This window comes from Micromonospora sagamiensis (genome assembly GCF_014680085.1).
In the GTDB taxonomy this organism is placed as follows: domain Bacteria; phylum Actinomycetota; class Actinomycetes; order Mycobacteriales; family Micromonosporaceae; genus Micromonospora; species Micromonospora inyonensis.
The window spans coordinates 3,269,762-3,326,343 of the sequence record NZ_AP023438.1 but is presented as its reverse complement, the minus strand read 5'-3'; the positions used below and the strand labels follow the sequence as shown (position 1 = coordinate 3,326,343).

The window sequence follows — 56,582 nt, the reverse complement described above, 5'->3', positions numbered from 1 at the left end:
TCACCAGCTGATCGGAGAGCGCGGACATTGCTTAAGTCCCTTCTCGCGAACCCGGGGCGACCCGGTCGGCGGCACCGGTCCCGCCGCTGCCCCGGACCGCGTCGACGAGCTGCGAGAACTCGTCGGCGAACCCGGGGTACTCGGTGCGCGGCAGCCCACCGGCCTGCACCAAACTACTACCGTCCGTCGTGGATCTTCCGGCCGGGGCGTCGGCGTCGTCCGTCGTCGCACCGCCGGACCCGGCCGGGACCACCCGGAACCACACCCGCCGCCGCCGGCCGAAGAGCGAGCCCATCAGGCCGAGCAGCAGCACGCCGGAGCTGACCAGCATCAGCGTCGAGCCCGGGTCGCGCCGGACGGAGAGGGTGACGAACGGCTCGGTGCCGAGGAACTCGACGCTCGTGCCGTCGTCCAGGGTCCACTTCTCACCCGGCTTGAGCAGCTTCGCGTCGCCGAGCTGCTTGAGCTTGCCGGTGCGGACCTGCCGCTGGTCGAGCTGGTACACCGAGCCGGGGATGCCGGCGTCCACACCCAGGTTGCCCCGGTAGGCCACCAGGAAGACCGCCGGGTTCCGCTCGGTCGGGTGCTCCGACCGCACGTACGGCGGGGCGTCCGGCGCGGTCGGCAGGTAGAGCCCCTCGAAGGCGACCTGGAGGTTCGGGTCGCGCTTTCCGGTCGCCGGGTCGACGTTGACGTCCGGGAACATCGCCACGCCCTCGCCGGTGAGCGTGTTGTCCATGGTCAGGAAGGGCACCGTCGAGGTCTGCGAGTCGCCGTTGCGGTCGGTGTACCGGATGACCGGCGCGTATCCGTGGCCGAGCAGGTAGACGCTCGCCCCGTCGAGCCGCAGCGGCGAGTTGACCGAGAACTTCTCCCGGCGCGCCTGACGCCCGTCCTCGGTCACGGTGACCGTGGCGCTGTAGAACTCCGGCTGGCCGGACTCCAGGAACCGGGCCTGGAAGTCCTCCAGGGTCAGGCAGAACGGGGGCAGATCGGGGCTCTGCACCCGGGAGCCGAACTTCGACTCGGCGTACTGGAACTGGGTGTTGCAGAAGGCGTTGTCCGCGCCGGCCACCAGGAGCCGGTTGCCGCTCCAGCCGTACCACGAGCCGAGCGCGACGCCGATCAGCAGCGCGATCATCGAGGTGTGGAAGAGGAGGTTCCCGGTCTCCTTGAGGTACCCCTTCTCGGCGGAGACCTCGTTGCCCCGGACCACCACCCGCCAGCGGCGGCGGCGCAGCACCGCCGCGATGGCCTCCGGGTCGCCGTCGTGACCGGTCAAGACCGCGTGCTGCGGCAGCCGCTCCAGCCGCTTCGGCGCGGCGGGCGGCGCGGCCCGCAGGGCGCGCACGTGGTCGCGGAGCCGGGGCACGATGCAGCCCACCAGCGAGGTGAACAGCAGCAGGTAGATCGCGGAGAACCAGACCGAGCCGAAGACCTCGAACCCGCCGATCCGGTCCAGCGCCGGGCCCAGCTTCGGGTACTCGACGAGGAAGTCGTCCACGTCCTCCGGGTTCACGCCGCGCTGCGGCAGCACCGAGCCGGGAACGGCAGCGACCGCGAGCAGGAAGAGCAGGATCAGCGCGGTACGCATGCTGGTGAGCTGCCGCCACGAGTTGCGCAGCAGGGCCAGCACCGGGTTGGGGCGGCGCGGGGTCGGCGGTGCCGGGGTCGCCGGCCGGTCGTCGACGAGTGCCATCAGATACTCACCTCGCCCACCCCGAAGGTGGTCTGCAACCAGATCACGAAGCTCTGCCAGCCCCCGGTGACCAGGGCCAGGCCGATCAGGACCAGCAGCACCCCGCCGATCCGGGTGACCCAGCGGCTGTTGCGGCGGATCAGCCGGAAGACGCCGAGCAGCCGCTGGAACGCGAGCCCGAAGACCACGAACGGCAGGCCAAGCCCGAGGCAGTACGCCACCGCGAGCACCACCGCCCGGTCGGTCTGCCCGCCGGCGGCGGCCATGCCGAGCACCGCGCCGAGGGTCGGGCCGGTGCAGGGCATCCAGCTCAGCGCGAAGACCGCGCCGAACACGGGTGCACCGAGCAGGCCGGCGCTGGGCAGCCGGTGGATCCGGAACTCCCGTTGCAGGCCGGGCAGCACCCCGACGAACGCCAGCCCCAGCAGGATGACCAGCGAGCCGATGCCGATCTCCAGCGCCCGCTCGTACGCGAAGAGGACCTTGCCGACGCTGGCGAAGAGGATCGCGGTGGCGGTGAAGACCGCGGTGAAGCCGCCGATGAACAGCAGCGTCCCGGCGAGCACCCGCCCCTTCACCGCGGCGGTCGACGCCCGCTCCCGTTCCGCGAGCGCGGTGCCCCCACCACCCGGGGCGGTGCCCGCACCGCCGGTGGCGGTCGCCCCGGCGTCGGTGCCGGTGCCGTCGGCTGGGGTGGTTGCAGGGGGCCCTCGCTCGACAGAATCCGGTAACAGGGGTCCCCTGCTACCACCTCGGCTGCTACCACCTCGGCCCTCCAGGTCGGCGCCGGCCAGGCCGGTGACGTAGGAGAGGTAGCCGGGGACGAGGGGCAGCACGCAGGGCGAGAGGAAGCTGACCAGCCCGGCCAGGGCCGCCGCGCCGATCGCCAGCAGCAGCGGACCGCTCTCGGCGAGGGTGCGGAAGGTCTCACCCATCAGCGGGCGCCTTCGGCGACGATCCGCTCCACGACCGGTTGGAGGGCATCCTGGATGACCGCGCCGCGACGCACCGCCGCGATCCGGCCCTCCCGGTCGAGGACGATGGTCGCCGGGATGGCGTTGGGCGCGATGTCGAAGTCCAGGGCGGTACGGCCGGGCGGGTCGAAGAGGCTCGGATAGGTGACCCCGAAGTTCTTCTCGAACGCCTTCGCCTTGTCCCGGCTGTCGGTCACGTTGATGCCGAGGAAGGTGACCTCGGCGCCCTTGGTCGCCTGGTAGGTCTTCTCCAGGTCGTCGGCCTCCGCCCGGCAGGGGTTGCACCAGGAACCCCAGAAGTTGATCACGACAACCTTGCCCCGGTCCTGGGCGAGGTCGTAGCTGCCGCCGCCGAGGAGTTCCCCGGTGACCTTCGGTGCGGTGCCACGCCGGTCGGGGGCGCACTCCAGGAAGCCGTCCCGGGTCGCGCAGCGCTGCTCGTCGCCCTCGGCGGCGCAGCCGGCCAGCGCCACCGTGGTGACGGCGACGAGCAGGGCGGCGGTCCACCTCCGGACGTTCATCAGGCTCCCTTGGCTGTCCTGGCGGTCGGCGACATGGCGATCAGGTGGGCGGCCGGCTCGGAGTAACCGACACCGACGATCTTGGCTCCCTCGAAGTGGAACGAGGTGAGGCTGGCCAGGCCGCACTGCCGGCGACGCGGGTCGTGCCAGAGCCGCTTGCGCTCGACGTACCGGCGCAGCGTCCAGATCGGCAGCTGGTGGGAGACGCAGACCGCCTCCCGCCCCTCGGCGGCGACCCGGGCGGCGTGCAGCGCGGCGAACATCCGCTCCGCGATCGTCCGGTACGCCTCGCCCCAGGAGGGGGTGACCGGGTCGCGCAGCACCCACCAGTTGCGCGGGTCGCGGAAGGAGCCGTCACCGGGCGACACCTTCTTGCCCTCGAACCAGTTGGCGCTCTCGATCAGCCGCTCGTCCACCCCGACCGGGAGGCCGAACTGGGCGGCGATCGGCTCGGCGGTCTGCTGGGCGCGCTCCAGCGGGCTCGCCACCACGTGCACGACGTCCCGGTCGGCCAGGCCCTGTGCGGCGGCCTTGGCCATCTGCACCCCCAGCTCGGAGAGGCGGAAGCCGGGCAGCCGACCGTAGAGGATCTTCTCGGGGTTGTGCACCTCGCCGTGTCGCAACACGTGGACCACCGTCTTGCTGCTCACCGCACCTACCCCCCGTGGCCTGCCGCCGCCGCTGCGTTCGCCGCCGCCGGAAGGGCCGCGGCGATCTGTTCCAACGCGACGTCGTCCAGCGCCGCCGACACGAACCACGCCTCGAACGCGCTCGGCGGCAGGTAGACCCCGCCGGCCAGCATCGCGTGGAAGAACGCCGTGAACGCCGGCACGTGCTGGGTGCGGGCGCTGTCGTAGTCGACCACGTCGGCGTCGGTGAAGAAGATCGAGAACATGTTGCCCGCGTACGACAGCCGGTGCGGGACCCCGGCGGCGGCCAGCGCGTCGCCGGCCAGCTTGCCCACCACGGCGGCGGTCTCGTCGAGACGGCGGTAGACGGCGTCGTCGGCCAGGCGCAGGGTGGCCAGGCCGGCGGCGCAGGCCAGCGGGTTACCGGAGAGCGTGCCGGCCTGGTAGACCGGGCCGGCGGGGGCCAGCCGGGCCATGATCTCCGCGCGCCCGCCGAAGGCCGCGGCCGGGAGCCCACCCCCCATGACCTTCCCGTACGTCCACAGGTCGGCGTCGACCGGGTCGAGGCCGTGCCAGCCGGAGCGGGAGACCCGGAAGCCGGTCATCACCTCGTCGACGATGAGCAGCGCGCCGTGCGCGTGCGCGATCCGGGCGAGCTGGGAGTTGAAGCCGTCCCGGGGGGCGATCACGCCCATGTTGCCGGCGGCGGCCTCGGTGATCACCGCGGCGACGTGCGGCCCCTCGGCGGCGAAGACCTCCTCCACCGCGTCGAGGTCGTTGTACGGCAGCACGATCGTCTCGCCGGCCGCCGCGCCGGTCACGCCGGGCGAGTCGGGCAGGCCGAGGGTGGCCACGCCGGACCCGGCGGCGGCCAGCAGCGCGTCGACGTGACCGTGGTAGCAGCCGGCGAACTTCACGATCTTGGGCCGACCGGTGAAGCCCCGGGCCAGCCGGATCGCCGACATGGTCGCCTCGGTGCCCGAGTTGACCAGCCGGACCTGGTCGACCGGGGTACGGTCGACGATCTCGGCGGCCAGCTCGACCTCACCCGGTGTCGGGGTGCCGAAGCTGGTGCCCCGCGCGGCGGCGGCCTGGACGGCCGCGACCACCTCGGGGTGTGCGTGCCCGAGGATCAACGGCCCCCAGGAGCAGACCAGGTCGACGTAGCGCCGCTCGTCCGCGTCGTACAGCCAGGGACCCTCCCCCCGGACCATGAAGCGCGGGGTGCCACCGACGGCACGGAAGGCGCGCACAGGGGAGTTCACCCCGCCCGGCACGAGAGCGCGGGCGCGGTCGAACAGGGCCTCGGAGGCCGGTGCGTCGGCCGGGTAACGGCCGGTTCCGGCAGAGTACGTATCCGTCACGATGCGGCCATTGTGTCAGCGCCGGGGGGCCGATCGACAACCACCCCTGGTCAGGGTTACCAGACTCACCCCACCGCCGGCCCTGGTCGGCACCCCACCCGGGGGACCGGATCGACCTCGGCAGGCCAGGTCACCCGGATCGCGCTAGGCTGACCGAGTGGATCGTGCCGAACTGTCCATCACGGTACACCGGACGGCCGACGAAGTGGTGTTGCGCCTGGTCGGTGAGATCGACATGCTCACCGCAGCCCAGCTCTCCAGCGCGGTGAACGAGATCCTCGCCGATCCACCGCCACGCATCGTCCTCGACCTCGGTGGCGTGACCTTCTGCGACTCGCAGGGGCTCGGCACGCTCGTGGTGCTGAGCCGGAAGGCGAGTCACGCGCAGAGCCTCCTGGTGCTCACGCAGGTCGGTGACTTCCTGCTCCGGGTGCTGGACATCACCGGCCTGCGCTCCGCCCTCATGATCCGTAACCAGTCCACCCTCTGAGGCTCAGAGCGGATTGCCCCAGCGGGCCTGCTCCAGCAGCTCGACGGCGCGGTCCCGCGCCTCCGGGTCGTCGTCGGAGCGCAGCAGCGCGGTGGCCTCGTCGACCGCGTCGGTGAGCACCCGCCACTGTGCCTCACGCTCGCGGACCAGCTCGGACTGGGCGGCGAGCTGCCGGGTCTTGGACCACAGGTCGACGAAGACCGACACCTTGGCCCGCAGCACCCACGGGTCGAACGGCTTGGTCAGGTAGTCGACCGCGCCGACCGCGTACCCCCGCAGGGCGAGCTGGGCGTCCCGGTCGGCGGCGGTGAGGAAGATGATCGGGATGTGCCGGGTCCGTTCCCGGCGCTTGATGTGCCCCGCCGTCTCGAACCCGTCCATGTCCGGCATCTGGGCGTCCAACAGGATCACCGCGAAGTCGTCCACCAGGAGCTGTTTCAGCGCCGCCTCGCCGCTCTCGACGGCCACGGACTGCACCGGCAGGCCCTGGAGGATCGCCTCCAGGGCCATCAGGTTCTCCCGTCGGTCGTCCACCAGCAGCGCCTTGGCCATCTGGGTCACTGGTTCTCCTCGCGTCCGCTGCCACTGATCCAGGACGACATCAGCTCGATCAACTCGTCCAGGTCGACCGGCTTGGTGATGTAGTCGCTGCCGCCCGCCGCCAGCGCGGACTCCCGGTCGCCGGGCATCGCCTTCGCGGTCAGGAAGACGATCGGCAGGTCGGCGAAGCGGTGGTTGCGCCGGATCGAACGGGTCGTCTCGTACCCGTCCTGGTCGGGCATCATGGCGTCCATCAGCACGATGTCGACCTCCGGATGCTCGGCGAGCAGCCGGATACCGTCCGCCCCGTTGTCCGAGTACAGCACGGTCATGCCATGCAGCTCCAACGCGCTGGTCAGGGCGAAGACGTTACGGACGTCGTCGTCGACGATCAGCACCGTGGCCCCTTCCAACCGCCGGGTCGCCGGGCCCTCCGGCGGCTTGGGCACCTCCGGCGGGGGCATCAGCAGCGACGAAGGCAGCCCGGCCCGGGCCGGCGAGGGCGGCAGCGGGGCGACCACCGCGTCCGGGGCCAGCACGTCGGGGACGAAGAGGGTGAACGTGGATCCCTGTCCGGGCGTGGAGGCCACGCTGATCGTGCCGCCGAGCAGGCGGGCCAGGTCCCGGCTGATGGAGAGCCCGAGCCCGGTGCCGCCGTACCGGCGACTGGTGGTGCCGTCGGCCTGCTGGAACGCCTCGAAGATCAGCGACAGCTTGTCGTCCGGGATGCCGATCCCGGTGTCGACCACCGTGAACGCGATCACCTGCCGGGCGTTGGTCAGCGCCGGTACGTCGAAGACCTCGTTCTCCGCCGCCGGTCCGATCCGGAGGGTGACCGTCCCGGTGTCGGTGAACTTGACCGCGTTGGAGAGCAGGTTGCGCAGGATCTGCTGCAACCGCTGGGCGTCGGTGACCACGGTGGTCGGCAGGTCCTGGGCGATCTCGACCTGGAAGTCGAGGCCCTTCTCCTCGGCCTGCGGCTTGAACGCCTGCTCGACGTAGCCGCGGATCTCGGAGAAGCGCACGTCGACCGGCTGGACGTCCATCCGGCCGGCCTCGATCTTCGACAGGTCGAGGATGTCGTCGATCAGCGAGAGCAGGTCGGAGCCGGCGCTGTGGATCGTCCGGGCGAACTCGATCTGCTTCGGGGTGAGGTTCTGCTCCGAGTTCTCGGCGAGCAGCCGGGCCAGCAACAGCAGCGAGTTCAGCGGCGTCCGCAGCTCGTGGCTCATGTTCGCCAGGAACTCCGACTTGTACGCCGAGGCCCGGGTGAGCTGCTGCGCCTTCTCCTCCAGGCCGAGCCGGGCCAGCTCGATCTCCCGGTTCTTGGTCTCGATGTTGCCCTTCTGCTCGCTCAGCAGCTGGGCCTTGTCCTCCAGTTCGGCGTTGGTGCGCTGCAACTCCGCCGACTGCTCCTGCAACTCCAGGGCGAGCCGCTGCGACTGGGCGAGCAGTTCCTCCGTACGCCGGTTGGCCTGGATGGTGTTGACCGCGATGCCGATGGTCAGCACCAGCCGCTCCAGGAAGGAGAGGTGCAGCTCGGAGAAGGTCGCCACGCTGGCGAACTCGATCACCCCGAGCAGTTCCCCCTCGAAGAGCACGGGGAGGACGACCAGGTCGGCCGGGTTCGTCTCGGCCAGGCCGGAGCGCAGGGTGATGGTGCCGTCCGGCACCGCGCTGACCCGGATGGTGCGGCGGGAGAGGGCGGCCTGTCCGACCAGGCCCTCGCCGGGGCCGAAGGTGACCTCGTGTCCCCGGGCGACGTACCCGTAGGAGGCGGTGAGCCGCAGTCGCGTGACGCCGTCCGAGGTCTCGGCGAGGAAGAAGGCGCCGAGCTGGGCGTCGACCAGCGGCGTCACCTCCATCATGATCATGCGGCAGACCTCGCCGAGGTCGCGCTGCCCCTGGAGCAGACCGCCGATCCGGGCCTGGTTCGAGTCCAGCCAGCCCTGCTCGGCGTTCTTCTTCGTCGTCTCCCGGAGGGTGACGATCATCTGGTTGATGTTGTCCTTCAGCTCGGCGACCTCGCCCTGCGCCTTGACCGAGATCCGCTGGGTCAGGTCGCCACGGGTCACCGAGGTGGAGACCTGGGAGATCGCCCGGAGCTGGGTGGTGAGGGTGGAGGCGAGCTGGTTGACGTTCTCGGTGAGGTCCCGCCAGGTGCCGGAGACCCCGCGCACCTGGGCCTGACCACCGAGCTTGCCCTCGATGCCGACCTCCCGGGCCACCCGGGTCACCTCGTCGGCGAACGACGACAGCTGGTCCACCATCGTGTTGACCGTGTTCTTCAGCTCCAGGATCTCGCCCTGCGCGTCCACGGTGATCTTCTGGCCCAGGTCGCCCTTCGCCACGGCGGTGGTCACCGAGGCGATGTTGCGCACCTGCGACGTCAGGTTCGACGCCATCGAGTTCACGTTGTCCGTCAGATCCCGCCACGTACCGCTGACGCCCTTGACCTGCGCCTGACCACCGAGCTTGCCCTCGGTACCCACCTCACGGGCCACCCGGGTCACCTCGTCCGCGAACGACGACAGCTGATCCACCATCGTGTTCACGGTGTTCTTCAGCTCCAGGATCTCACCCTGCGCGTCCACCGTGATCTTCTGCGACAGGTCACCCTTGGCCACCGCCGTGGAAACCTGGGCGATGTTCCGGACCTGGGCGGTCAGGTTCGACGCCATCGAGTTCACGTTGTCGGTGAGGTCGCGCCAGGTGCCGGCCACTCCGCGCACCTGGGCCTGGCCACCGAGCTTGCCCTCGGTGCCCACCTCCCGGGCCACCCGGGTCACCTCGTCGGCGAACGACGACAGCTGGTCCACCATCGTGTTCACGGTCGACTTCAGCTCCAGGATCTCGCCCCGGGCATCCACCGTGATCTTCTGCGACAGGTCGCCCTTGGCCACGGCGGTGGTCACCGAGGCGATGTTGCGCACCTGCGACGTCAGGTTCGACGCCATCGAGTTCACGTTGTCGGTCAGGTCCCGCCACGTACCGGAGACGCCCTTGACCTGGGCCTGGCCACCGAGCTTGCCCTCGGTACCCACCTCCCGGGCCACCCGGGTCACCTCGTCGGCGAACGACGACAGCTGGTCCACCATCGTGTTCACGGTGTTCTTCAGTTCCAGGATCTCGCCCCGGGCGTCCACCGTGATCTTCTGCGACAGGTCACCCTTGGCGACCGCCGTGGAGACCTGGGAGATGTTGCGGACCTGGCTGGTCAGGTTGCCGGCGAGCTGGTTGACGTTCTCGGTGAGGTCTCGCCAGGTGCCGGAGACCCCGCGCACCTGGGCCTGGCCACCGAGCTTGCCCTCGGTACCCACCTCCCGGGCCACCCGGGTCACCTCGTCGGCGAACGACGACAGCTGGTCCACCATCGTGTTGACGGTGTCCTTCAACTCCAGGATCTCGCCCTGCGCGGCAACGGTGATCTTCTGGGAGAGGTCACCCCGGGCGACCGCGGTGGAGACCTGGGCGATGTTGCGGACCTGGGCGGTCAGGTTCGACGCCATCGAGTTGACGCTGTCGGTCAGGTCCTTCCAGGTGCCGGCGACGTTCGGCACCTCCGCCTGGCCGCCCAGCTTGCCCTCGGTGCCCACCTCACGGGCCACCCGGGTCACCTGCTCGGCGAAGAGCCGGAGCGTGTCGGTGAGCCCGTTCATGGTGTGCGCCAGCTCGGCGACCTCGCCCTTCGCCGACACGGTGATCTTCTGCGACAGGTCGCCCCGGGACACCGCCGTGGCCACCTGAGAGATCGACCGCACCTGGTCGGTGAGGTTCAACGCCATGGTGTTCACCGAGTCGGTGAGGTCCTTCCAGGTGCCGGCGACGCCGCGCACGTCGGCCTGGCCGCCCAGCTTCCCCTCGGTGCCCACCTCACGGGCCACCCGGGTCACCTCGCTGGAGAACGAGGAGAGCTGGTCCACCATCGTGTTCACGGTGCGGCCGATGTGCAGGAACTCACCGCGCAGCGGCCGGCCGTCCATCTCCAACGCCATGTGCTGGGAGAGGTCACCGTCGGCGACCGCCACGATCACCCGGGCGATCTCGGTGGTGGGCCGGCCCAGGTCGTCGATGAGCGAGTTGACCGCCCGCTGCCCCTCCGCCCAGGAACCGTCCAGCCCCTCCTCGTCGAGCCGCTCGGTGAGCCGGCCCTCCCGGCCGACGATCCGGCTGATCCGACGCAGGTCGAAGTACTGCCGCTCCTGCAACGACACGACGTCGTTGAAGGCGTCGACCACGTCACCGGCGACGCCCGCCCGCCGGGGAAGCCGTACCTTGAAGTCACCCTGACCGACCCGGCGCAGCGCCGCCGCCAGCTCGCCGAGGACAGCCTCGTGGTCGGACGCCGCGGAGTCCGCGCCGACCGGGGTTCTCGCCGTCGTCATCGTTCCTCGCTCAGCTCGGGGGCCTCCAGGCTCGTGCCGGCCATCCCATCATTGTGCCCGTACCAGGGCTGCGCATCCCCGCGCCGCACCCGGGCGCTCCCGCCCGTCGATACGTCACCGCAGATCGCCCGGGACGGGCCGGGCCGGAGTGACGCGCGGGGCGGACGACGCGCCCGGGGTGAGACCGGGGGTCGACCCGCTTGGCTTGCCGGCAAACGGGAGGGGAGGATACGAGGGTGGCAGCGGAGGCGGGGCCGACGACGGCCGGTGGCCCGGACGAGCACGTCCGGCGGGTCCGGCTGCCCGCCGACCGCCGAACACCCGCCACCGCCCGGGCCGTCGTCCGGTCGGTGCTCGCCGAGGCACGCCTGGAGGAGCTGCTCAACGAGGCGCTCCTGCTGACCACCGAACTCTCCACCAACGCGGTCGAGCACGCCCGTACCGAGCTGGACATCGAGGTGGTCGCGGACCAGGTGGGCCTGAGCGTGATGGTCTCCGACTACGCGCCGGGGCCGGTGGACGAGCTGACCGTCGGGGTGCGCAACGACTCGGCGGACATCGCCGAGGTCGCCGAGCGGGGCCGGGGCCTGCTCCTGGTCGACCACTTCGCGAGCTGCTGGGGGACGACCTACCTCCCCTCCGGAAAGGGCGTCTGGTTCCGGCTGGACCGCCCGGACGGCACCCCGCCACGCCGGGACGCGCTCGCCGAGGGCCGCCGGCTCTCCCCCTGCACGGCGGTGGGAGACGTCGACGGCAACCCGGCGGCGACCACCGGGCCGAGCGCAGCCGCCATGAGCGAGCTGATGCAGACCCGTCCCGACCCGTACGCCGACGACCCGCTCCCCGACTTCGCCACCGACCTGCTCGCGCGGCTCGCCACGATGGTGGGAGCCACCGGTGGGCTGGTCCGGCTGGACCGGGGCGACGGGCAGGGCACCCAGGTGCTGGCCCGGTACGGTCGGCCGCCCCGCACCGACAGCGAGCTGCTCCGGGTGCCGCTGGCGGTGCAGCGGCCGTACTCCGGCGAGTTGGAGCTGGACGCGGTCCCCTCGGCGTACGCGCGCCCGCTGGCCGCGTTGACCGCCGAGCGGCTCTCCCTGTACCTGGAGAACGACCGGCTGCGGCGGGCCGACATCCGCCGGCAGGCCTGGCTGACCTTCCTGGCCGAGGCGAGCGAACTGCTCGCCCAGTCCCTCGACGTCGAGTTGACCATGGCGCTCGTCCCGCAGCTCGTGGTCCCCCGCCTCGGGCAGTGGTGCGCGGTGCACATCGCCGACGAATGGGGGCGGCTCAACCTGGCGGCGGCGAGCCATGCCGACGAGTCCGTCCTGCCGCAGCTGCACGAGGTGCTCCGGGAGACCGGCGCGGAGTCGATCCAGGCCCGGCTGCGCGAGGCGATCCGGATCGGCTCGCAGGTGCCGCTCAACGGGTTGATGGAGGGGTTCGCGGTGCCCCTGGTCGCCCGGGGGCAGCGGCTCGGCACCCTCGCGGTGGGCCGGCACCAACGCCACCGGCACGACCCGGACGAGGTCGCGGTGCTGGAGGACGTGGCCCGGCGGGCCGCGCTGGCGATCGAGAACGCCCGCATCCACGCCGAGCGACGCCGCGTGGCGCAGACCCTGCAACAGTCGCTGCTGCCACCGGTGCTGCCGGTGGTCGAGGGCATCGGCTTCGCCGCCGAGTACGTCCCGACCGGCGACGACGCCGAGGTCGGCGGCGACTTCTACGACGTGCTGCCGTTGCCGGACGGCCGCTGGCTGGTGGTGATCGGGGACGTCTCCGGCAAGGGTGTCCAGGCGGCTGCGGTGACCGGGCTGGTCCGCGACGTGATCCGGGTGCTGGTCGGGGACGGCAAGCCGCTGCCGGAGGCGCTGACCCGCCTCAACGAGACCCTCGTCGAGCGGGGCGGGGGGCGGTACTGCACGCTCGCGCTGGCGGCGGTCGGGCCGGGTGAGGGCAACCAGCTCGACGTGTCGCTGCACCTCGCCGGCCACGACCGGCCGGTACTGCTGCGCAGCGCGGACGGGGCGTCCTTCGTCGGCACCGGCGGGACCGCGCTCGGCCTGCTCGACACGATCACCTCGCCGACGTCGGTGATCCCGCTCGACCCCGGCGACGCGCTGATCTTCTACACGGACGGCGTGACCGAACGGCGCCGCGGCCGGGAACTCTTCGGCCCGGACCGGCTACGGGAGGCCGCCGCCCCGCTCGCCGGCTACTCGGCGGACGTGGTCGCCGCCCGACTGCGTTCCACCGCGATCAACTTCTCCGCCGAGCCGCCCCGGGACGACATCGCCGTGCTGGTCATCCGGAACGACGCGGTCTGAGCGTTCGCCTCGCCACCGCTTGGCACCACGCGCCTCTGTCGCTGCGTGCAGGACTGTCACGCGAGTCGTTGGGTGCGGGGCTGCCCTCGGCCGACGAACGTCACAGTCCGCCGGGGAGGCGGCCCGGGGCGAGCCGGTGGTGCGGGTCGAGGTGTTGCTTGGCCGCGCGTAGCCGGGGCAGGACGGGCAGGTCACCCCAGAGGTCGACACCATGCCGGACGGCTGGCGGCGCGGCCAGCACCACGCAGCGACCCTCCCGGGCCAGGAGCACCTGCCGGACCGCAGCCAGGATCGAGGCCACCCGCTCCACGGGTGTGCCGCCGGGCAGCACCGCGTGGGCCACGCCGAGTCCGACCGAGCCGCGAACCGGCACCGGGGTGCCCATCGCGTCCCGCAGCGCGTAGATGGCGGCGTGCAGGTCGGTGAGGGGTACGTCGACCCGGAGCGCGATGTCGTCCGGGCGGAACGGGTAGTGCCGCCACCACTCGGGCGGGGAGTCGGCGACGGTGGCCCCCTCGCCGAGCAGTTCGACCAGGCGGCGGGTCCGCTCGGCCACGTCGGCCGGGCCTCCCTCCAGGAGCATCACCAGGTCACCGGCGGCGGGTGGGGCGGATCTGCCGGACCTCGCGATCGGGCCGGACCGCCCCGAGCCGGCCGGGTGGGCGGCCCGTCCGGAACCGGCCGGGTGGGCGGCCCGGGCCGAGCCCGCCGGATGGCCCGACCAGGCAGGGCCGCCGACGGGGGCACGTGGCGCCGGAGGCCGGCGCACGGCGGGCAGGTCCAGCTCGATCGCGGCCGGCCGCAGCCCGGCGGCCAGCACGTCGCGGATCAGCTCGTGCACCTCCAGCGGCGTCCAGACCGGCCGGGTGACCCAGGCACGCCGGGGTGGCAGGGGCTGGACGCGCAGGGTGGCCGAGACGAGCACGCCGAGCCCGCCGTGCGAGCCGCAGAGCAACCGGGCCAGTTCCGGGCCGGACGCGCCACCGCTGGCCTCGACCAGTTCCCCGTCGGCGGTGAGGTAGCGCAGGTCGACGAGCTGGTCGCCCGGAGTGCCGTACCGCAGGCGCAGCGGACCGCCCTCGTCGGCGGCGAGCACACCGCCGACGGTCGCACCGGGCGAGGGTGCGTCCAGTGCCAGGCGGCGTCCCGTCCGCTCCAGCGCCGCCTGCACGGCGCGCAACGGGGTGCCCGCACCGATCTCGACCACCGACCCGGACGCGCCGGCCCGGCGGTGCCGGCCCCCGAGGGGCCCGGCGGGGGTCGCCGGGGTGCCTCCGACGGGCCCGGGTCGGGCGGAACCGGTCGACCCGTGCCAGCCGGCGTCGGTCGGGTGACGGATGCCGGCGAGCCGGCCGGTGTCGAGCATGATGTCCACCCGCTCCGGGACGGCACCCCAATCGATCTTGGTGCCGGCGCCCCGGGGCACGACGGTCAGATCGTGCGCGGCGGCCAGCCGCAGCACCTCGGCGGCGGCGCGGGCGTCACCCGGCACCGCAACCCAGCCGGCCAGCCGACCGGCGACCTCGTCGGCCGGGCCGGCGGGACGGGTGAAGGACGGACCGCAGATCTCGACGAGCCGACGGGTGATGTCGGTCGAACCGGAACGGTGGGTCGAACGCAGGGATCCCGACATGGCGGTAATCGTACATGTGTACGAACAGCCGTGGGTCGAAACCGGGCATCGGCGTGTACCCGGTCGCGGCTTCCCGGCCGGTAACGTGACGACGTGACCACCGAGACCCCCGCCGCACCCGTCGCCAAGCGCGTCCCCACCGAGCGTGTCCACCACGGTGACACCGCGGTCGACGAGTACGCCTGGCTCGCCGACAAGGACGCCCCGGAGACCATCGCCCACCTGACCGCCGAGAACAGCTACACCGAGGCGCGCACAGCCCACCTGGCCGACCTGCGCGCCACCCTGTTCGAGGAGACCCGGCGGCGCACCCAGGAGACCGACCTGTCGGTGCCCGCCCGCAAGGGCGGTTACTGGTACTACAGCCGCAGCGTCGAGGGCCAGCAGTACGGCATCCAGTGCCGCCGCCCGGTCCGCGACGGGGAGACCGAGCCGCCGGTCAGCGTCGACGGCGCGCCCCTGGACGGGGAGGAGGTGCTGCTCGACGGCAACCAGCTCGCCGAGGGGCACGACTTCTTCTCGCTCGGCGCGTACGACGTCAGCCCCGACGGGCGCTGGCTGGCGTACTCGACGGACTTCGCCGGCGACGAGCGGTACACCCTGCGGGTCAAGGATCTCCAGACCGGTGAGGTGCTCGCCGACGAGGTGCCCGACACCTTCTACGGCACCGCCTGGTCCGCCGACGCCGCCGTCCTCTTCTACGTCACCGTCGACGAGTCGTGGCGGCCGTACCGGGTGTGGCGGCACACCGTCGGCACCCCGGCCAGCGAGGACGTCGTCGTCCACGAGGAGCCGGACGAGCGGTTCTGGGTGGGCGTCGAGCTGACCCGCTCCGAGCGGTTCATCCTGATCGACATCCACAGCAAGATCACCAGCGAGGTACGGGTCATCCCGGCCGGCAACCCGACCGGTGAACCCGCCATCATCGCCCCGCGCCGGCAGGGCGTCGAGTACTCCGTCGAGCACCACGGGCACCGCTTCCTGATCCTGCACAACGACGGCGCGGAGGACTTCGCGCTGGCGTACACCTCGGCGGACGCCCCCGGCGACTGGGTGCCGATGATCGAACACGCTCCCGGCACGCGGCTGGAGTCGGTCGACGCCTTCGCCGACCACCTGGTCATCTCGCTGCGCACCAACGGGCTCACCGGCCTGCGGGTGATCACCGACGGCAGCACCGACTGGTACGACATCGACTTCCCGGAACCGCTCTACAGCGTCGGCCTCGACGCCAACCCGGATTACCGCACCGGGCGGATCCGGTTCCGCTACAGCTCGCTGGTCAGCCCCGATTCGGTCTACGACTTCGACCTGGTCACCCGCGAGATGATCCTGCGCAAGCGGAAGCCGGTGCTGCCCGGCCCGGACGGGCGGGAGTACGACCCGGCCGAGTACGAGCAGCACCGCGACTGGGCGCTCGCCGACGACGGCACCCGCATCCCGATCTCGCTGGTCTGCCGGGCCGGCACCCCGAGGGACGGCTCCGCCCCATGCCTCGTCTACGGCTACGGCTCGTACGAGGCGAGCATCGACCCGTGGTTCTCCATTCCCCGGCTCTCCCTGCTGGACCGGGGCGTGGTGTTCGCGGTGGCGCACGTCCGGGGCGGCGGTGAGCTGGGCCGGCGCTGGTACGAAGAGGGCAAGCTGCTGGCCAAGAAGAACACCTTCACCGACTTCGTGGCCTGCGCCCGGCACCTGGTCAAGGCGGGCTGGACGGCCCCGGACCGACTGGTCGCCCGGGGCGCGTCCGCCGGTGGCCTGCTGATGGGCGCGGTGGCGAACCTCGCCCCGGATGCCTTCGTCGGCATCGTCGCGCAGGTGCCCTTCGTGGACGCGCTCACCAGCATCCTCGATCCGTCGCTGCCGCTGACCGTCACCGAGTGGGAGGAGTGGGGCAACCCGCTGGCCGACCCGGAGGTGTACGCGTACATGAAGTCGTACACCCCGTACGAGAACGTCGCGCCCGTCGACTACCCGGCGATCCTCGCGGTGACCAGCCTCAACGACACCCGGGTCCTCTACCACGAGCCGGCCAAGTGGATCGCCCGGCTGCGCGCGGTCGCCCCGCAGGGCGACTACCTGCTCAAGACCGAGATGGGCGCCGGGCACGGCGGCCCGAGCGGTCGGTACGACGCCTGGAAGGAAGAGGCGTTCGTCAACGCCTGGATCCTCGACCGGCTCGGCCGCCGCTGACCCGCCCGCAGCCGGGTGGGTAGCAGCACTGTGGTGGTAGCAGTACGCCTGTGGTGGTAGCAGTAGGCCTTTGCTGGTAGCAGTACGCCTTTGCTGGTAGCAGGGGTCCCTTGTTACCGCTTTTTGAGGAACAGGGGTCCCCTGCTACCACCCGGCGAGGGCGGCTGCTACCACCCGGCAAGGGCGCCGCTACCACCCGGCGAGGGCGCCGCTACCACCCGGCGAGGGCGCCGCACCGTCCGGTACGGGTGGCTGCTACCGCCCCGGCGGGGCGGACAGGGCGGCGGTGAGCACGGCCGGGTCGACGTTGCCGCCGCTGACCACCGCCACGGTACGACCGGTCGGCAGCTCGTCGGCGTGGAACAGCCGGGCGGCGAGCGCCACCGCGCCGCTCGGCTCGGCCACCAGCCGGGCGTCCCGGGCCAGCCGCCCCATCGCCGCCCGGATCTCGTCCTCGGTGACGGTGAGGATGCCGTCGAGACGGGCCCGCAGGTGGGCGAAGGTCAGCGGGGACAGCGGCAGCCGTAGCCCGTCGGCGCAGGTCCGGTAGGTGCGTGCCTCGCCCCAGACCACCACCTCGCCCGCCGCGAGCGAGTCCCGCGCCTCGGCGGCCAGCGCCGGCTCCACCCCGACCACCACGGCGGACGGGCGCAGCGCCCGCACCGCCGTGGCGACCCCGGAGGCGAGCCCGCCCCCGCCCACCGGCACCAGTACCACGTCCACGTCGGGCAGATCCTCGACGATCTCCAGCCCGACCGTGCCCTGGCCGGCGATGATCCGCCGATCGTCGAAGGGCGGCACCAGCACCGCGCCGGTCGCGGCGGCGATCCGGTCGGCCTCGGCACTCCGCCGTTCCCGGGGCACCAGCACCACCTCGGCGCCGTACGCCCGCATCTGGTCGACCTTGACGGTGGGTGCGCCCTCCGGCACCACCACCGTGCAGGGGACTCCGGCCGCCCGGGCGGCGTACGCGAGAGCCTGGCCGTGGTTGCCGGAGGAGTGGGTGACCACACCGCACGCCCGACGGGCCGGGTCGAGGCAGGCCACCGCGTGGGCCGCGCCACGCAGCTTGAACGAGCCGACCGGTTGCAGGCTCTCCGGTTTCAGCCACAACCGGTCGTCCCACCGCGTGGGCAGCAACGGGGTACGCAGCACGGTCGACGCGACCGCGCGGGCGGCGGCACGGATGTCGGCGAGCGAGACCAGGTCCATCCCGCCATCCTGCCCGCCCGCCGCGCCCCCGTCAGCGACCGGACGGAACGATCCGCACCGGCGTCAGCGGCCCGGCGGGGCCACTCCGACCAGTGCCGCCGCCTCCCCGGTCCGGACCATCCGCTGCCACCGCAGCCGGTTGCCGACCAGGGCGGTGACCGTCGACTGCACCACCACCAGGTACATCAACTGTCGGTAGACGAGTTGCTGGAACGGCAGGGCCCAGATCGGCCCGTACCGCTCCCCGTCGAGTCGCAGGGCGTACGCGGCGGTGAACGCCTGGAGCAGCAACAGCCCCACCCAGGCCAGGACGAGCGACGACCAGGGCAGGAAGAGCAGGCCGTAGACGGCGAAGACGTCGACCGCCGGCGCGGTGAGCGGCAACACGATCTGGAACACCGCCAGGTACGGCAGCCCGCGCCGGCCCAGCTTCCCACCGGCACCGGCACCGACGGCGGTACGCCCGCCCGCCGCCGGCTCGCGCAACGCGTGCCGGTGCTTCCACATCGCCTGCATCGTGCCGTAGCACCAGCGGTAGCGCTGCCGCCACAGTTGCCGCAGCGACGAGGGTGCCTCGGTCCAGGCGATGGCCCGCTCCTCGTACACCACCCGCCAGCCGGCCCGCAGCACCTTCATGGTCAGGTCGGTGTCCTCGGCCAGGGTGTCCGACGGAACGCCACCGACGGTGAGCAGAACCTCACGGCGGAACGCACCGATCGCCCCGGGGATCGTCGGCATGCACTCCAGCACGTCGTACATCCGGCGGTCGAGGTTGAAGCCGATGACGTACTCCAGGTGCTGCCACCGCCCGAGCAACCGCCGACGGTTCGCGACCTTGGTGTTCCCGGAGATGGCCCCCACGGTCGGGTCGGCGAACCCCTGCACCAGCCGGTGCACCGTGTCCGGCTGGAAGACGGTGTCCCCGTCCACCAGCACCAGCAGGTTGGCCCGCGCGGCCCGGATGCCGGTGTTCAGCGCGGCCGGCTTGCCCGCGTTCGCCTGCCGGATCACGCGTACGCCACGCAACCGCATCCGCTCGACGATGTCGGCGGTGCCGTCGCTGGAGCCGTCGTCGACCACGATCACCTCCAGCGCCGGGTAGGCACTGGCCACCAGGGACCGCACGGTCGCGGCGATGTTCGCGGCCTCGTTGTACGCCGGCACGATCACCGACACCGGGACGTCGACCACCCGACGTGGACCGCGCGGCCGGCGGACCCGACGGACGTGGATCTGGGCGCAGACCACCTGCACGGCCAGCCGTCCGACACCGAGCACCAGGGCGACGGCCAGCAGCACGTTCATCGCGCCGGCGACCCAGCCCGCGCCGCTCTGGGTCCAGCGCAACGCCGTACCGCCGAGTCGGGAGTCGATGGCCGCGGGGACGGTGGAGGCTGGCGCCCCGATGCCCGCCGAGACGGTGGTGAAGCGGTATCCCTGCCCGGTCAGGGCGGGGATCAGGGTGTCCAGCGCCGCGAGGGTCTGGCTCCGGTCGCCGCCGCCGTCGTGCATCAGCACCACCGCGCCCCGGCCCCGTTCGGGCGTGGCCGCGGCCACGATCTCCGGTACGCCCGGACGCTGCCAGTCCTTCGTGTCCCGGTCGGCGAGTACGGCCACATGGCCGGTTCCGGCGGCCTCCCGGAGCGCGGCGTACTCGGGTGCGGTCAACGCGGCGGGCTGCGAGGAGAAGGGCGGTCGGAACAGCGTCACCTCCTGGCCGGTGACCCCGGCGATCGCCTTACGGGTCAGCGACAGCTCCAGGTCCCGCCGCCAGCCGGGTACGGCGGCCAGGTCGGCGTGGGTGTAGGTGTGCGAGCCGACCTCGTGCCCTTCGGCGAGCATCCGCCGGACCAGTTCCGGGTGCTCGTTCACCCGCGCCCCGACGACGAAGAAGGTGGCCCGTGCGCCGTGCCGCTTGAGCAGGTCGAGAACCTTCGGGGTCCACTCCGGGTCCGGGCCGTCGTCGAAGGTCAGCGCGACGGTCCGTTCCGGCATGGCCCGGGTGACCGGTTCGGGCTGGTCCAGTCTCAGCACCGGGCCTGCGGAGGTGACCTCCTCGGGGGCCGGCCCGGCGACGCCGTCCGCCCGCCCCGAACCGCCGGAGACCCCGGTGACCAGACCGTGGAAGCTCAGCGCCGCGAGCAGCACCAGCAGGCCGAGCAGGAGCAGTACCCAGTGTGCCCGCGGGTCGGGGCGGGCGGCGTGTCGGGACATCGCGTCACCCCGGCCGACCGGGGGACCGGCCCGGCTTGGCGGTCCGCCGCTCGTCGCCCTGTCCCGGCCGCTCGCTGCCGGTCACCTGCGGGCCGGTCCTGTCGGACGGCGCCGTGGTGGGGGTCGCCCCCGTCGGTGTCGGGCGGACCGGGGCGGTGCTGGTCACCGGCGACGGCCGGGACGACACGGTGGGCGAGGCGCCGAGATCGCCCGCCCCGTCGACGCCGGCCTCGATCGGCTTCCGGTGCTGGTTGTCGGACCAGCCCGGCAGCGGTACGGACGAGCTGGTGAAGAGGCCGGCGGCGATCAGACCGAGGCTGGCGAGCAGCCCCAGGCCCAGTCCTGTGCCGGCGAGGATACTGAGGCGGCGGCGCCGTCCGGTCCGGTCCACGAACACCGGCGGCGCGCCGCCCGGCTGGGTGTGCATCTGCCTCACGTCTCCCGCTGCCAGCGCACGGCGACCACGGTCGCCGGCTCGGGCCCGCTTCCCCGGGCCTTCCGCGCCAACAGCGGCGCACTCCCCCACCGTGTTACATGCTTCAGGCACATTTCAGGCAGCGGGTGCGCGCCACCGCCGCCCCGGCCCCGCGCCAGGGCGGCGGGGCGGTCAGCCCAACGGCGTCCAGGCCGGGCGGCGGGACGTTCATCAGCCCACCGGTGTCCAGGCCGGGTCGCGACCGGTGAGGCAGAGCAGACGGGCGAGGTCGTCGCCGGTGTCGACGGGCTCCACCGCCGCGCCGAACACGCCCCGCTCGCGGGCCGTCGGTGCGAGTCGGGCGGCCAGGTCGAGCAGCTCGGCGACCACCGCCGGATCGGCCCGGTACGGCTGGCCGGTCGACCGGGCCAGGTCCCACCCGTGCACGGTCAGGTCGAGCAGCAGCATGCCGCCGACGACCTCCTGCGGCATGCCCATCCCCGGGGACACCCCCTCCAGGGCGGACGGCTCGGACCAGGCCCGGATGACGAGTTCGACCTCGTCTGCGAACCGGTCCCGCCAGTCGCCGGTGAGGAAGTCCGGCTGCTCCGACCAGTCCACAGGACGTCGCTCGGCCAGCCCCTGGAAGTTGACCACCACCTGGAACAGGTGGCCGAGCAGGTCGCGTACGGCGTACTCCTGGCACGGGGTGGGCCGGTCGAGTTGGTCGTCGGTGATGCCCCGGACCACGGCCACGGTCTGCGGGGCGGTGGCCGTCAGCAAGTCACTGGTCTTCGTCGCCATGCGCGCAGCGTACGAGGGTGGTTCTCCCCTCCTCCGCGCCAGGCGGTAGGAAGGGCCCCCTGCACGACACATTGCGGTAACAGGGGTCCCCTGCTACCACCACACGCCACCAGAGCGCAGCCTCAGTGACGGCGGAGGGCGAGCACGGCGACGTCGTCGTGGATCTCCGAGGGGGCGAGTTCGCGCAGCAGGCGGGCGCAGAAGGCGTCCAGGTCCGACTCGACCCGGTTGGCGAGGGCGGCCAGGGCGGCCAGCCCCTCGTCGATGGTCGCGTCCCGCCGTTCGATCAACCCGTCGGTGTAGAGCACCAGCGTCGCCCCGGGTGGCACCACGAACTCCAGGTCCGGCGGTCGGGCCGCCCGGACCCCGAGCAGCGGGGCGGAGTGCTGGAGGAACTCGACCCGTCCGTCCACGGTGAGCAGCGGCGGCAGGTGGCCGGCGCTGGCCATCCGGACCTGGCCGGTGACCGGGTCCAGCAGCAGCACGCAGATGGTGGCCAGCTCGTGCGGGAGCAGTCGCCGCATCAGCTCGTTGACCCGGTGCAGGATCTCCCCCGGCTGGTGCCCCTCGACCGCGTACGCGCGGACCGCGTGGCGCAACTCCGCCATCACCGTGGCCGCGTGCAGGGAGTGCCCGGCGACGTCGCCGATCGCCATCAGCAGGTGCCCGTCGAGCATCACCAGCTCGTAGAAGTCGCCGCCCACCTCGGTCTGCGCACTCGCCGGCTCGTACCGCACGGCGAGGTCCAGGCCGTTGATCGTCGGGATCCGGCGCGGCAGCAGGCTGCGCTGGAGGGTGACCGCGATGCGGTGCTCCTGGTCGTAGGAGCGCTGCGCCTCCACGGCCGCCGCCACCGCCTGGGCGAGTTGCACCAGCACCGGCATGCCCGGGACCTGCACCCCGGCCGGCACGACCACGTAGAGCGGGGCGCGGTCCTCCCTCAGCCGGGCCGCGGCGACCGCCAACCGGTCGTCGGCGGGCCAGTCGGTCAGGTTCCAGGCGGACGGCTCGTCGACACGTACCGTCGTGCCGGTCGGCACACCGGTGTCGTCCACCGTCCACGGGACGACGCCACCCGCCTGACCGGGACCGGGGCAGACCCCGGCCAGGCAGTCCCCGTCGAAGGTCTCGGCCACCACCGCGGCGGGGGTACGGAAGATCTCCGCCGCGCCGACGGCCGCCTCCTCCAGCAGACGGGCGAAGGTCGGTGCGGCGTGCACCGCCACGGTGGTCTCGGCCAGCCGGGCGAGCCGCTCGGCGAAGAGTTCGGCCCGTCTGCGGGCCCGGTAGTAGCGCAGCACCGCGTGGGCGGTGGCAACCAGTTCGTCCGGTTCGATCGGCTCGGCCAGGTACGCGTCCGCGCCCCGGGTCAGGCCCTGCGCCCGGTCGACCACGTCGACGGCGTGCGCGGAGACGTGGATGACCGGCAGGGCGGGATGGCTGGCCTTGATCCGTTCACAGACCTCGAAGCCGCTCAGGTCGGGTAGGCGCACGTCGAGCACCACCAGTTCGACCGGGTCGACACCGACCCGTTTCAGCGCCTCCGCGCCGGTCTCCGCCTCCAGCACCTCGAAGCCGGCCCGGGTCAGCCAGCTCACCAGCAGGTAGCGTTTGGTGCGGCTGTCGTCGACCACCAGCACCGTCGCCGGACCGCCCTCCATCGTCACGCCCCGTCCACGGGAAGGTCGAGGGTGAACACGCTGCCCCGGCCGGGCTCGCTGGTCACCCCCAGGGCGCCGCCGAGAAGGTTGGCCAGCCGCCGGGCGTACGGCAGACCGAGGCCGGTGCCGGCGCCGCTCGCGCTTCCGGGCACCTGGTAGAACTCCTCGAAGATCCGTTCGTGCTGGTCCGGCGGGATGCCGATGCCGGTGTCCGAGACGGCGATCCGCCATCGGCCGTCGACCAGGCCGGCGCGCATCCGCACCTCGCCCCGTTCGGTGAACTTGAGGCCGTTGTGCAGCAGGTTGCGCAGCACCCGGGTCAGCAGGGCCTCGTCCGACCGGAGGGTCGCCGGGGGCGGCGGCTCCTCGACCACCAGTTCCACCCCGGGCCGGGTGGCCAGCGCCCGCAACGTGCCCCGGAGCTGGCCGAACACCACCCGCAGGTCGACCTCCGCCCAGTCCGGCTCGATCCGGCCGGACTCGGCCTTGGCCAGGTCCAGCAGGTCGTTGACCAGGGTCAGCAGGTCGGTCGCGGAGGATCGGATCAGCCCCACCTGGCGGGCCTGCTCGCCGGTGAGCGGGTCCGAGGCGGAGTCGGCGAGCAGTCGGGCCAGCCCGATGATGGCGGTGACCGGGGCGCGCAGCTCGTGGCTGACGTTGGCCAGGAACCGGCTCTTCGACTCGCTGGCCGCCTTGAGCTGCGCCGACTTCTCGTCCAGCTCGGCGTAGAGCGCCACCACGCCCCGGTTGGTCTCCTCCAGCTCGGCGGAGAGCTGGTTGTAGAGCGCCAGCACGCCCCGGTTGGTCTCCTGGAGTTCCTCGTTGAGCACGGCCAACTCGTCACGCTGGCTGCGTACCTCGTCGAGAGCGGCGACGAGCTGCTCGTTCTGAACGGTGAGTTCGTCCAGCGCGCTGCCCGGCGCGCTCTGTGCCAGCTGGGCACGCAGGCCCGCGAGACGCTGCGGGGTCAGCGCCTCCGCGTTGGCCGGAATGCGTCGGAACATCCGTATGACCGTAACCCCCTCGGCGGGTGTCAGGGCGAGACTGTCGACGAGCCGGGCCACCGCGCCGGAGGCCGGCTGGTACCCGTCCGGGCCGAACGGCCGCAGCGGGGCGAGGTCGACCCGCAGGACCGGGCGGCCCTCCTCCACCCCGGCGGCGTAGAACCCGACGTCCGCGCCGCCGGCGGTACGGACCAGGTCCCGGGCGACCTCGCTCAGCGCGGTGGCGATCCGGACCTGGTCCTGGTGGTCCAGGCCGACGGCGGTGGCCACCTCCCGGCCCCGCTGCCGCAGCACGAAGATGTCGGACTCGACGCGGAGCGCCATCTGCAACAGTGGTGCGGAGACGGGAGCACTCATGCCGGAGCCCGGGCGACGAGGACCCCGGCGTCGTCGCGACGCACGCCGTAGTCGCGCAGGATGGTGGCGGCGGTCAGCAGTGGAGCCCGGTCGTCGAGCCCCGGGTAGTCGGTGAGCTGCCAGCGGTCGGCCACCCCGTCGGTGTGCATGACCAGCAGGGCGTCCCCGCCGAACGGGTACTCGTACTCCCGGACCACGGGCCGCTGGTGGCCGGCGATGCCGGGGAGCGAGACCAGCCCGCGCCGCCGGCCGTGCTCGACCACCGCGGCGGCGATGTTGCCCAGTCCCGCGTACCGCAGCCGCCCGGCCGACGGCTCCAGTTCGGCGACGGCGAGGGCCGCCCCCCGGGTGTGCGTGAGCGACCGGTGCAGGTGCTCCACCAGTGCCTTCGGCGATCCGACGGGCGCGGAGCGGAACGCGGTGACGGCGGCGTCGGTCGCGGCGGCGGCCAGCGGGCCGTGCCCGAGCCCGTCACAGACCAGCACCTGCGGACGTCCGTCGGCCAGCCGCACGGCGAAACCGTCCCCGCACCGGGCCTCCCCGGTCAACGGCCGGGTGAGGGCGGCCGCCCAGCCGGGGGACGGCGCGGCCGACGGCCAGACCTGCACGGCGAGCACCGTGCCCCGGCCGGACTGCGAGTAGCCGTCGTACCAGCTGGCCTGTCGGGCGATCGCGCCGAGGCCGATGCCGAGGGTGCCGGTGGTGGAATGCCCGTCCCGCGAGGAGACGGTGAGGTCGGCCATGCCGGGCCCGGAGTCGATGGCGATCAGTTCCACGCCGGCCTCGCCGCCGTGTCGCACCGGACGGAGCAGGAGCACCCCGTCCTGGGCGTGCTTGACCAGGTTGCTGGTCAGTTCGGCGGCGACGATCGCGAGGTCGGCGGTGCGCCGGTCGCCGAGGTGCAGCTGCCCGCCGAGCCGCTCGGCGGCCCGCCGTACCGCGCTGGCCGCGCTGCTCGTCTCGACCCGGAACCAGAGGCCCTGGTCGGAGACGGGCTCGGTCATCATCGGGACCACTTGGTCACGGTGATCCGGGTGCCCTCGCCCACTGCTGTCTGGATGTCGAACTCGTCGACCAGGCGACGGGCGCCACTGAGGCCGAGGCCGAGGCCGCCGCCGGTGGTGTAGCCGTCGGTGAGGGCCAGGTCGAGGTCGGCGATGCCGGGGCCCGAGTCGGCGAAGACGATCCGCACCCCGCGTCGTACGCCGTTGTCGACGATGGTCACCTCGACGTCGCCACCGCCGCCGTAGACCAGCGTGTTGCGGGCCAGCTCGCTGGCGGCGGTCACCAGCTTGGTCTGGTCGACCAGGGAGAGCTTGACGGCAACCGCGACGGCACGCACCAGCTGCCGGACGCGGACCACGTCCTCGTCGCTCCGGATCGCCTGCGCCTGCGGGCGGCCCAGGTCGATACCGGCGGTCATGGCGACGTCGCCGCCGGCTCGGCGTCGGTGGGGTCGATGTCGAGGTCGTCGTCCTCGGCCCGGGCCGCCGCGATGAGTTCGATACCGCGTTCGACGTTCAGCGCGGTCCGGATGCCGTTGAGGGACAGCCCCAGCTCCACCAGGGTGATGGCGACCGCCGGGCGCATACCGACCACCACGGTCTCGGCGTCGAGGACCTTGGAGATGGACGCGATGGTGGAGAGCATCCGGCCGATGAACGAGTCGACGATGTCCAGCGCGGTGATGTCGATGATCACCCCGTGGCAGCCCGTCGCGACGATCCGCTCGGCCAGGTCCTCCTGGAGTTGCAGTGCGGTCTGGTCCTCCATGTCCACCTGGATGGAGACCAGCAGGATGTCACCGATCTTGAGGACCGGCACCCGCTCCATCAGACCTCCCGACGTGCGCGGCGGTTGGCGGCGGTCTCGACGCCGGTGAGCCGCAGCACGTGGCGCAGCGCGTCGGCGAGACTCGCCTTGGTGGCGATGTCACCGAACTCGATGCCGAGCGCCACGATGGTCTGGGCGATCTGCGGTCGGATGCCGGAGATGATGCAGTCGGCGCCCATCAGCCGGGCGGCCACGACGGTCTTCAGGATGTGCTGGGCGACCTGGGTGTCGACGGCGGGCACGCCGGTGATGTCGATGATCGCGTACGGCGAACTGGTGTCGACCAGGGTCTGGAGCAGGCGTTCCATCACCACCTGGGCGCGGGCCGAGTCGAGGGTGCCGACCAGCGGCACGGCGACGACGCCCTCCCAGAGCTTGACCACCGGGGTGGAGAGTTCGAGGAGCTGCTCGGCCTGGTCGGCGATCAGGCTCTCCCGGGTGCGGACGTAGCTCTCGAAGGTGAACAGCCCCATCTGGTCGATCAGGCCGGAGAACGCCACGAAGTCGCGGAGCCGGTTGCCGTCGTCGGGGAGGCTCTCCAGCAGGTCCAGCAGCACGTCCTTGAGGGCGTGGATGCTGACCGCCGTCTCGGTGGCGGTGAAGCCCTGGCGGGCCCGGCCCCGGGACAGCTCGGCGAGGACGGCGCGCAGTTCGGTGGCCTGCTCCGACTCCAGGTCGATGACCCCGTTCTCACCGGCGACGACCATGCCGCGGTGCAGGTCCTGCACCTGGCCGCGGAGTTCCGCCTGGCTGAGTCGGCCCCGCAGCGAGGCCGCGACCGCCTCCGTCCAGCGCTGCGTGACCAGCTCGGCGTGCTCGGTGAGCAGGCCGGCGAGCCGTCCGCTTACTTCCGGGCTCAGCGCCATCGGATAACCCCCTCCACCAGGACCGGGGCGGACTCTATCACCGGCCCTGGCCCGACTAGTTGTTGCAGGGCAAAGAATCAACATCGGGCCACGGAGGGCGGCTCCCGTTCTGCGTGGGACCCCGCCGGTGGGATACGGTTCCACCGACAACAGGAGGTCTGGCGGATGTCGTTGACGGTGCACACGGAACAGCGCGGCGACGTGGTCGTGGTGTCGGTCGGGGGCGAGCTGGACATGGCGACGGCCCCTCAGCTCCAGGACCAGATCACCGACCTGCTCGACAAGGGGCGCAGCCGGCTGGTCTTCGACCTGGCGGAGGTCTCGTTCTGCGACTCGACCGGGCTCTCGGTGTTCGTGCGCGCCAAGAACAGCTGCGACGAGGCCGGTGGCGTGGTGCGCCTCGCCGCGCCGCAGCGCGGGGTGCTGCGCATCCTCGAGGTCAGCGGACTGGTCGAGGTGTTGCAGACGTACCCGACGGTCGACGAGGCCGTGGCGGGGGAGCCGACCCCGGCCTCCTGAGCGCCCGCCGTCCCACGCGCCGCCCGTCCGGTCACTCGTCCTCGATGTAGCGGGGACGGGAGATCGCCAGCCCGGCGCAGGTCTGCGCGACGAGGGCGACCAGCAGGAAGGCGATCGGCACCTGCCAGCCCCCGGTCGCCTCGTAGAGGATGCCGACGAGCAGCGGGCCGAGCGCGGCGATCACGTACCCGGTGCTCTGCGCGAACGCGGAGAGCTGCACGGTTCCCTCGGCCGTGCGCGCCCGCAGGCCGATGGTGGTCAGGATCAGCGGAAACGCGCCCTGACCGATGGCGAGCAGGAGCACCCAGAGCAGCGCCAGGTCGTGCGGTGCGAACGCGAGGCCCAGGTAGGACAGGGTCGCCGACACCGACAGGAAGAGCACCAGCGGGCGCAGGGTGCGCAGCCGGGTGGCGATGGCGGGCATGACCAGGGCCACCGGCACCCCGAACGCGGTCACCCCGGCGAGCAGCAGCCCGGCGTCCTGCGGCTGGTAGCCGGCGTCCCGGAAGAGCTGGGCCAGCCAGCCCATCACCACGTACCCGCTGAGCGACTGCGCGCCGAAGTACAGCGCCATCGCCCACCCGAGCCGGGTGCGTTCCGGCCGGATCCGCGACCGGGGGGACACCTGCGCCGTCCGTCCCGCCCGCCGCGCGGCGGCCCGGGCCCGCAGCGCCAGCGGCACCCACGGGAGTACGGCCACCAGGGCCAGCCCGGCCCAGACCCCGAGTCCGACCCGCCACGACCCGAACGCGTGGGCGACCGGCACCGCCGCCGCGGCGGCCACCGTCGTGCCGAGGGTCAGGGCCACCGTGTACGCCCCGGTGACCAGCCCGGTGCGGTGCGGGAAGTACTGCTTGACGAGCATCGGCAGCAGGATGTTCGCCACCGCGATCCCGGCCAGCGCGAGCGCGCTGGCCACCAGGAAGACCAGGGCGGAGTCGGTGAGGACCCGCAGCAACTGCCCCAGGGCGAGGGTGATCATCGCCACCACCAGCACCCGGGCCGGGGCGACCCGCCGGACCAACCACGGCGTGAACGCGCCGAACACGGCGAACGCGATGGTCGGCAGCGTGGTCACGAACCCGGCCATCGCGCCGGAGAGCGCCAGTCCGGTGCGGACCTCGTCGAGCAGCGCGCCGAGGCTGGTGATGGCGGCCCGCAGGTTGAGCGCGACCAGGAGCATCCCGGCGAGCACCAGGAGGCCCCCGGTACCCGGACGGACGCCCCCGGCGGACGTGTCGGTGGTGGCCGGTGTGTCGGGGCGCTGTTCGGCGGCGGGCGTCGCCACGGGGGCGTCAGGGGCCACGTCGGGTCCCGCAAGGGCGGCTGTTGGCGGGGTCATGACCTCGAACCTACAATCATGGGATGAATTCCGGCGTGGGTTGTAACCAGTGACACCGTCCGGCCATTCCCCGCCCGTGCCGCCGCGCGGCCGCCGGGTGAGCCAGACGATCGAGCAGCTCAGGGGGCGGATCCTCGGCGGGGAGTGGCCGCTGGGCGGGCGGATACCGACCGAGCCGCAACTCGTCGCCACCCTCGGGGTGGGGCGGAACACCGTCCGGGAGGCGGTCCGCGCACTGGTGCACGCCGGGGTGCTGGAGTGCCGTCAGGGCTCCGGCACGTACGTGGTGTCGACCGACGAACTGGCCCCGGTGGTGGCCCGCCGGCTCACCGACGACCGGATGGCGGAGGTGGTCGAGGTACGCCGCGCGTTCGAGGTGGAGGCGGCCCGACTGGCCGCGCTCCGGCGTACCCCGGAGGACCTGACGGCGCTCGACGCGGCGCTGGCCGAGCGGGAGGCGGCCTGGCGCGACGGCCGGTTCGAGGAGTTCGTGGAGGCCGACGCCCGGTTGCACGTCGTGGTGGTGGCCGCCGCCCACAACACCATGCTCGCGGAGTTGTACGCCTCGGTGGGCACCGCGATGCGGGCCTCCGTCGCCCAGGCGATCGGCTCCCTGGAACCCGAGCGGTACACCGACCACAGCCGCCTGGTGGCCGCGATCCGCGCGGGCGACCCGGAGCGGGCGGCGCACGAGGCGGGCGCGTTCCTGGAGCACCAGGCCAGGGCATAGGTTGTCCGGAACCGAGACCGGACGTGGGAGTGGCAGATGCTCAAAGGGTTCAAGGACTTCATCATGCGCGGCAACGTCGTCGACCTGGCGGTCGGCGTCGTCATCGGCGCCGCGTTCACCGGGGTGGTCACGCAGCTCACCAAGTCGTTCCTGGAGCCCCTGGTCCGGGTGCTCATCGTGCTGATCACCGGCAACCCGAAGGGCCTGGAGGGCTCCACCCCGGCGTTCCGGGGGATCCCGTTCGACTGGGTGGCCTTCGTGAACGCGCTGATCACGTTCCTGCTCACCGCGGCGGCGCTGTACTTCATGGTGGTCTTCCCGATGAACAAGCTCGCCGAGCGGCGTCAGCGGGGCGAGGAGCCGCCGCCGAAGGCGCCGAGCGAGGAGATCAAGCTGCTCACCGAGATCCGGGACGCCCTGGTGGCCGCCGGGCACACCACTCCCGGGCAGCAGCGCGGGGCGCTGGACGACGTGCTCGGTCGCCGGCCGGAGCCGCCGGCCCCGCGCTGAACCACTGATGCACACCGGCCCCTGCGGGAATCCCACAGGGGCCGGCACTTTTCGTACGCGTGTTCGATATCGTGCCGCCATGGAGCAGCGAAAGCACTGGTGGAACGGCAAGTGGGGGCGGCTGGCCCGGCGGGACGTCTTCCTCCGGGTGGACGCCGACCGGTGGTACGTCGAACAGCGGGCCGGCGGTGCCGAGGGCGTCTCCCGGTTCTACGAGTACGACAGCGCCGAGGAGGCCGAGGAGACGGTCCGGGCCCTGCTCGACGCCACCGACACCTGGCGTGAGCTCTCCCCGCGCCCGCCCGGCGTTTAGCGGCGTGGCCCGCTGGGAACCGCGCCACCATGACGCGACAGGGCACCGACACGCAGACGACCATCGGACGGGTCACCACCGGCATGCGGGTCGTCGACGCGACCGGCACCGAGGTCGGCACGGTGGACCTCGTCCAGCGGGGTGACCCGAACGCGGTGACCGTGGAGGCCCCGACCGCCGACCCGGGCAGCAGCCTGGACGAGCTGATCGAGTCCGTGGCGGCCGAGGAACCGGATGTGCCGGCCGACTTGGCGGCCCGGCTGCTGCGCAGCGGCTACCTGAAGATCATCGGATCGGACGGCGCGGCCTACGCACTCGCCGAGCAGATCGCCGCCGTCACCGACCAGCAGGTACGTCTCACCGTCCCCGCCGCCGACCTCGCCCGCGAGGAGTAGGCCGGTCCGCGCTAGTCACGGGTGCCGGAAGCGCGAACCGCAGGTGCCGGTTCCGTGCGAGTGGCGGGCGGGCCGGGGGGCTCGCGCCGGAAGAAGGGCCGACGGCGGAAGAGGAGCAGCATCACCCCACCGGCCAGCAGCCCCCAGAAGGCACCGCCGATCCCGAGCAGGGTGACACCGGCGGCGGTGACCACGAAGGTGACCACCGCCGCCTCGCGCGCCTCCGGCTCGGCGACGGCCGCGGTCAGGGCGGTGGCCAGTGCCCCGATCAGCGCCAGGCCGGCGACCGCCTCGATCAGCACCGGGGGCGAGAGCAGGACCAGCGTGGTGGCCAGCCCTGCGCCGAGGCCGAGCAGGGCCAGCCCGACGCCGGCGGTCACCGAGGCGATCCAGCGACGGTCCGGATCCGGGTGGGCGTCCGGGCCGGCGGCGAGTGCGGCGGTGATCGCCGCCAGGTTGACCGCGTGCCCGCCGACGGGCGCGGCGGCCATGCTGGCCAGCCCGGTGGTCCGTAGCGCGGACCCGAACGGGGGGCGGTAGCCGTACCCGGTGAGCACCGCCATGCCCGGTACGTTCTGCGCGGCCATGGTGACCAGGAACAGCGGGACCGCCAGCCCGACCAGGGCCGGCAGGCTCCAGGCCGGCGGCGTCGGGTCGAAAACCGGCCAGAGCCCGGCGCCCCCGAGCCGACCGGGCGGTGTGGTCGCCGCGATCGCCACCACCGCGACGACGAGTGCCCCCGGCACCGCCCAGCGGCGGGCGAACCGGTGCAGCAGCAACCAGACCACCACCACCGGCCCGGCGAGCGTGGGCACCTCGACCAGCGCCCGGACCGGTGCCGTGCAGAGCGGCAGGAGCACGCCGGCCAGCATCGCGCCCGCGATCGGCTTCGGGATCGCCGCGACCGCGCGGCTCAGCGGTGGAAAGAGACCGGCCGCCACGACCAGCAGGCCGGAGACCACGAACGCGCCGACCGCCGCGGGCCAGCCGCCCGCCACCGGACCGGTGGCCACCAGCAGCGCGGCCCCCGGCGTGGACCAGGCGATGCTCATCGGCAGCCGGTGCCGCAGACCGAGCCACACGGCGCTGGCTCCGGACGCGACGCAGACCGCGAGCAGCCCCGAGGCGGCCTGCGTCTCGGTGGCACCGACGGCTCGGAGCCCGGCCAGGACCACGGTGAACGAGCTGGCGAAGCCGACCAGGGCGGTCACCACACCGGCCAGCACGGGTTGCAGGACGCCCGTCATGTCGTCTCCCTCCACCGCTGTTCCGTATACGGAACAGCAGCGTGATGCACGATAGCGGGATGCCGAGCGCCGACCGACCACCGGCCCCCCAGCACCAGGAAGCCGACTCCGGCCACCCCGAGGAGGGGGCCGCCGCCATCGGCCGCCGGGTCCGGCTGCTCCGGGAGGAACGGGGCATCTCGCTCTCCGCCCTGGCCCGGTCGGCCGGCGTCGGCAAGGCCACCCTCTCCGGCCTGGAGAACGGCATCCGCAACCCGACCCTGGAGACGCTATACGCGGTGACCGCGCAGCTCGGCGTACCCCTGGGTGCGGTGCTGGCCGGACCGGCGAGCGCGCCCTCGGTACGCGGGTCCGCGGTGCGCGCCACCCTGCTGGAGGTGTTCACCGAGGCCGGGGCGACGTACGAGCTGTACCGGCTGCGGGTCGCTCCCGGGCCGGGCCAGGTGTCACCCCCGCACCGGCCCGGGGTCACCGAGCACGTCACCGTCTTCGCGGGCGTGCTCCGCGCGGGCCCGGTGGACGCGCCGTTGTCCGCCGCCGCGGGTGGGCACCTGCGCTGGACGTCGGACGTGCCGCACTGCTACGCCGCCGTCGGTGACGAGGAGGTCACCGCGAGCCTCCTGCTGCGCTACCCCCGCGGCTGAGCGTGAGCCACGCCGGCCCGGAGCGACGATGGGGTGGAGACGTGGACGCGGTCTTCTTGGCAGACTTCACCTATGAAGCTGATCCTCCGCTCGGCCATCCTGAACGACGTCGGCCTGGTCCGGACCAACAACGAGGACTCCGCCCTCGCCGGGGAACGGCTGGTCGCGGTGGCCGACGGGATGGGTGGACTGCCGGCCGGGGAGGTCGCCAGCGAGATCGTCATCCGGATCCTGGACGAGCTGATACCCCCGGAGACGCCCGACGAGGCGGAGAACGCGCTCCGCGCCGTCGTGCAGACCGCCAACCGGCGCATCCGCGCCGCCATCGACGCCGAACCGGCACGCGAGGGCATGGGCACCACGCTGACCGCCGCCCTGCTCGCCGGGGACGTCCTGGTCGTCGCCCAGGTCGGCGACTCCCGGTGCTACCTGCTCCGGGAGGGTGCGCTGCACCAGCTCACCAGGGACGACACCTTCGTCCAGGCCCTCGTGGACCAGGGGGCACTCACGCCCGCCGCCGCCCGCCAGCACCCCCAGCGGGCCCTGGTCACCCGGGCGGTCCAGGGGATCGACGCGCCTCCGTCGATCGCCCGCTACACCGTCCTCCCCGGTGACCGGCTGCTGCTGTGCAGCGACGGGCTCTCCGACTACGTCGACGACGGCACGGTCGCGAACACCGTGTTCACGTACGGGGACCGGCAGCAGTGTGCCGAGCAGCTGGTGAAGCTGGCCCACCAGGCGGGCGCACCGGACAACGTCACGGTCGTGCTCTCCGACGTCACCGAGGTCTGAGCCGACGGCCGACCACGAATCGGGTTGCGGGGCTCCGGGAGCGGGGTTGGGATGGACACATGAGCATCCGTCGCCTTACCGCCGAGGAACGCCTGACCACCAGCTTCCCGCTCCAGGCGTACTCCTTCGACGAGACGCCCCGAGCGGCGGACGACGCCGAGGCGATGCGGGACTGGCTGCCGTACCAGGAGGGCAACCGGACGCTCGTCGCCGAGGCGGACGGCACCACCCTGGCCTGCGCCTCCGCCATCCCGATGCGGCAGAACCTGCGCGGCAAGGTGCTGCCGATGGCCGGTGTCGCCGGGCTCGCCAGCCATCCGCTCGCCCGCCGCCAGGGCCACGTCCGGGCGCTCATGCACCAGCTGCTCGACGAGATGCGCGACGAGGGGCACGTGCTCTCCGCGCTCTACCCGTTCCGCCCCTCGTTCTACGAGCGGTTCGGCTACGTCAACCTCCCCGCGCCGCGTACCGCCACGTTCCCTCCGGACGACCTCGCCGAACTGTTGCGCGTGGAGCTGCCGGGCGAGCTGGCCTGGCAACGGACCGGCACCGGATACGACGAGTACTCCGCCTTCCACGAGCGCTGCCTGGTGCAGCGGCACGGCTTCGCGGTCCTCCCCGAGTACCGCCGGATCCGGGTGCGCGAGGACGACAACCGCTGGCTGGTGACCGCGCGGGTCAACGGGGTGACCGAGGGCCTGCTCACGTACCGGATCGACGGCTACGGCGGCACCCTGGACGGTGGCGACCTGCTCGCCGTCAGCCCCCTCGGCCGCGCGTTGCTGTTGCAGTTCCTCGCCCGGCACGTCGACCAGGTCGAACGGGTGAGCGTGGTGGTCGCCCCGGACGATCTGCCCGAACTCTGGGCCACCGACCTGGGGGTGGTCTGCGAGACCCGGGTGACCCGGCCGGACGAGTCCGCCCCGATGGCCCGGGTGCTCTCGATGGACGCGCTGGCCGGGCTGCCCGCCGGGGCCGGCTGCTGCCAGGTCGAGCTGACCGGGGACCGGTGGCTCGGCGGGACGTTCCTGCTGGACGGGACCACCGGGCAACTGGAGATCCGTTCCGGGGCATCCCTCGGCGCGGTCGACCCGCCGACCGCCACGCTCACCGCCGCCGGACTCTCCGCCCTGGTGTACGGGGCGCTCGACCCGGCCGAGGTGGTGGTGCGGGGGCTCGGTGACGTACCGGTCGACGCGATGCTGGAGCTGCGTCGCCTCTTCCCGCGCGAGCTGCCGTACCTCTGCGCGAACTTCTGACCCCCCACACCTGGGTGGGTGACCGGCACCGCAGCGCCTAGCATCGACCGGTGCGCATGACACCCGCCGTCGCCCTCCTCGTCCTGGCGACCGCTGCCCTCTCCGGCTGCGGCTCGTCCGGGCCGGGCGGCGAGCCGGCCACCGAGATCCCGGTCGCCGCCGCGTCCGCCACGGCCACCGCGAGCCCCGGCGCCGTACCGGGGGCGTCGGTCGGCATGGGCGGTCGGAGCGCGAGCCCGACCCCGAAGCCGTCCCGGCCCGGTGGCGGCGTCCTGCGGGCCGGCAACCCGGGCGGCGGCGCGCACGTGCCGGCCGAGGCGCGGATGGTGGACACCTCCCGACCGACCCGGGTGGTCGGCACCGGCACCGCCGCGAGCTGCACCTCGGACGCGGTGGTGAAGGCGGTGGCGGCCGGCGGCACCATCACCTTCGACTGCGGCCCGGAGCCGGTGACGATCCGGATGCGCGCCACCGCGAAGGTGCGGAACGCCAACGGGCCGAAGATCGTGCTGGACGGCGGCGGCAAGGTCACCCTCAGCGGTGGCGGTGAGCGGCGCATCCTCTACATGAACACCTGTGACCAGGCACAGGGCTGGACCACCTCGCACTGCCAGAACCAGGACCACCCGCAGCTCACCGTGCAGAACATCACCTTCGCCGACGGAAACTCCACCGGGGACCGGGCCGAGGCTGGCGGCGGGGGCGCGATCTTCGTGCGGGGCGGCCGGTTCAAGGTGGTCAACGCGCGGTTCGTCGACAACCGCTGCGACCGTACCGGCCCGGACCTCGGCGGCGCGGCACTGCGGGTGCTCAGCCAGCACGAGAACAAGCCGGTGTACGTGGTGAACAGCACCTTCACCGGCGGGTCCTGCGCGAACGGCGGCGCGCTGAGCAGCATCGGCGTCAGCTGGTCGGTGCTGAACAGCGTGTTCCGGGGCAACCGGGCGGTCGGTGCCGGGGCGAACCCGGCACGGTCCGGCACGCCTGGCGGCGGCAGCGGCGGCGCGATCTACTGCGACGGCAACGGGTTCAGCGTCCGGATCGGCGGCACCATCGTCGAGGACAACCGGGCCAACGAGGGCGGCGGCGCGGTTTTCTTCGTCAGCAACGACCGCACCGGCACGATGACGATCGAAAAGTCCACGCTGCGACGGAATCCCAGCGCCGGGTTCGAGACGCGCGGCTTTCCGGGCATCTTCTTCCTCGGCGCGCGCAACCCCACGGTCACCGGCTCCAAGCTGGGCTGACACCCGGTCAGCGCCCCGACCACGTACGCCAACCCCAACCTTCGACCCGTTCTGGACTGTTTTGTCACCCTTGTGAGTTTGATGTGCAAAAGTCCGATTAAGGACATCTGCACTTCCGTGTGACTTCGCCGACCGCCGTCATGGCGGCCCTGCCGAAGACGCACCATGAGAGGGCCACATCGTGACAGTCATTCCGATCCTTCATCGTCGACTCCGTCTCCGTCCGCGTCGGCGCATCGTGCTGCCGGCACTCGCGGCGGTCACCGCTGGCTGCGCGGCCACCGCGGTGCTCGTCCTCAGCGGAACCGGCGCCAGCGCCCAGGTGGCGCCGGTCGGCCTGGGCACAGCGGCGAACTTCTCCGTGCTGGCCGGCTCCACGGTCACCAACACCGGCCCGAGCTTCCTGGGGCAGAGCCTCGGCGTCCACCCCGGCAACACCACTCCCGGTTTCCCGCCGGGCCTCGTCGCCGGCGAGGTCCACCGGGGCAACGCCGTCGCCCTCCAGGCCAAGAACGACCTGACCACCGCCTACAACGACGCCGCCGGCCGGACCCCCTTCACCAACCTCCCCTCGGAACTCGGCGGAGCCACGCTCATTCCCGGGGTGTACCGGATCGCAGCCGCCCAACTGACCGGCACCCTGACTCTGGACACGCAGGGCGAGCCGGGAGCGACCTTCATCTTCCAGATCGACTCGACCCTCATCACCGCGTCCAACAGCAGCGTGGTGTTCATCAACGGCGCCTCGCCCTGCAACGTCTACTGGCAGGTGGGCAGCTCGGCCACGATCGGCACCGGCACCCGGTTCGTCGGCAACATCCTGGCCCAGACCTCGATCACCATGAACACCGGCGCGACCCTCCGGGGCCGGGCCCTGGCCCGGACCGGCGCCGTCACCCTGGACACGAACACCATCACCGCTCCGGTCTGCCTCCCGCCGACGGGCACCCCCACCGCGACTCCCACGGGCAGCCCGACCGGCCAGCCGACCGGGACTCCGACGGGCACCCCCACCGCCAGCCCGACCGGCCAGCCCACCGGCACCCCGACCGGGACTCCGACGGGCACCCCCACCGCGACTCCGACCGGCACGCCCACCGGCACGCCCACCGCGACTCCGACCGGCCAACCCACCGGGACCCCCACCAGCAGCCCCACCGGTCAGCCCACGGGAGCCCCGACCGGGGCCCCGACGCCGACCCGCACCGAACTGCCGGTGACCGGCGCCAGCGGCGGAGGTGCGGTACCCGTCCTGACGGCCCTCGGCAGCGTCGCCGTCGCCACCGGCGCAGCCTTGCTCCTCCTCTACCGCCGCCGGACCTTCGAGTCCTGACCGCGCGGACCCCGGCGGCCGGCGCCCGGCCGCCGGGGTCGGCACGGCTGAACGCCCGCCCCGGGTCACCGTGTCGCGGGTGGTCGTGCCGGGCCGGTGGCGTCCGCCGCTAGTACGGGTTGCCGTGTCCGGCCGGCCGTCCCAACAGCAGCCCACCGGGGCGGCCGGCGAGGTCGTGGCGGGCGGACATCGGCGGGCTGGGCGTGTGCCCACCGCCGGCCATCCCGGCGAAGAGTTCCCGCAGCGCGGTCAGCGCGTCCCGCTCCGGCCGCCAACCCAGCTCGGTCTCGGCCCGGTGGCTGGACATCAGCGGGACGCCCAGGGCGAGCTGCACCCAACCCGGGTCGACCGGTTGCAGCCGGGCGCGCCAGGTCAGCGCCGCCGCCGTCCGGAGCAGCGGGGCGGCCACCGGCACCGTCCAGCCGTGGAAGTGCCGGGCCACCAGTTCCGGCGTGAGCACCGGGTCGGCCGCCACGTTGAACGCCCCGCGCGCATCGGAGAGGACCGCGCGGGCGTACGCGTCCGCGACGTCGTCGGCGTGCACCGCCTGCATGCGCAGCCGACGGTGGGTGGGCACCAGCGGCAGCCGGCCGTACCGCAGCAGCCAGACCGGCGCGAACGGCCCCAGGAAGTACCGGGTGATCTCCGTGGCCGCGTCCCGCTGGAAGACCAGCCCCGGGCGGAGCCGGACCACCCGCAGCTCGGGATGCTCCCGCTCGACCCCGTCGAGCAGCGCCTCCACCTGCGCCTTGTCCCGGCTGTACGACGAGCCGCGCACCCCGGTCGTCGGCCAACGCTCGCTGACCGGGTGGTCCTTCGGGCCGGGCGCGTACGTGCCGACCGACGAGGCGTGGACCAGGGCGGGAACCTTCGCCCGGAGCACCGCCTCGACCACCGTACGGCTGCCGCCGACGTTGGTCCGGCGCAACTGCCGCTGGTCGTGACTGGGCTGGATCTGCCAGGCCAGGTGCACCACCGCGTCGGCACCGGCGAAGACCCCGGCGAGTTGGTCGACCGCCCCCGGTTCCCCGATGTCGCAGGAGTGCCACTCCACCGTGTCGTACGGCGGCCCCGCCGACGGGTCGGGGAAGCGGCGCGCCACCCCGACCAGGTCCAGCCCCGACTCCCGACGCAACCGACGCAGCACCGCCGTGCCGACGTTCCCGCTGGCCCCCACCACCACGATCCGCATGCCGCGTCGCGTACCCGGTCCGGCACGCTCCAACCGTGCCCGGCCACCGGCGGAGGGCGCTCAGGGACGGGGTGAGTGCCGTTCCCAGCTCTGCCGGTGACGGCCCCCACGCCCACCGGCGGCGGCCAGGCAGCGCGGACAGATCCAACCGACCGGATCGGCTTCGGTGAGCTGGTCGGTCGCCGAGTAGTCGAAGGGCACGTGCGGGAAACGACGCAGCCGGGTACGGCTCAGCGGCAGCCCGCACAGCGTCTGGTTCTGCCCCGGCAGCCAGGCGTGCACCTCGCCGCCCGGCTGGCGTACGCCGTCGTCACCCGGCACCTCGCGCGACGCGGCCACGGCGGGGGTCCTGGTGAGTCTCATGCCTTCCACGGTTCCCGAGGATCGCCTGATGCATGCCGCCGGAGTCCTGCCCGGCCACGGCCGACACCCCACCGGAAGCGACGAGCGGTCGACGCGCGTTGTCCGGTAACCTGAGCGCGCGGGCCGCTAGCTCAATGGCAGAGCTGTGGACTTTTAATCCATAGGTTCAGGGTTCGAGTCCCTGGCGGCCCACTCTCCCCCGCCGCTGAGCTGCGAGAACGCCGAGCGAAGATCATCGGGCACAACCAGGGCACAACTCAGCTCCGACCCTGGCCGGCGGGAGCTTCCCGCCGCTGGCTGTTCGCAAGCCCCAGCATGGGGGCGGTGGCCGCCGTGGTCGGGCCGGTCGCCCAGGAGCCGACGCCGTGGCCGTGCGCGGTCAGGTCAAAGCGCCGCTGTGGCGGTGTCCGCCGGGGGCAGGGTCCGCGACGCGAGAGCCAACTAAGGCGTGTTTCGTAAGTCAGGCTGACAGCGTCGAGGTCACGGCGTGGCGGTGATCGACAGCTGAAGAGGTCTCCGGTATCTGGTTCTGCGACCAAGCAAGAACTTCATACCGGAGACCTCGTGTCCAGCGTAGCGGTGACGAGGCGGCATGACCTGACCGACAGGCAGTGGGCTGTTCTGGCTCCGCTGCTGCCTGCCGCGCCGAGGACGGGTCGTCCGCCGAAGTGGGAGAAACGGCAGCTCATCGGAGGGATCCGGTGGCGGATCCGGGTCGGTGCCCCGTGGCGTGATGTCCCGGCCGAGTACGCGCCCTGGCCCACCGTCTACGGTCTGTTCCGTCGCTGGCAGCGTGACGGGACCTGGGACAAGATCCTGTCCGCGTTGCAGGCCGCTGGCGACGCGACCGGCCGCATCGGGTGGACGGTGAGCGTGGACTCGATGACCAGCCGCGCCCACCAGCACGCCGCCGGCGCCCGCAAGGTCGGGCATCTGCAGAAGGAACCGCCCGGCGGCGTGCACGACGAACCGGCCGATCACGCGCTGGGCCGCTCGCGCGGTGGGCTGACCACCAAGACCCATCTGGCCTGCGAGCAGGGACAGAAGGTCCTCTCCCTGATCGTGACCGCCGGGCACCGTGGTGACAGTCCGCAGTTCATTCCCGTCCTGCGTCGCATCCGCGTGAACCGTCTCGGCGTGGGCCGGCCCCGCACCTGCCCCGACCTGGTCCTGGCCGACAAGGCCTACACCAGCCGCGGCAACCGAGCCCACCTGCGCTCACGCGGGATCAAGGCATGCATCCCCCGCAAGGCCGACCAGGACGCCCACCGCAAGGCCAAAGGCTCCAAGGGCGGGCGCCCGCCCGCGTTCGACAAGGACCTCTACCGGCTACGTCACGCCGTCGAGAACGGCATCAACAGGCTCAAACGCCACCGCGGCGTCGCCACCCGCTACGACAAGCTCGCAGTCCGCTTCCAAGCCGTCCTGACCATCACCATCATCACCGAGTGGCTCTGACCGGCTTATGAAACACGCCTTAGTCGCTCTTGGACCAGATGAGCCCCTGGTCGGTCCAGGCAACACCCTTGTTGCGGCACAGGCAGAAGGGGTGACCGATGGGGTCGGTGTAAACGCGCCAGCCGTAGCCGTCGGGGCCGATGGAGTCCTGCTGCAGGGTCGCGCCGAGGGCCAGGACGCGGCTTTGTTCGGCCTCGATGTCGTCGACTTCGAAGTCGAGGTGGAACTGCTTGGGGTGCTCGCTGTCGGGCCACTGCGGGGCGCGGTAACCCTCCACCCGGATGAAGGCCAGCTCGATCTCGCCGAACTGGATACCGGCCCAGTTCTCGTCGCTGCCCTCCTTGACCGCGCGACCCGTCACCTCGGAGTAGAAGGCCGCCAGCTTCATCGTGTCTGGGCAGTCGATGATGAAATCGGTGAGTCGCAGCATCAGGCGATCTTGTCACAAGATCGATAAGCCGGACTTTGAGACAGGTTCTAGCTTGGAACCGGGAGTGTCGACGTCCCGACCGAGTCCGAACGGCCTACCGGTCCAGCGCGCTACCGAGCCGCTTGAGCGCTTCGCGGGTGGCCGCCGCATGCCCGGGGTGCCGGTTCAGCGGCTGCGGGAGCCGCCACCCTCACACCTTCAGGACATCTACGTCGTACAGCGCTATCGACGCGTCGCGGGAGGCCAGAGTCATCTTTTCGACGGTCGCCTGGGCCAGCAGCATGCGGTCGAAGGGATCGCGGTGATGCGGTGGCAGGCGACCGGCGGCGATGGCGTGGGCGTGGGTTACCGGGAGTGCGCGAAAGCCCATGTCCCTTACCCGCTCGGCCAGGTCAGGGGGGCCGGCGAGCTTTCCCGCGCTCTGCTTGATGGTGATCTCCCACAGGCTGACCGGGGAGAGGAAGATGTCCGGGTCGTGGCGTAGCCGATCGAGGAACTCGTCGCCGAGAGTCGCATCACCTGTGATGGCCCACAGTGCGACATGAGTGTCCAGCAGCAGGGTCATGCGCCGATGCCGAAGTCAGCGGCGATCTCGGCGTTGGTCTGGGGTGAGTCCCAGTCGCCGGAGAGATCCAACTGACCGGCGAGAGAGCCGACTGCGGTGCGGTTGGCCCGCCGCACCAGCGGCACGACCTTCGCCACCGGAGTGCCTGCCCGGTCGATGATGATCTCCTCGCCGCGTTCCACCCGCTCGATGATGCGCGACAGGTGGGTCTTGGCATCGTGCATGTTGTAGTGCACGGCCTCAGCTGACATGACGCACCCTCCTCGGTTAGCTAACAGCTTAGCCTGCCTGAATCCCATGCCGTCGCGGATCCGTACAGGCTGCCGAGCCGCTTGAGGGCGTCGCGGGTGGGTGTGCTGCGAACCCCGTCCCGGCACGACCCGACCCCAGAAATCGGCCGATTCGCGGAACTCGGGTTGCCCCTGCGCACGGCCGCCTCCAACGATGAGTGCCGTTCCATCGATTTCTTTGGAGGCATCAATGGCCCGTACCGGATCGTCCCTTCGCCGGCTCCTCGCCGGCGCCCTCGCCACAGTCGCCACGGCGGCGGTGGCAGTCGTCGCGACCGCGGCCCCGGCGTCCGCTGCCACCGTTCCCGGCGTCGACGTCTCCAACTGGCAGGGCTCGATCAACTGGACCAGCGTCCGCAACTCGGGCATCCAGTTCGCCTACATCAAGGCCACCGAGGGCACCAGCTACAAGGACCCGCGCTTCAACACCAACTACACCAACGCCTACTACGCGGGCGTGATCCGGGGGGCGTACCACTTCGCCCGCCCGAACATCTCCTCCGGCGCGGTCCAGGCCAACTACCTCGCCAGCAACGGCGGCGCATGGTCCGCCGACAGCCGCACCCTGCCCGCCGCCCTCGACGTCGAAGGCAACCCGTACAGCGGCGGATACTGCTACGGCCTGAGCACCACCGGCATGCGCAACTGGATCCAGGACTTCCTCAACACCTACCGCTCCCGCACCGGCCGCTACGCCGTCATCTACACCACCACCAGCTGGTGGAACCAGTGCACCGGCAGCTGGACCGGCCCGTGGTCCAAGCACCCGCTCTGGATCGCCCGCTGGTCCAGCAGCCCCGGCACCCTGCCGGCCGGCGCCCCGTTCTGGAGCTTCTGGCAGTACACCGACTCCGGCACCGTCTCCGGCATCAGCGGCGGCGTCGACCGCAACTACTGGAACGGCGACCGCTCCCGCCTGATCGCCCTGGCCAACAACACCTGAGCCTGAAGCGTCCGGAGAGACGGAAGGTCTCGACAGTGGGCGCAGGGCGTACTCCTGTGCCCACTGTGAGGTTGCGACCCGACCGGCACGGAGGACCCGGTCAGGCCACGGCCTGGGTCGTGCCGACCGGCGTCGCCGACTGACGCGGTACGGCGGGACGCGTCGCCCCGGCCAGCCGCTGCCAGAGGAACTCCAGCGTCAGCGCCCACACGAAGGCTCGTTGCTCGTTGTTCGCCGCGGCACCGTGCCCGCCTTCGACGTTCTCGTAGTACGACACGTCGTAGCCGTGCTCGCGGAGCCGGGCCGCCATCTTGCGGGCGTGCCCCGGGTGCACCCGGTCGTCCCGGGTCGAGGTGACGAGCAGCAGCGGTGGGTACGGTCGACCAGGGCGGACGTTGTGGTACGGCGAGTACTCGCGCAGAAAGGCCCAGTCCGCCTCCCGGTCGGGATCGCCGTACTCGGCCATCCAGGAGGCGCCGGCCAGCAGCCTGTGGTAGCGCCGCATGTCGAACAGCGGCACGTGGGCGACCACCGCGCCGAACAGCTCCGGGTAGCGGGTCAGCATCACCCCCATCAGCAGCCCGCCGTTGCTGCCGCCCTCGATGCCGAGCCGTTCCGGCGTGGTGATGCCACGCGTCACCAGGTCGGCCGCCACCGCCGCGAAGTCCTCGAACGCCCGGGGCCGCTTCTCCCGCAGGGCGGCACGATGCCACTCGGGGCCGTACTCCCCGCCGCCGCGGATGTTCGCCACGACGTACGTGCCGCCCCTGGTCAGCCAGGCCCGACCGATGGCACCGCTGTAGTGCGGGGTCTGCGACACCTCGTATCCGCCGTAGCCGGTGAGCAGCGCCGGCACGCCGGTGGCGCGGGGATCCCCGACCACGAAGTACGGCACCCTCGTGCCGTCCGCCGAGGTCGCGAAGAACTGGCGTACCGCCATGCCGTCCGCGTCGAAGAACGCCGGCTCCCGCTTGAGCGTCTCGACCGGGCCCCCGACCTGCCCGAGCCGGAGCGTCGCCGGTCGGAGGAAGCCTTGCGAGGCGAGCAGGTAGGCGTCGCTGCGGTCGGGGTCGGTGTCGACGACGAAGCTGTGGTCGTCCTCCGGCACGCCCACGAGTGGCGCACGCTGCCACTCCGGGTCGCCGGGCGTCAACACCTCCAGCTGGCTCCGCACGTCGACCGTGGTGGCCAGGATCAGATGGTTGCGGGTCCAGGAGTGGTGGCTCAACGCGGTGCGGGGGTCGGGCCGGAAGAGCACCGTCATGTCCCGCGCACCGGCGAGGAACGCGTCGAACCGGGTCGCCAGCAGCGCGCCCGCGGGATGGGTCACCCCGTCGAGCGTCCAGGGCGACCGGAGCCGGATCACCAGCCATTCCCGGTGCACGTCCCACCGGGCGTCCGCCGGCACCGGAATCCGGACCAGCTCGCCCGCCGCCGTCAGCAGGTGGTTCTCCGTCCGGTAGAAGTCCAGGTACCGGACGACGAAGTCACGGGCGAACCCGGGCGTCGGATCGTGCGAGGCGTACACCTCGATGTCATCCGGCTGGCCCTCGTAGACGACCTCGGCCTCCGACAGCGCGGTGCCGCGCCGCCACCGTTTGACGATCCGGGGGTGACCGGAGGTGGTCAGCGACCCGGGCCCGAAGTCGGTGGCGACGAAGACGTGGTCCTGGTCGATCCAGTGGACGTGGCTCTTGGCCTCCGGAACGCGGAAGCCGTCCTCGACGAACGAACGGCGGTGCAGGTCGAACTCCCGGACCACCGCCGCGTCGGCACCGCCCCGGGACAGGCTGATCAGGACACGCTGGTGACCGGGCCGCAGGCAGTGGGCACCGCTCCAGACCCAGTTCTCCCCCTCCCGCGCGGCCAGCTCGTTGACGTCGAGCAACACGTCCCACTCGGGCTCGGGTCGGCGGTACTGCTCCGCCGTCGTACGCCGCCACAGTCCACGCGGGTGCGCGGCGTCCCGCCAGAAGTCGTAGTAGAAGCCGTCCCCACGCCAGGCCGGGTAGGAGATGCGCTCGTCGGAGTCGAACACCTGCCGGATCGCCGCCAGCAGGCCGGCGAACGTCTCGCCGTCCGTCAACGCCGCGACGGTCTCGGTGTTGCGGTCCCGCACCCACCGGGCGGCGTCGCCGCCGTCAAGGTCCTCCAGCCACAGGTACGGGTCGTCGCCCTCGCCGCTCACCACCCTGGTAACTATCCCCGACGCGTCAGTCGTCGCCGTACCCGCCCGCTGTCGGAAGTCAGCCACCCGCGGCCGGAACGAACGACACGCCGAAAGGTGAGGGGGCTTTCGTGCTGGCGGGGCCGTGGCACGATACCTCTGTCGTCCGTCGCATCGACGCGGCTCTAGGGTTTCGGTGAAGTGACGACGGCTGGGCTGACAGGGGGCAGCGATGCCGGCGCCGCCGAGTGTGCACGATCCGCGCCCCGCGGGGCCCTGCAAGGCCGGCTCGGTGGCTGATGTCGACGCCGTCAGCCGACACCCCGGAGGGACCACATGGTTTCAGGTCGACCGACTGCCCAGCCGTGGTTGCCGTACACGGCGGCCGTCGTGGCCGGCTTCGCGGTCATCGCGGCGGCCTACCTGATCGTCCGGCCGGCGGCGGACGTCGCGTGCACGCCGCTGGAGGTCAGCTCGTCGATCGAGAAGGACGTGCTCATCGGCGAGCTGGCCGAACGCTACAACAGGAGCGATCGGCGGGTCGGTGGCCGGTGTGCCGAGGTGACCGTGCACGGCCTCGCCTCCGGTGCGTCGGCGGACGCGCTGGACGGCGACTGGGCGGTCAAGCAGCCCAACCTGCCACGGCCACAGGTGTGGTTGCCGACGTCGAGCCTGTGGACCGGGCAGCTGACGTTGCTGGACGAGGCCGCCGGGCGTCCGGCGCAGACCCCCGGCCTGTACCCGTCGATCGCGAACAGTCCGCTGGTCATCGCCATGCCGAAGCCGAAGGGTGAGCTGATCCAGCAGCAGGGTCCACTCGGCTGGGGCGAGATCCTGGGCTCGTCCGGGCGCACGGGCTGGGCCGCCTTCGGTCGGCCCGAGTGGGGGCGGTTCACCTTCGGCAAGGTCAACCCGCACCAGTCAACCTCCGGACTGGCGGCCACGATCGCGACGTACTACGCGGCCATCAACCGGGCCAGCGACCTCACCGAGAGTGACCTCGCGAATCCGGCGGTGACCCAGTTCGTCCGCCGCATCGAGGCCAACGTGTCCCACTACAGCGACGACATCGTGGACCTGCTGAAAGACCGCGCCGAGGCGGACCTCGCCGGCACGGCGGCCCCGACGGACATGAGCGCGGTGGTGACGCAGGAGGAGTTGGTCCACCAGTACAACGAGGGGGAGCTGAGCCCGACCCGGGGCGAGAAGCCGAAGGTCCCGCTGGTCGCGATCTATCCGAAGGAGGGCACGTTCAACCTCGACCACCCGTACGTGGTGCTCCCCTCGGCCAGCCCGGAGCAACGTGACGCCGCTGCCGACTTCCTCGCGTTCCTCCGGGAGCCGCCGCAGCAGCAGAGCTTCAACCGGCACGGGTTCCGCGACCACGAGCGGAACGCGTCGGACCCGCTGATCGCCTCCGTCCGCGGGCGCGGGGCCCCGGATCTCACCTACTTCGAACCGCCGGATCCCACCGTGGTCAAGGCGATCCTCACCGGCTGGGGCACGCTGCGCAAGAAGGCCAACATCCTCCTGGCCGTCGACACGTCCGGTTCGATGAACGCGAAGATCGGCGACCGGACCCGGTTCCAGGTGGCGACCAGAGCCGCCGCCAAGGGCTTCGGCCTGCTGAACTCCGAGGACCAGGTCGCACTCTGGTCGTTCTCGTCGGAGACGAGACAGCGGCCGAAGTCGCCGTACAGCGAGGAGGTCCGGCTGTCGGCGTTCGACCAGAAGGCGCTCACCAGCGAGATCGACAATCTCCACGTCGAGGGCGGCACCGCCCTGTACGCCACCGTCCGGGCGGCACACCGGCACATGCGCGACAACTATGACCCGTCCCGGATCAACGCGGTGGTCGTACTGACCGACGGCCAGAACGAGTACAACAAGGACAACGACCTCGCCCGGCTGCTCCGAGATGTCGCGTTGGATCCGGAACGACCGATCAAGATCTTCTGCATCGCCTTCGACGAGAAGTCCGATTTCGGGACGCTGGACCGGATCGCCAAGGCGTCCGCGGGCAAGGCGTTCGACGCCCGGGACCCGGCGAAGATCGACGACGCGTTCGTCAAGCTGGTCAGCAGCTTCTGAGTACCTCAGTACACGGTGAGGCCACGCTCGGCGAACTGGCCGCGTACGCGGGCTGTCAGCTCCGGGCTGGGCGGTGCGGTGTCCGCGAGCGGAAAGGCGATCCCCAGCTCGGCGTACTTGTGTGCGCCGAGCCGGTGGAAGGGCAGCACCTCGACCCGCTGGACGGTGGCCAGTCCGGCGGCGAAGTCCGCGACACCGGCGACGTTGTCCACCGCGTCGGTGAGGCCGGGCACCAGCACGAACCGGATCCAGATCGGCGTGCCGCGTTCGGCCAGCCGGCGGCCGAACCGCAGTGTCGGGGCGACCGAGCCGGTCCGGGTGACCTGCCGGTACGTCGTCGGGTCCCAGGACTTGACGTCCAGCAGCACCAGGTCGGTGGTGTCGAGCAGGGCGTCGTCGGCCCGGTCACCGAGAAAACCCGAGGTGTCCAGCGCGGTGTGCAGCCCGAGGTCGTGGCAACGGCGCAGGACCTCGCCGGTGAAGCGCGGTTGCTGCAACGGCTCGCCGCCGCTGAGGGTCACCCCACCGTTGGCCACGCTGATGAATCGCCGGTACCGCTCGATCTCGGTCATCAACTCGTCCACCGTGCGCTGCTGCCCACTGCGCCGGTACCAGGTGTCCGGGCTGTGGCAGTACTGGCAGCGCAGCGGGCAACCGGCGAGGAAGGCCACGAACCGGGTGCCCGGACCGTCCAGTCCCACCGAGATGTCCCACGAGTGCACCGATCCGGTCACCTCCGCCCCGGTCCGTGCCGGTGGCATGGGTCGGGGCGGAGGTGTCGGTCGCGCGGTCACAGCGACCCGTGGAAGGTGCGGGACACCACGTCCCGTTGCTGCTCGGGGGTGAGCCGGACGAAGTTCACCGCGTACCCGGAGACCCGCACGGTCAACTGGGGATGGCGTTCCGGGTGGGCCATCGCGTCGAGCAGGGTGGCCCGGTCCAACACGTTGACGTTGAGGTGGAACCCACCGGCGTCGGTGTAACCGTCGAGCACCCCCACCAGGTTGTCGACCTGCTCCTGCCGGGTCCGCCCCAACCCGTCCGGGGTGACCGTGGTGGTCAGGGAGATGCCGTCCCGGGCCGCGGAGTACGGCAGCTTCGCCACCGACAGGGCTGCCGCCACCAGACCGTGCCGGTCCCGCCCGTTCATCGGGTTGGCGCCCGGCGCGAACGGCTCCCCGGCCCGTCGGCCGTCCGGGGTGTTGCCCGTGTGCCGGCCGTACACCACGTTCGACGTGATGGTCAGCACCGACATGGTCAGCTCGGCGTCGCGGTACGTGCGTTGCCGGCGCAGCTTCTCGGCGAACGTCTCGGTCAGCCACACCGCGAGGGAGTCGGCCCGGTCGTCGTTGTTGCCGTACGTCGGGGGCTCGCCGTCGACGGCGTAGTCGACGGCCAGCCCGGTCTCGTCCCGCAGCACCTTCACCGTGCCGTACCGGATCGCGGCGAGGCTGTCCACGGCGACGGAGAGGCCGGCGATGCCGGTGGCCATGAACCGGCGCACCGGGTGGTCGTGCAACGCCATCTCCAGCCGCTCGTAGGCGTACCGGTCGTGCTGGTGGTGGATCACGTTCAGCGCGTCCACGTACGTCTCGGCCAGCCAGTCCAGCGTCCGGTCGTACGCGGCGAGCACCTCGTCGTACGCCAGGGTCTCGCCCTGGACCGGCGGCATGGCCGGGGCGACCTGGTCGCCGGTGATCTCGTCCCGGCCGCCGTTGATCGCGTAGAGCAGCGCCTTGGCGAGGTTGGCCCGAGCACCGAAGAACTGCATGTCCCGACCCACCCGCATCGCGGAGACACAGCAGGCGATCGCGGTGTCGTCGTCGTACGCCGGGCGGATCAGGTCGTCGTTCTCGTACTGGATGGCACTCGTGTCCATCGACACCTGCGCGCAGAACCGCTTGAACCCCTCCGGGAGCTGCGGCGACCAGAGCACCGTCAGGTTCGGTTCCGGCGCCGGACCGAGGTTGTAGAGGGTCTGGAGGTAACGGAAGCTGGTCCGCGTCACCAGCGGCCGGCCATCGGTGCCCATCCCGCCGAGGGCCTCGGTCACCCAGGTCGGGTCGCCGGAGAAGAGCTGGTCGTACTCGGGGGTGCGGAGGAACCGGATGATCCGCAGCTTGATCACGAAGTCGTCGACCAGCTCCTGGGCACCTGCCTCGGTCAGCCGTCCCTCAGCCAGGTCCCGCCGCAGGTAGACGTCGATGAAGTTCGCCGTCCGTCCGAGCGACATCGCCGCGCCGTTCTGCTCCTTCGTCGCCGCCAGGTAGGCGAAGTACAGCCACTGGATCGCCTCCTGGCCGGTCCCGGCCGGCTCGGAGATGTCGTATCCGTAGCTGGCGGCCATCTCCTTCAGCTCGCCCAGCGCGCGGATCTGCTCGGCCAGCTCCTCCCGGTCCCGGATGACCGCATCGGTCGACGGCCGGTCGTCCAGGGCCGCCCGCAGGGTCTTCCGTTCGGCGACCAGCCGGTCGACGCCGTACAACGCCACCCGGCGGTAGTCGCCGATGATGCGTCCCCGGCCGTACGCGTCCGGCAGCCCGGTGATGACGTGCGAGCGCCGCGCAGCCAGCACGTCGGCCGGGTACGCGTCGAAGACCGCGTCGTTGTGCGTCTTGCGGTGGTTGGTGAAGATCTCGTGGACCCTCGGGTCGGCCTGGTAGCCGTACGCCTCGAGTGCGGCTTCCACCATCCGCAGCCCGCCGGCCGGCATGATCGCACGACGCAGTGGCGCGTCGGTCTGCAAGCCGACGATCAGCTCCTTGTCCCGGTCGATGTACCCGGGCGCGTGCGCCGTGATCGTCGACGGGGTGGAGGCGTCGACATCGAGGATGCCACGGTGGCGTTCCTCGACGAACAGCTTCTCCAGCACGCCCCAGACGTCCAGCGTGCGGACGGTCGGCCCGGTGAGGAACGCGCCGTCCCCGCAGTACGGCTCGTGGTTGGTCCGGACGAAGTCGGCGACGTCGACGGTTTCCCGCCACATCTCGCCGGTGAAGCCGCGCCACGGGTCGACCCGTGTGGTGTCGATCATGATCTGTACCTCCGGACCAGTGGTGCCAACGGCCTCCGCTTCCACCACCAGCCTCGTCCGGCTCGGGCCGCACCGAGTAGGGGCGCAGGGCATCCGGTCCGGGACCAAAGACCCCGGTGTCGGGGGATCCTGCCCCGCCCGCCGCCGGTTTCGCGACCGCGATCGGTGACGGGCGTCCCGCGAATCGTCGGGACGTGCCGCCATCGTGCGGTTCGTCGATATTCCGCCTGCGGCACGAGGGCATTGATCTGCTGTTCTTTCCGGGCCGATTTCCTTCTGTCGCATTCACGGCGAAGAAAGGTCGCCCATCCGACACGACGACACGCCCTTTTGTTTTCCTCCGCCGCACCGAATTCGCCCTCCCTATCGCATGCTTGTCGGGCAGTTCGGCGCGCGACCGTGGGTGCCGCACCCCTTTGCGAGAGGAAACCGTCATGCAGCCCGATCCCCCCAAGCCGCCCACCATCCGCGACACCGTCCGCTCGAACGCCCTGTTCTACATGCGGCTCTCCCTGAGCTACTTCGACCTGGTCACCGGCATCACGGTCCGCAGCTACCGGCGCGACCGGTTCCACACCGCCTCGATCGGCAGCTCGATCGTCAAGTGGAACTACGACAACCCGGAGCAGGCGATTCGCGACCTGACCGCGAACAACGGCGAAGCGGTGATGAAATTCGTCGAGGCGGCCGCGCCCTACAGCAAGAAGCCCGGCAGGCTGGGCTCCTCCGGTGTCACCGACTGCCTGGTGGGTGAGGGCTTCCACATGTACACCCATGTCAGCAACGCGGTGCCGGTGCCCGCGCCGTTCCAGCCGGTGTTCGGCAACATCCGGTCGTGGCTGCCGTTCCGCGCCATGCTGTCGGTGTTTCCCCCGGCGGGCGGCGAGGTACCGGACCTCCCGCGGTTCGGTCGGCTGTTGATCGACGATCCCCTGGCCGAGGACCTGACCAGGGAGTGGGAACACGACCACGAGATCGTCGAATACCGGCAGAAGCGGCTGACCGGCGACGTTCCGGTTTCCGGGCCGGTGGCGCTGGGCAACGTTTTCGTCAAAGCCAGCCGCGCCACCATCCTCGATGGCCCCCGATACACCGTCCGCTATTCGTTGATGAGCACGTCGGAACTGCACGCCCTCGACGGTGAGGCGCTGTGGATGCAGGTCTACGACAAGACCGACCACACCACGGCGTTCCTGGCCGTCGGCGGTGGCCGCGACAATCTGTGGGGCATCGACAAGCTCAACAACCGTACCGCCGGTCTGGTCTTCTCGACCATGCACCACACCTTCGGCGCGTTGATGGGATCGGTCGCCAAGAGCAGCGACGGCGTCCGGGAACTCACCGACGGCGTGCCCGGAATCGCCTGGTCGCAGTCGTTGCAGCTGCTGCGGGACAATCCGGCGTTGGGCACCCGTCGAGGGCTCGCCGGTGGCTTCGACGTGCTCAGCCGGGTGGTCGCGTTGATGCGGCGCGGCGCGGGCATGAACGTCGTCGACAGCCCGGACGGCGACGACGACCTGGTCGAGATCAGCGTCACGGTCGATCCGCCGGTCACCAGGTTCGACGAGTAGTCGGGAACCCGGTCATCCGCTCGGGCCGTCGACGAGGATCCGACGCCGCGACCGACCGTCCGAGCGGATGCCGGGCCAGCCTGCGGGCGGGAGAATCCCGGAACCCCGCCATCGATCCTTGATGAGACAGACGTCGCGGAGTCAGGCGACCGTTCCCTTGACCGGCACGTGTCCACCGGACAACGCCCGGATGCGCGCCACCAGGGCGAGGACGAAGTCCTGGCGTTCGAAACGCCCGAAGCCCCCGCCGTGCCGGTACGCCCGCGCCTCGAAGAACAGGCACGCGCGCAGCACGTCCACGTCCTCACCGAGTTCCCCGGTGCGGTGCCAGCGCTCCTGCACCGACCGGACCGTCGGGGCGAGATCGGTCGGGCCGCCGTGCAGCTCGTAGCCGTTGTAGGTGTGCGCGAACCGGAAGAACTCCCCGCCGTCGGCACCCTCGTCCGGGACCCGTACCTGCTCGTCCACCAGCTGCTCCCAGCGTTCGTACCGTCGTCGTGGCGGGGACGTCATCGTACGGGCCGACGGTGGCGCCGGGCCGGACCGCGTACGGGAAGCTGGCGGCACATCGATTCGATCACACCGTCGAAGCCGGGGAACGGCCCTAAGGTACCGGCATGGCGACGCTGAGGCTCGTGCCGATGACCGGCGAGCAGTACGACCGGTACCGGCAGCAGGCGGAGGTCAGGTACGCGCGGAACATCGCCGACTCCGGCGACATGCCCCTGCCGGAGGCCCGGGAGAAGTCACGCCGGGACCACGAGCGGCTGCTGCCCGACGGCCTGGACACACCGGGCCACCAACTCTGGACCGCCTACGACGGCGATGCCGACGTCGGCATGTTATGGCTGCACGTCGAGCCGAAGTCGGACGGCCCGCACGCCTTCGTGTACGACTTCGAGGTGCGCCAGGACGTACGCCGGCAGGGCCACGGCCGCGCGATCATCGAGGCCGTCGAGGAGTGGTGCCGGGAGCGGGGAGTCGTCTCCATCGGCCTGAGCGTCTTCGGGTTCAACCTCGCGGCCCGGCGGCTGTACGAGCAGGTGGGCTTCGAAACCACCGCGATCCGGATGCGCAAGTACCTGTAAGCCCGTCGCCCCGGACGGGCCGGTCAGGTGAGCACGAGGCGTACCGCCAGCCCGACGAGGAGCGTCCCGGTCACCGCGTTGAGGCCCCGCCGCACGGCGGGCCGCCGGAACACCCGACGCAACGCCGACACCGCCAGGGCGACCAGCACGAACCATCCGAGGGTCACGGCGGTGGTGACGGACCCGACCACCACCCGGTCGAGCACCGACGGCGCGGCCGGCATGAACTGCGGCATCAGTGCGACGAGGAAGACGATCGCCTTCGGGTTGAGGATGTTGGTGATCAACCCCTGCCGGAACGCCGACCCCACCTGGCCCCTTCCTGGCGGCGGACCGTCCGGTCCCGGCTCGCTCGCCTCCTCCCCGCCACTGCGACGGCGCAGCGACAGGAGGGCCATGGCGCCGAGGTACACCAGGTACGCGGCGCCGAGGTAGCGGATCGTCGCGTACAGCCAGGGCGCGGCCGCGATGACCGCACCGACCCCGAGCAGCGCGGCGAGGGTGTTCACCGCCATCCCGCCGCCGATCCCGACACCGGCGGCGACGCCGGCCCGGCGGCCGTGCAGGGCGGCGTGCCGGGTGACCAGCGCGAAGTCCGGCCCCGGCGACAACGCGCCGAGCAGGACCACCAGCGCGTACGGAAGGACGTGCAGTTCACTGCTCAAGTCGGGCTCCCCGTAGCCGTCGTGGTGTGCCCCCTCCCACGACCGGCGGGCACGGACCGAGCCATCGACCGACCGGGGCGGTGTGGACAACCAGAGGGTACGAGGTGTTCATGTCGGGCTGCTGTGGATAACGCGGGTTCGGTCAAGCGGTGTTGCGAGTCTGGCGGAGCACCGTGGACTGGAGCGGAGTCCTCTGTCCGGTGCGGCAGAATGCCGGTGTGAGCGCGGAGGACGACGACGAGTTCGAGGAGGTGGCGAATGTCCTCCGGGGACGAACGGTGGTCGACGGGGAACTTCGCCCGGCGCTCGATGCGCTCGAGGCTCGGCTCGGTCAGCCCGTTGTCACCCTTACCTGCGGGGGCATGAACTCCGTGGCCGGCCACGGAGTCCCAGGCGTGGAGGTTCCGACCATGACCGCCTGGGTACGTGGCGCAGCACCCGACCATGAACGCCGTCGGCAGGCGGACGCGGTCCTTGATGAGATCGTTGCCGAGTTTGCTCCGTGGCGGTGGCGGCAGTTCACGGCACGGGCGTTGCGGGTGGGGAACCTCCCACGTTCGCGGGCCCGGCGCATCGCGGCACTTGCCGGCATCGAGTACGTAACCGATCCGATTCTGGGCGGGCTGGGGTACTTCGATGAGGAGGCCACGACACGCGTCATGGCAGCGATACCTCAGGAGCGGTGGGAGCAGTCCGGCGACGACTGGGGAGCCGGCGTCTGGACCATCGCGGTGAACGCGGATCTCCGCAGCGTCTCCGTATTCGTCCACACTGCGGCTGAGGCCGCGCAGCTTCAGCAGACGTCGCGATGGTACGAGTGGGAACGACAACTCCGTGCCCTGATCGCAGAAAAGGATGAGTTCGGGTCTACCAGCATCGTCCCGGTCAATGTCGCCCTTGAGAGCCGGGAATCACTCGAGTCCGACTGGCAAGGAAACTGGAGCTACTACTGGTACTGAGGTTTCGCGCCGCGCTTGCACCGCGCACAACCGAGATCCGAGGCTGACGCTGCGGTCCGCGCGTCGTCCCGTCGTCACGCCACCGCCCCCGTGCGGCCCGCCGCACCCAGGACGTTAGCGTCGGGGCATGAGTGCGAAGTCCGCGCCGGTGCTGCCGGCGGCCACCGGGGTGGCCGAGGCCGCCGCCGTCCTGCGGTCCGGCGGGCTGGTCGCCTTCCCCACCGAGACCGTGTACGGCCTGGGCGCGAACGCGCTCGACGCGCGCGCGGCGGCCCGGATCTTCGAGGCGAAGGCGCGGCCCAGCTTCGATCCGCTGATCACCCACCTCGCCGACGTCACCGACCTGACCGCGCTGGTCGGCGCGCTGCCGCCCACCGTGGCAGCGCTGGCCGAGCGGTTCTGGCCGGGGCCGCTGACCCTGATCGTGGACCGCCCGCCGACCGTCCCGCCGATCGTCACCTCCGGGCTGGACACGATGGCCGTCCGGGTGCCGGACCACCCGGTCGCCCGGGAGTTGATCCGGCAGGCCGGGGTGCCGGTGGCCGCTCCGAGCGCGAACCGGTTCGGCATGCTCAGCCCGACCCGGGCCGAGCATGTGGTGGCCGGGCTGGGCGACGCGGTCGACCTGATCGTCGACGGCGGGCCGACCCGGTGCGGCATCGAGTCCACGATCGTCGACGCGCGTGGCGGCCAGCCGGTCGTGCTGCGGCTCGGCTCGCTGCCGGTGGAGGCGCTGGTCGAGGCGATCGGCCCGGTCAGCGTACGGCCGGGCAGTTCCGGCCAGCCGGTCGCGCCCGGCACCCTGGCCGCGCACTACGCGCCCCGGACCCCGCTGCGGGTGGTCACCGCACCGGTCCCGGCCCGACCCGACGACGGCACGCGCGGGTACCTCGCCCTGCGCGATGCTCCCGAGGGGGCGTACGGGGCGGTGGAGGTGCTCTCCCCCGACGGTGACCTGACCGGGGCGGCGGCCCGGCTCTTCGACGCCCTGCACCGGCTCGACGCGACCGGGGTGACCGAGATCGTCGCCGAGCGGGTGCCCGACACCGGCCTCGGCCGGGCGATCAACGACCGGCTGCGCCGCGCCGCCGCCACCTGGCAAACGTCCGGATAGTCCCTCTCCGGCACACCCGGCGCAACCAGGAACCCGACTGACGACGGTCGATTCCGGAAAGCGACGTCCGTCGTTGGACCGGGAAAGGGTTCGAGCCGGAAAAGAGGACCCGCCATGGCCGTGCCGACCGTGACCGCGTCACTGGACGCGGCGACGTACGCGCCGGGGGACCAGATGCTCCTGACCGTCGCGTACGCCGACACCGACACCCAACCACTGACCGTCACGATCACCGTCACCGACGCCCGGGGCAACCACAGCACCCCGGTGATCGTCCCGATCGTCGTCGATCCCCTCGCCGTGACGGTGCACGACGACTCGGGACGCGCCTGGACCCGGGTGTCGGACACCGGCGCGGTCGTCGTGTTCCGGGCGGTGGCCTGATGCCCCGGATCACCGTGCGGGTCCGCGACGCCGCCGGCCAGGCGGCGACCGCCACTGCGGACTACCAGGTCGCCACCGTGCTGGGCGGCTACTACCTGGGCGGCAACGCCGACCCGACGGCCGACCTGGTTGGCGGACGTTTCCGGTCGCTGACCCAGTACCGCAGCCTCGCCGACGGGCACATCTTCCCCGGCTGGCAGAAGGACTGGCTGCTCGCCCTCGGCCGCTCCGGCGTGCGGGTCAACATGGTGCTGGAGCTGAAGCACTACGGCAACGCCAACACGGGTACGCAGACGTTCACGGTCGACGGGGTGACCTACACCGTCCCGGCCCCGTCGATGACGATCCAGCAGCGCCCCGGCACGACCTGGCCGAGGGCGTACGGGTACAGCCAGGTGCTCGCCGGGCACTGCGACGGGCTCCTCGCCCGGGCACTGTCCCAGTACCGGACCATGGGTTTCCCGGTGAACGTCCAGGTCGCCTCGGAACTGGACACCGACCACGAGTTCGGCACCACCGAGGCCGGTACGGCGTACAGCTGGGCCGAGTCGGACGCCCGCGCGGTGGCCGCGACGTCCTACGTCGTCGACTGGTTCCGCGCGCGGTCGCTCCCCACCGGCACCACCTTCTCGGTCGGCGTCGGCGGTTTCGACCGGTCCGGCTTCCGGCGGACCCACCCGGAGGCGCTGATGACCCGGCTGGACTTCCTCCAGTGGAACGTCTACGCCACCGACCCGGCGCACACCGCGCTGGCCCGCTTCCGCCGGACGAAGGACTGGGCGGTCGCCGACCTGGGGTCGGTGGCGCTCTCCCGAC

Annotated in this window: 53 protein-coding genes and 1 tRNA gene (2 of these 54 running past the window's edge); 23 read left to right on the top strand and 31 right to left on the bottom strand. The window is 71.9% G+C overall.

Annotation, left to right across the window (positions count from 1 at the left end; all coding sequences use genetic code 11):
* The 6 genes in view from ccsB to hemL are tightly spaced (at most 20 nt apart) and all read right to left on the bottom strand, a layout consistent with a single transcriptional unit that may run on beyond the window.
* Nucleotides 1–28, bottom strand: partial view of a c-type cytochrome biogenesis protein CcsB gene (ccsB, locus tag IGA62_RS14610; RefSeq protein ID WP_145820799.1) — the beginning only. 977 nt of this gene lie to the left of the window's left edge; the window shows 28 of its 1,005 coding nt (coding positions 1–28); its start codon is at nt 26–28; the stop codon falls past the left edge of the window.
* Between the two features lie 3 nt (nt 29–31).
* On the bottom strand, nt 32–1,699 hold the full coding sequence (resB, locus tag IGA62_RS14605) for a cytochrome c biogenesis protein ResB (protein WP_145820801.1): 1,668 nt from the start codon (nt 1,697–1,699) through the stop codon (nt 32–34).
* Entirely contained in the window at nt 1,699–2,634 is a 936-nt protein-coding gene (locus IGA62_RS14600) for a cytochrome c biogenesis CcdA family protein (protein WP_145820803.1), read from the bottom strand. Before IGA62_RS14600 ends, resB begins: the two co-directional genes overlap by 1 nt.
* Nucleotides 2,634–3,194, bottom strand: a complete 561-nt coding sequence (locus IGA62_RS14595) for a TlpA family protein disulfide reductase (protein WP_145820805.1) — start codon at nt 3,192–3,194, stop codon at nt 2,634–2,636. The genes IGA62_RS14600 and IGA62_RS14595 overlap by 1 nt, the downstream gene beginning before the upstream one ends.
* Nucleotides 3,194–3,829, bottom strand: a complete 636-nt coding sequence (locus IGA62_RS14590; RefSeq protein ID WP_186500360.1) for a histidine phosphatase family protein — start codon at nt 3,827–3,829, stop codon at nt 3,194–3,196. The genes IGA62_RS14595 and IGA62_RS14590 overlap by 1 nt, the downstream gene beginning before the upstream one ends.
* A gap of 20 nt (nt 3,830–3,849) precedes the next feature.
* Entirely contained in the window at nt 3,850–5,187 is a 1,338-nt protein-coding gene (gene hemL / locus IGA62_RS14585; RefSeq protein WP_145820808.1) for a glutamate-1-semialdehyde 2,1-aminomutase, read from the bottom strand.
* 157 nt (nt 5,188–5,344) lie between these two features.
* On the opposite strand from hemL, the gene IGA62_RS14580 reads away from it, so the two are divergent.
* Complete coding sequence (locus IGA62_RS14580; protein ID WP_091454988.1) at nt 5,345–5,677, top strand: STAS domain-containing protein; 333 nt, start codon at nt 5,345–5,347, stop codon at nt 5,675–5,677.
* Nucleotides 5,678–5,680: 3 nt separating this feature from the next.
* Here the strand turns inward: IGA62_RS14580 and IGA62_RS14575 are convergent, their stop codons facing one another.
* On the bottom strand, nt 5,681–6,238 hold the full coding sequence (locus tag IGA62_RS14575; protein ID WP_091454985.1) for a response regulator: 558 nt from the start codon (nt 6,236–6,238) through the stop codon (nt 5,681–5,683).
* Complete coding sequence (locus IGA62_RS14570; protein WP_145820810.1) at nt 6,235–10,602, bottom strand: HAMP domain-containing protein; 4,368 nt, start codon at nt 10,600–10,602, stop codon at nt 6,235–6,237. Before IGA62_RS14570 ends, IGA62_RS14575 begins: the two co-directional genes overlap by 4 nt.
* A gap of 236 nt (nt 10,603–10,838) precedes the next feature.
* Between IGA62_RS14570 and IGA62_RS14565 the strand changes: the two genes are divergently transcribed.
* Complete coding sequence (locus IGA62_RS14565) at nt 10,839–12,929, top strand: SpoIIE family protein phosphatase (RefSeq protein WP_145820812.1); 2,091 nt, start codon at nt 10,839–10,841, stop codon at nt 12,927–12,929.
* Between the two features lie 100 nt (nt 12,930–13,029).
* On the opposite strand, the gene IGA62_RS14560 is transcribed toward IGA62_RS14565, so the two are convergent.
* Entirely contained in the window at nt 13,030–14,562 is a 1,533-nt protein-coding gene (locus tag IGA62_RS14560; RefSeq protein WP_145820814.1) for an FAD-binding protein, read from the bottom strand.
* 93 nt (nt 14,563–14,655) lie between these two features.
* Here IGA62_RS14560 and IGA62_RS14555 point away from each other — a divergent pair, with 93 nt between their 5' ends.
* A complete protein-coding gene (locus tag IGA62_RS14555; RefSeq protein WP_145820817.1) occupies nt 14,656–16,755 on the top strand; it encodes a S9 family peptidase in 2,100 nt (699 codons plus the stop codon).
* Nucleotides 16,756–17,010: 255 nt separating this feature from the next.
* Here the strand turns inward: IGA62_RS14555 and IGA62_RS14550 are convergent, their stop codons facing one another.
* From IGA62_RS14550 to IGA62_RS14505, 10 genes are all read right to left on the bottom strand, one after another.
* Nucleotides 17,011–17,967: a threonine ammonia-lyase gene (locus IGA62_RS14550; RefSeq protein WP_145820819.1), complete on the bottom strand. Its 957-nt coding sequence runs from the start codon at nt 17,965–17,967 to the stop codon at nt 17,011–17,013.
* Between the two features lie 63 nt (nt 17,968–18,030).
* On the bottom strand, nt 18,031–20,181 hold the full coding sequence (locus IGA62_RS14545; protein WP_145820821.1) for a bifunctional polysaccharide deacetylase/glycosyltransferase family 2 protein: 2,151 nt from the start codon (nt 20,179–20,181) through the stop codon (nt 18,031–18,033).
* 4 nt (nt 20,182–20,185) lie between these two features.
* Entirely contained in the window at nt 20,186–20,608 is a 423-nt protein-coding gene (locus IGA62_RS14540) for a hypothetical protein (protein WP_145820824.1), read from the bottom strand.
* Between the two features lie 219 nt (nt 20,609–20,827).
* Entirely contained in the window at nt 20,828–21,400 is a 573-nt protein-coding gene (locus tag IGA62_RS14535; protein WP_145820826.1) for a TIGR03086 family metal-binding protein, read from the bottom strand.
* A 122-nt stretch (nt 21,401–21,522) separates the two neighbouring features.
* On the bottom strand, nt 21,523–23,061 hold the full coding sequence (locus tag IGA62_RS14530) for a SpoIIE family protein phosphatase (protein WP_145822224.1): 1,539 nt from the start codon (nt 23,059–23,061) through the stop codon (nt 21,523–21,525).
* A gap of 2 nt (nt 23,062–23,063) precedes the next feature.
* Nucleotides 23,064–24,422, bottom strand: a complete 1,359-nt coding sequence (locus IGA62_RS14525) for a sensor histidine kinase (RefSeq protein ID WP_145820829.1) — start codon at nt 24,420–24,422, stop codon at nt 23,064–23,066.
* Nucleotides 24,419–25,429: a SpoIIE family protein phosphatase gene (locus IGA62_RS14520; protein WP_145820831.1), complete on the bottom strand. Its 1,011-nt coding sequence runs from the start codon at nt 25,427–25,429 to the stop codon at nt 24,419–24,421. The genes IGA62_RS14525 and IGA62_RS14520 overlap by 4 nt, the downstream gene beginning before the upstream one ends.
* Nucleotides 25,426–25,845 (bottom strand): ATP-binding protein, encoded by a 420-nt coding sequence (locus IGA62_RS14515; protein WP_145820834.1) that lies wholly within the window; start codon nt 25,843–25,845, stop codon nt 25,426–25,428. The genes IGA62_RS14520 and IGA62_RS14515 overlap by 4 nt, the downstream gene beginning before the upstream one ends.
* A complete protein-coding gene (locus IGA62_RS14510; protein WP_145820836.1) occupies nt 25,842–26,255 on the bottom strand; it encodes an STAS domain-containing protein in 414 nt (137 codons plus the stop codon). Before IGA62_RS14510 ends, IGA62_RS14515 begins: the two co-directional genes overlap by 4 nt.
* Nucleotides 26,255–27,121 carry an STAS domain-containing protein gene (locus tag IGA62_RS14505; protein WP_145820838.1) on the bottom strand — a complete coding sequence of 289 codons (867 nt, stop codon included), beginning with the start codon at nt 27,119–27,121 and terminating at the stop codon, nt 26,255–26,257. The genes IGA62_RS14510 and IGA62_RS14505 overlap by 1 nt, the downstream gene beginning before the upstream one ends.
* Before the next feature lie 165 nt (nt 27,122–27,286).
* On the opposite strand from IGA62_RS14505, the gene IGA62_RS14500 reads away from it, so the two are divergent.
* On the top strand, nt 27,287–27,640 hold the full coding sequence (locus tag IGA62_RS14500; RefSeq protein WP_091454936.1) for an STAS domain-containing protein: 354 nt from the start codon (nt 27,287–27,289) through the stop codon (nt 27,638–27,640).
* Between the two features lie 31 nt (nt 27,641–27,671).
* On the opposite strand, the gene IGA62_RS14495 is transcribed toward IGA62_RS14500, so the two are convergent.
* Nucleotides 27,672–28,823 carry an MFS transporter gene (locus IGA62_RS14495; protein WP_377464839.1) on the bottom strand — a complete coding sequence of 384 codons (1,152 nt, stop codon included), beginning with the start codon at nt 28,821–28,823 and terminating at the stop codon, nt 27,672–27,674.
* 208 nt (nt 28,824–29,031) lie between these two features.
* Here IGA62_RS14495 and IGA62_RS14490 point away from each other — a divergent pair, with 208 nt between their 5' ends.
* From IGA62_RS14490 to IGA62_RS14475, 4 genes are all read left to right on the top strand, one after another.
* Nucleotides 29,032–29,712, top strand: coding sequence for a FadR/GntR family transcriptional regulator (locus tag IGA62_RS14490; RefSeq protein WP_145820842.1), 681 nt, complete (start codon nt 29,032–29,034; stop codon nt 29,710–29,712).
* A gap of 36 nt (nt 29,713–29,748) precedes the next feature.
* Nucleotides 29,749–30,222: a large conductance mechanosensitive channel protein MscL gene (gene mscL / locus IGA62_RS14485; RefSeq protein ID WP_145820844.1), complete on the top strand. Its 474-nt coding sequence runs from the start codon at nt 29,749–29,751 to the stop codon at nt 30,220–30,222.
* Between the two features lie 79 nt (nt 30,223–30,301).
* Nucleotides 30,302–30,535: a hypothetical protein gene (locus tag IGA62_RS14480; protein WP_145820846.1), complete on the top strand. Its 234-nt coding sequence runs from the start codon at nt 30,302–30,304 to the stop codon at nt 30,533–30,535.
* Between the two features lie 29 nt (nt 30,536–30,564).
* A complete protein-coding gene (locus tag IGA62_RS14475) occupies nt 30,565–30,930 on the top strand; it encodes a hypothetical protein (RefSeq protein ID WP_145820848.1) in 366 nt (121 codons plus the stop codon).
* An 11-nt stretch (nt 30,931–30,941) separates the two neighbouring features.
* On the opposite strand, the gene IGA62_RS14470 is transcribed toward IGA62_RS14475, so the two are convergent.
* Entirely contained in the window at nt 30,942–32,177 is a 1,236-nt protein-coding gene (locus IGA62_RS14470) for a benzoate/H(+) symporter BenE family transporter (RefSeq protein ID WP_145820850.1), read from the bottom strand.
* Between the two features lie 59 nt (nt 32,178–32,236).
* Between IGA62_RS14470 and IGA62_RS14465 the strand changes: the two genes are divergently transcribed.
* The 5 genes from IGA62_RS14465 (at nt 32,237) to IGA62_RS14445 (ending at nt 37,452) form a co-directional block, all read left to right on the top strand.
* Nucleotides 32,237–32,821: a helix-turn-helix domain-containing protein gene (locus tag IGA62_RS14465; RefSeq protein ID WP_145820852.1), complete on the top strand. Its 585-nt coding sequence runs from the start codon at nt 32,237–32,239 to the stop codon at nt 32,819–32,821.
* Nucleotides 32,822–32,893: 72 nt separating this feature from the next.
* The gene (locus tag IGA62_RS14460) at nt 32,894–33,613 is read left to right on the top strand and encodes a PP2C family protein-serine/threonine phosphatase (RefSeq protein ID WP_145820854.1); all 720 of its coding nucleotides are present in this window, start codon (nt 32,894–32,896) and stop codon (nt 33,611–33,613) included.
* A 59-nt stretch (nt 33,614–33,672) separates the two neighbouring features.
* On the top strand, nt 33,673–34,872 hold the full coding sequence (locus IGA62_RS14455) for a GNAT family N-acetyltransferase (protein ID WP_145820857.1): 1,200 nt from the start codon (nt 33,673–33,675) through the stop codon (nt 34,870–34,872).
* 56 nt (nt 34,873–34,928) lie between these two features.
* Nucleotides 34,929–36,119: a hypothetical protein gene (locus IGA62_RS14450; protein ID WP_145822225.1), complete on the top strand. Its 1,191-nt coding sequence runs from the start codon at nt 34,929–34,931 to the stop codon at nt 36,117–36,119.
* 238 nt (nt 36,120–36,357) lie between these two features.
* A complete protein-coding gene (locus IGA62_RS14445; RefSeq protein ID WP_232625014.1) occupies nt 36,358–37,452 on the top strand; it encodes an ice-binding family protein in 1,095 nt (364 codons plus the stop codon).
* A 109-nt stretch (nt 37,453–37,561) separates the two neighbouring features.
* On the opposite strand, the gene IGA62_RS14440 is transcribed toward IGA62_RS14445, so the two are convergent.
* The gene (locus IGA62_RS14440) at nt 37,562–38,644 is read right to left on the bottom strand and encodes an NAD-dependent epimerase/dehydratase family protein (RefSeq protein ID WP_145820859.1); all 1,083 of its coding nucleotides are present in this window, start codon (nt 38,642–38,644) and stop codon (nt 37,562–37,564) included.
* Nucleotides 38,645–38,704: 60 nt separating this feature from the next.
* Nucleotides 38,705–39,007, bottom strand: a complete 303-nt coding sequence (locus IGA62_RS14435; RefSeq protein ID WP_145820861.1) for a hypothetical protein — start codon at nt 39,005–39,007, stop codon at nt 38,705–38,707.
* A 120-nt stretch (nt 39,008–39,127) separates the two neighbouring features.
* On the opposite strand from IGA62_RS14435, the gene IGA62_RS14430 reads away from it, so the two are divergent.
* Both IGA62_RS14430 and IGA62_RS14425 read left to right on the top strand, forming a co-directional pair.
* Nucleotides 39,128–39,199 (top strand) — tRNA-Lys (locus IGA62_RS14430).
* Between the two features lie 387 nt (nt 39,200–39,586).
* The gene (locus IGA62_RS14425; RefSeq protein ID WP_377464837.1) at nt 39,587–40,465 is read left to right on the top strand and encodes an IS5 family transposase; all 879 of its coding nucleotides are present in this window, start codon (nt 39,587–39,589) and stop codon (nt 40,463–40,465) included.
* Nucleotides 40,466–40,484: 19 nt separating this feature from the next.
* Here IGA62_RS14425 and IGA62_RS14420 read toward each other — a convergent pair whose 3' ends face one another.
* From IGA62_RS14420 to IGA62_RS14410, 3 genes are all read right to left on the bottom strand, one after another.
* Nucleotides 40,485–40,895 (bottom strand): VOC family protein, encoded by a 411-nt coding sequence (locus IGA62_RS14420; RefSeq protein ID WP_145820865.1) that lies wholly within the window; start codon nt 40,893–40,895, stop codon nt 40,485–40,487.
* 190 nt (nt 40,896–41,085) lie between these two features.
* Nucleotides 41,086–41,460 carry a type II toxin-antitoxin system VapC family toxin gene (locus tag IGA62_RS14415; RefSeq protein ID WP_145820867.1) on the bottom strand — a complete coding sequence of 125 codons (375 nt, stop codon included), beginning with the start codon at nt 41,458–41,460 and terminating at the stop codon, nt 41,086–41,088.
* Nucleotides 41,457–41,711, bottom strand: coding sequence for a type II toxin-antitoxin system Phd/YefM family antitoxin (locus IGA62_RS14410; protein WP_132405220.1), 255 nt, complete (start codon nt 41,709–41,711; stop codon nt 41,457–41,459). Before IGA62_RS14410 ends, IGA62_RS14415 begins: the two co-directional genes overlap by 4 nt.
* A gap of 229 nt (nt 41,712–41,940) precedes the next feature.
* Here IGA62_RS14410 and IGA62_RS14405 point away from each other — a divergent pair, with 229 nt between their 5' ends.
* Entirely contained in the window at nt 41,941–42,693 is a 753-nt protein-coding gene (locus tag IGA62_RS14405) for a GH25 family lysozyme (protein ID WP_145820869.1), read from the top strand.
* A gap of 100 nt (nt 42,694–42,793) precedes the next feature.
* On the opposite strand, the gene IGA62_RS14400 is transcribed toward IGA62_RS14405, so the two are convergent.
* Nucleotides 42,794–44,884, bottom strand: a complete 2,091-nt coding sequence (locus IGA62_RS14400) for a prolyl oligopeptidase family serine peptidase (protein ID WP_232625013.1) — start codon at nt 44,882–44,884, stop codon at nt 42,794–42,796.
* 312 nt (nt 44,885–45,196) lie between these two features.
* On the opposite strand from IGA62_RS14400, the gene IGA62_RS14395 reads away from it, so the two are divergent.
* Nucleotides 45,197–46,951: a vWA domain-containing protein gene (locus IGA62_RS14395; protein ID WP_145820871.1), complete on the top strand. Its 1,755-nt coding sequence runs from the start codon at nt 45,197–45,199 to the stop codon at nt 46,949–46,951.
* 5 nt (nt 46,952–46,956) lie between these two features.
* Here IGA62_RS14395 and pflA read toward each other — a convergent pair whose 3' ends face one another.
* Both pflA and pflB read right to left on the bottom strand, forming a co-directional pair.
* The gene (pflA, locus tag IGA62_RS14390; protein WP_145820874.1) at nt 46,957–47,712 is read right to left on the bottom strand and encodes a pyruvate formate-lyase-activating protein; all 756 of its coding nucleotides are present in this window, start codon (nt 47,710–47,712) and stop codon (nt 46,957–46,959) included.
* A gap of 29 nt (nt 47,713–47,741) precedes the next feature.
* Entirely contained in the window at nt 47,742–49,985 is a 2,244-nt protein-coding gene (pflB, locus tag IGA62_RS14385; protein WP_145820876.1) for a formate C-acetyltransferase, read from the bottom strand.
* A gap of 116 nt (nt 49,986–50,101) precedes the next feature.
* Between pflB and IGA62_RS14380 the strand changes: the two genes are divergently transcribed.
* Nucleotides 50,102–51,556 (top strand): hypothetical protein, encoded by a 1,455-nt coding sequence (locus IGA62_RS14380; protein WP_145820878.1) that lies wholly within the window; start codon nt 50,102–50,104, stop codon nt 51,554–51,556.
* A 141-nt stretch (nt 51,557–51,697) separates the two neighbouring features.
* Here IGA62_RS14380 and IGA62_RS14375 read toward each other — a convergent pair whose 3' ends face one another.
* Nucleotides 51,698–52,024: a hypothetical protein gene (locus IGA62_RS14375; protein WP_232625012.1), complete on the bottom strand. Its 327-nt coding sequence runs from the start codon at nt 52,022–52,024 to the stop codon at nt 51,698–51,700.
* A gap of 149 nt (nt 52,025–52,173) precedes the next feature.
* Between IGA62_RS14375 and IGA62_RS14370 the strand changes: the two genes are divergently transcribed.
* Nucleotides 52,174–52,644: a GNAT family N-acetyltransferase gene (locus IGA62_RS14370; RefSeq protein WP_145820881.1), complete on the top strand. Its 471-nt coding sequence runs from the start codon at nt 52,174–52,176 to the stop codon at nt 52,642–52,644.
* Between the two features lie 23 nt (nt 52,645–52,667).
* Here IGA62_RS14370 and IGA62_RS14365 read toward each other — a convergent pair whose 3' ends face one another.
* The gene (locus IGA62_RS14365) at nt 52,668–53,309 is read right to left on the bottom strand and encodes a LysE family translocator (protein ID WP_145820883.1); all 642 of its coding nucleotides are present in this window, start codon (nt 53,307–53,309) and stop codon (nt 52,668–52,670) included.
* A gap of 218 nt (nt 53,310–53,527) precedes the next feature.
* On the opposite strand from IGA62_RS14365, the gene IGA62_RS14360 reads away from it, so the two are divergent.
* The 4 genes from IGA62_RS14360 to IGA62_RS14345 form a co-directional block, all read left to right on the top strand.
* Nucleotides 53,528–54,268, top strand: coding sequence for a hypothetical protein (locus IGA62_RS14360; RefSeq protein ID WP_145820885.1), 741 nt, complete (start codon nt 53,528–53,530; stop codon nt 54,266–54,268).
* 151 nt (nt 54,269–54,419) lie between these two features.
* Nucleotides 54,420–55,382 carry an L-threonylcarbamoyladenylate synthase gene (locus IGA62_RS14355; protein WP_145822228.1) on the top strand — a complete coding sequence of 321 codons (963 nt, stop codon included), beginning with the start codon at nt 54,420–54,422 and terminating at the stop codon, nt 55,380–55,382.
* A gap of 114 nt (nt 55,383–55,496) precedes the next feature.
* Nucleotides 55,497–55,766: a hypothetical protein gene (locus IGA62_RS14350; protein ID WP_145820887.1), complete on the top strand. Its 270-nt coding sequence runs from the start codon at nt 55,497–55,499 to the stop codon at nt 55,764–55,766.
* Nucleotides 55,766–56,582, top strand: the 5' portion of a protein-coding gene (locus IGA62_RS14345) for a hypothetical protein (RefSeq protein ID WP_145820889.1). Its footprint extends 218 nt past the window's final position; 817 of the gene's 1,035 nt are visible here — the first part of the coding sequence; it begins with the start codon at nt 55,766–55,768; its stop codon lies beyond the right edge, outside the window. The genes IGA62_RS14350 and IGA62_RS14345 overlap by 1 nt, the downstream gene beginning before the upstream one ends.

Bases quoted from the DNA above. Each gene is read 5' to 3' on its own strand.
- IGA62_RS14470 (WP_145820850.1), bottom strand. From the start codon at position 32,177: ATGACGGGCGTCCTGCAACCCGTGCTGGCCGGTGTGGTGACCGCCCTG.
- IGA62_RS14495 (WP_377464839.1), bottom strand. From the start codon at position 28,823: ATGCTCCTGGTCGCGCTCAACCTGCGGGCCGCCATCACCAGCCTCGGC.
- IGA62_RS14595 (WP_145820805.1), bottom strand. From the start codon at position 3,194: ATGAACGTCCGGAGGTGGACCGCCGCCCTGCTCGTCGCCGTCACCACG.
- IGA62_RS14525 (WP_145820829.1), bottom strand. From the start codon at position 24,422: ATGAGTGCTCCCGTCTCCGCACCACTGTTGCAGATGGCGCTCCGCGTC.
- IGA62_RS14560 (WP_145820814.1), bottom strand. From the start codon at position 14,562: ATGTCGGGATCCCTGCGTTCGACCCACCGTTCCGGTTCGACCGACATC.
- IGA62_RS14465 (WP_145820852.1), top strand. From the start codon at position 32,237: ATGCCGAGCGCCGACCGACCACCGGCCCCCCAGCACCAGGAAGCCGAC.
- IGA62_RS14510 (WP_145820836.1), bottom strand. From the start codon at position 26,255: ATGGAGCGGGTGCCGGTCCTCAAGATCGGTGACATCCTGCTGGTCTCC.
- IGA62_RS14460 (WP_145820854.1), top strand. From the start codon at position 32,894: ATGAAGCTGATCCTCCGCTCGGCCATCCTGAACGACGTCGGCCTGGTC.
- IGA62_RS14410 (WP_132405220.1), bottom strand. From the start codon at position 41,711: ATGTCAGCTGAGGCCGTGCACTACAACATGCACGATGCCAAGACCCAC.
- IGA62_RS14440 (WP_145820859.1), bottom strand. From the start codon at position 38,644: ATGCGGATCGTGGTGGTGGGGGCCAGCGGGAACGTCGGCACGGCGGTG.
- IGA62_RS14370 (WP_145820881.1), top strand. From the start codon at position 52,174: ATGGCGACGCTGAGGCTCGTGCCGATGACCGGCGAGCAGTACGACCGG.
- IGA62_RS14500 (WP_091454936.1), top strand. From the start codon at position 27,287: ATGTCGTTGACGGTGCACACGGAACAGCGCGGCGACGTGGTCGTGGTG.
- IGA62_RS14530 (WP_145822224.1), bottom strand. From the start codon at position 23,061: ATGGAGGGCGGTCCGGCGACGGTGCTGGTGGTCGACGACAGCCGCACC.
- IGA62_RS14545 (WP_145820821.1), bottom strand. From the start codon at position 20,181: ATGTCCCGACACGCCGCCCGCCCCGACCCGCGGGCACACTGGGTACTG.
- IGA62_RS14535 (WP_145820826.1), bottom strand. From the start codon at position 21,400: ATGGCGACGAAGACCAGTGACTTGCTGACGGCCACCGCCCCGCAGACC.
- IGA62_RS14350 (WP_145820887.1), top strand. From the start codon at position 55,497: ATGGCCGTGCCGACCGTGACCGCGTCACTGGACGCGGCGACGTACGCG.
- IGA62_RS14455 (WP_145820857.1), top strand. From the start codon at position 33,673: ATGAGCATCCGTCGCCTTACCGCCGAGGAACGCCTGACCACCAGCTTC.
- IGA62_RS14505 (WP_145820838.1), bottom strand. From the start codon at position 27,121: ATGGCGCTGAGCCCGGAAGTAAGCGGACGGCTCGCCGGCCTGCTCACC.
- resB (WP_145820801.1), bottom strand. From the start codon at position 1,699: ATGGCACTCGTCGACGACCGGCCGGCGACCCCGGCACCGCCGACCCCG.
- IGA62_RS14550 (WP_145820819.1), bottom strand. From the start codon at position 17,967: ATGGACCTGGTCTCGCTCGCCGACATCCGTGCCGCCGCCCGCGCGGTC.
- pflB (WP_145820876.1), bottom strand. From the start codon at position 49,985: ATGATCGACACCACACGGGTCGACCCGTGGCGCGGCTTCACCGGCGAG.
- IGA62_RS14480 (WP_145820846.1), top strand. From the start codon at position 30,302: ATGGAGCAGCGAAAGCACTGGTGGAACGGCAAGTGGGGGCGGCTGGCC.
- IGA62_RS14450 (WP_145822225.1), top strand. From the start codon at position 34,929: ATGACACCCGCCGTCGCCCTCCTCGTCCTGGCGACCGCTGCCCTCTCC.
- IGA62_RS14475 (WP_145820848.1), top strand. From the start codon at position 30,565: ATGACGCGACAGGGCACCGACACGCAGACGACCATCGGACGGGTCACC.
- IGA62_RS14515 (WP_145820834.1), bottom strand. From the start codon at position 25,845: ATGACCGCCGGTATCGACCTGGGCCGCCCGCAGGCGCAGGCGATCCGG.
- IGA62_RS14540 (WP_145820824.1), bottom strand. From the start codon at position 20,608: ATGCACACCCAGCCGGGCGGCGCGCCGCCGGTGTTCGTGGACCGGACC.
- pflA (WP_145820874.1), bottom strand. From the start codon at position 47,712: ATGCCACCGGCACGGACCGGGGCGGAGGTGACCGGATCGGTGCACTCG.
- IGA62_RS14395 (WP_145820871.1), top strand. From the start codon at position 45,197: ATGGTTTCAGGTCGACCGACTGCCCAGCCGTGGTTGCCGTACACGGCG.
- IGA62_RS14405 (WP_145820869.1), top strand. From the start codon at position 41,941: ATGGCCCGTACCGGATCGTCCCTTCGCCGGCTCCTCGCCGGCGCCCTC.
- IGA62_RS14420 (WP_145820865.1), bottom strand. From the start codon at position 40,895: ATGCTGCGACTCACCGATTTCATCATCGACTGCCCAGACACGATGAAG.
- IGA62_RS14570 (WP_145820810.1), bottom strand. From the start codon at position 10,602: ATGACGACGGCGAGAACCCCGGTCGGCGCGGACTCCGCGGCGTCCGAC.
- IGA62_RS14415 (WP_145820867.1), bottom strand. From the start codon at position 41,460: ATGACCCTGCTGCTGGACACTCATGTCGCACTGTGGGCCATCACAGGT.
- IGA62_RS14600 (WP_145820803.1), bottom strand. From the start codon at position 2,634: ATGGGTGAGACCTTCCGCACCCTCGCCGAGAGCGGTCCGCTGCTGCTG.
- IGA62_RS14435 (WP_145820861.1), bottom strand. From the start codon at position 39,007: ATGAGACTCACCAGGACCCCCGCCGTGGCCGCGTCGCGCGAGGTGCCG.
- mscL (WP_145820844.1), top strand. From the start codon at position 29,749: ATGCTCAAAGGGTTCAAGGACTTCATCATGCGCGGCAACGTCGTCGAC.
- IGA62_RS14520 (WP_145820831.1), bottom strand. From the start codon at position 25,429: ATGATGACCGAGCCCGTCTCCGACCAGGGCCTCTGGTTCCGGGTCGAG.